The organism is uncultured Campylobacter sp. (assembly GCF_938015785.1).
GTDB lineage: Bacteria > Campylobacterota > Campylobacteria > Campylobacterales > Campylobacteraceae > Campylobacter_B.
On sequence record NZ_CALLWC010000066.1, the window covers coordinates 1 to 44982 of the forward strand.

Sequence of the window (44982 nt, forward strand, 5' to 3'; positions counted from 1 at the left end):
AACCCGCCGCGAGCCGCTCGCAAACCCTCGCCAAACGGCAAGAATTTATATAGTCTGATCGACCACAAAGCGTCGCAAACCGCCCATACGCAAATGACCGCGCAAATTTTAGCTCGCAGTCGCATAAAATTTATAGCTAAGTCGGGCGTGCGATTGCCCGACTTAGCACGTATTGCTTAGCCTAGCACCTATTTAGCCTGAGCCGCGCGCGAATTTAGTTTAGCCCGAAAAGCGTATTTTTGCCGTCCTGATAGGACAAAATATACATCGCGCCGTCTTTGAAAAAGATGCTTCTAGCGTTGCTTATCTCGCTCGGATAGGAGAGAGTTTTGACGATCTGCTCGCTCTTTGGATCGATGAGCGCGATGACGTTGTGGTTTTTGCTAAGCGCGTAGAGCAAGCCGTCGTGATAGCTCATCGACGTGACGTAGAGATCGCCTAGGCTCTTGTCCTGCTTGAGCGCGGCTTTTGGGCTAAACTCGCCCGAGAGCGTGCGATCGCTCAGCAAAATTTTAGAGATGACGAACTTTTTCGCATCCTTGTTGTTCGGCACGGTGGCTAGGTAGCAGTATGTCCCGTCGGTAGCGATGCTTGCGACGTGGTGAAATTTCGCCCTGACCGTATCGATCCTGCTGCGTCCGAGCCCTTTACCCTGCCCTTCAAATTTATCGTTACCGCGCACGAAATCGGCGTATTGAAGCGCTTCGTCCGCGCCGCCGTTTTTCGCAAATCTCAAAAGCGTCTTGTTAGAGCCCATGAGCATGTATTTATCGCCCATGAACGGGATCACGCCGATGATCGGATCGATCGTCGCCGAAAAATACGGATCGATCTCAAAATCGCTCGTAACTTTAAAATTTTCGTCCATGAAAAACACTTCCCACTTCGAGCTTGCGACGAATTCTCCGTTTATGAAATCAAGCGAGTTGATAGGCTTGGCAAAGCTTATATCGTTCTTTGAGGCGATGCTTAGATTTTCATCGACCGCCAAAGGAGCGTTGGTCGGATCGTTGTCAAATTTCACGCCCAACTTCTCGCTAGCAGGCGCAAAGGCATAATCCGGCGCCGCGACCTCTCTTTTGCCGCGAAACGAGATGTTTTTCCAGTGGTTTTTATAGCCGCTATCGTCCCAGATGATATATTTTGGATCAAGCGTGAAGCGCACCGGATCGCCCTGCCCGTAATACGGCGGAAGGCCCGTGCTGACGAAAGCTTGAAAGAGGTTCGAAGCGATTATGAGCGTGCAGACGACAAAGGCTGCGGAGGTGAGCTTGCCGAACCTTCTGATCGTCTCGCCCTCCATCTCCTCTTCAAGCGCGCTAAACTTAGGCGCGAAAAAGAATATTGCCCCGAGCATCACTACGACCGCCCAGAACACTATTTCCGCCCAAAAATAGGTATGGATACCGAAAACCGCCAATCCAAAGCCTTGATCTAAATCCCTGTGCGCGTGTATGCCGTAGTGCGCGAAAGACTGCCATAGCCCAAATCCCGCCATCAAAAGCAGCATGGCTAGGTATCTGGCCTTTAGCCCGTATCTGACGATAAAAAGAGCCGTGACGCCGATAAAGATCATACCCTCGCGCTGTCCCCAGCACAGCGTGCACGGACTGTCCTTGAGCACGTAGCCGAAAAAGAGATTTGCTATCCCCACCGGCAGAAGGATGATCAAAAATCCCGCCAAGCACATCAATGCGTAGAAAAATTTTGCCTTTTTGATTTCGTTCATACCGCGCCCCTTATAGATTTATCGTCGTTAGCAGGGCGCCTGATTTGTGCCCTATGTATAAATACGCCATAAATAGCCACGAGACTACGACTAAACCGAAAGCGAGCTTTTCTTTTTGCGGTTTTGCTATGATAATAATCATAGCTATCAGGACCAACAAAAGCTGCAAAAATTCCATCTTTTCTCCTTGTTTTGATTTGTTTTGGAATGACAATTTTATCCAACCAAAACTTAAATTTAATCATTGTATTTTACACGGCGCGCAGAGGCGGCGGGCAAGGCGACGCAGCGATAAAATAAAGCGGCGCCCGTAATGAAAGCGGATAGCGCGGTTCGCAGTAAAATTACGATAGCGGCATCAGCTAAGGGGTACGACGACAAAAAAGCGGAGCGACGAGCGAACGGGCGACGCAGCAGAAGGCGGCGCGATAGCAAGAAAGACGATGGGCGGGCGCACAGACGGTACGATAGCGAGAATAAGCGGCGCGGCGACGGGCGAAGCGGTGCGATGATGACAAAGGCAGTGCGGCGGCGAACGAAGCGGCGCGGGGCTATAAATTTTATCGTCCGCATAAGTTGCACTCGCATTTAGTCGCGCTCAAATCAGGTTTTAAGCTTAAATTTATTAATGATCCTGCCTAGCTTGCTTGCATTTTACGCCCGCATATCCGCCCTCGCAGTATTTGCGCGCTAAGCTTCGCATCGTTTTCGGCGTCCACGTCCGCCCACTTGAAAGCAAAATTCTAAAAATATTTTCGTTTTTGCAAAAACACGCGCGCTGTACCTGCATAAAGCCCTCTGCCCGCCGAATTTACCTCTGCGCCGCGATCTGGCGGTATCGCTGCGGCATCATCCGCGGCGATAGCGAGATTTAAAAGCGTCTCGCCGCTAGCGTCTTTTTGATCGGGCGAAGCGATTTCGGCGCTAAATTTGCCGCTTTTCTGAAGCTTTTCATAAACTCGCTTGGGCGGATTTTCGCAGTCCGCATCCCGTAGCTGCACCAAATAAGCGCCGAATTCAAAGCCTTCGAATTTCGGCTCATACGCGTCGCTTCGTGAAATTTGAAGAATTTTATACTCGCTTGGGCGCAGCGCCCCCGGTAGGCTTCGTAGCGAAAATATATCGCCCAAATCCCCGTCGCGACGCCGGTTATCTCGCACTCTTGCGGCCTTGTGCCTCGTATGAATAGTCGGCGTATTAAATACGAAGCGATCCTGCGCGCCAAATTTGCTCACGTTCCATTTGAGCGTACCTCTGATCTTGAAGGGATCGCCGCGGCACCGCCGGCCGTCGTAATAAATTTTTAAATCCGCCGATCTCTCCTTTCGCGCAAACGGGCCGCACCGAGCTTGCACTCACTCAACCGCCAGCTGTAAGAGCGCAAGTAAAATTTAATCCGCAAAGGCGCTTTTTTATGCGTCAAATTTGCGCAGCCGTAAATTTAAATCTAAAAGCGAATTAGAATTTTAAAATTTCATCGCAGCACGGTGCCGGCGGAGGCTCGCTCGCGCTACCTGCCGCTTAGATACTCCTGCAGCGTTTTAACTTCAAGCGCAGAATCGTCTTTTATCGAGCAGATTGAGCGCGTAGCGGCGATCGCCGCCTTCATCGTCGTAAAATACGGCAGCCTAAAGCGCAGCACGCTCTGGCGGATCTTTGCGGCATCGGTGGAGCTTGATTTACTATCGCTAGTGTTGATGACGAGCGAAATTTCGCCGTTTTTGAGCTTATCCTCGATATTTGGGCGGCCTTCGCTGATTTTATAGACAAACTCGCACTCCACGCCGTTTTCGCCCAGTAGCTTGTGAGTGCCGCTCGTAGCCGCGATACCGAAGCCCGCGCTAGTAAATGCGCGCGCAAGCTCTACGGCTCGCAGCTTGTCGTGATCGGCTAGCGACAAAAATACCTTGCCGCCGCTTGGAATTGCGTTGCTTGCGCCGATTTGCGATTTAGCAAAGCTTTTGGCGAAGCTCTCGCCGATGCCCATCACCTCGCCGGTACTTTTCATCTCGGGTCCTAGGATCAGATCCGCGCCCGTAAGCTTATTGAAAGGAAAGACGCTCTCTTTGACGCAGATATGATTTTTAATACGCGGTTTTAAAATTCCCTTCTCTTCGACCAATACGCCGAACTCGTCGTAAAATTTCAAAGCCTCGCGCAGACCCCCTTGCCACATTACGCGAGTAGCGACCTTAGCCATCGGAATTCCCGTCGCCTTGCTTACAAACGGCACAGTGCGGCTCGCGCGCGGATTTACCTCGATGATGTAAAGCTCATTTTCAAAAATCGCGAATTGAATATTCATAAGCCCCACGACGCCGAGATTTAGCGCGATCTCTTTGGTTTGGCGACTTACCAGATCGATCATCTCCGCGCTTAGGCTAAGCGGCGGCAAGATACTCGCGCTATCGCCGCTGTGGATGCCCGCCTCTTCGATATGCTCCATTATCGCGCCGATATACACGTCGCGTCCGTCGCAGATCGCATCGACGTCAAGCTCGGTCGCGTCAAGTAAAAATTTATCTATCAGCACGGGCGAGCGGTGGCTCACGCTCACGGCTTCGCTCATATACAGTCTAAGTTCGGCTTCGCTATGCACGCGCCGCATCGCGCGACCGCCGAGCACGTAGCTAGGGCGTACGAGCACCGGATAGCCGATCGCAGCGGCCTTTTCGATCGCCTCGGCTTCGCTTACGGCGGTATCGTTTTTGGGCTGCTTGACACCGATACTTGCGATGAACTCGCTAAATTTTTTACGATCCTCCGCTACGTCTATCGTGCGCGCGCTCGTGCCGATAATCTTGGCTCCCACGGTGCTTAGGCGTTTGGCGAGCTTTAACGGCGTTTGACCACCGAAATGCACGATCACGCCGTCGGGGCTTTCAGCCTCAATGACCGCTCTAACGTGCTCAAAATCGATCGGCTCAAAGTATAAAATATCGCTCGTGTCGTAGTCGGTGCTGACGGTTTCGGGGTTGCAGTTATACATTATCGTGGTGATCCCCATATCGCGTAGCGCGTAGCTAGCGTGCACGCAGCAGTAGTCAAACTCGATGCCCTGTCCGATGCGGTTCGGACCGCCGCCGATGATGAGGACTTTTTTATTATCTTTTGAAATTTTACGGCTTGCGATGGCGGGCGTTATGTTGGTGCTGGAGTACAGATACGGAGTAAGCGCCGCAAACTCGCCCGCACAGGTATCTACTTCGTTGTATTCAAGGCCGATACCTTGCCTGGCGCAGGCAAAATGGATGTCGTTTTGCGTAAGACCCAAACTATCTTTTTTGTTGATCAAATTTGCGATCATCTTATCGCTAAAGCCCCAGCTCTTGGCCTGCCTTAAAAGCGCCGCGTCGTTGATAATCTCCATATCGATGCGCTCTTCAAATTTTACGATCTGCTCGATCTGGCTCAAAAACCAGCGGTCGATCTTGCTAAGCTCGTAAATTTCATCCACGCTCATGCCCGCTCTAAAGCCCTGAGCGATATATAAAATTCTATCTTGCTGCGCGTTACGAAGCCCGAAGATGAGATCCTTCTCGCTTAAATTTAGCTCTACAAATCCGAAGTAGCCCTTCTCTAGCGAGCACAGCGCCTTTTGGATGCTCTCTTTAAAGCTGCGCCCGATCGCCATCACCTCGCCGATGCTTTTCATCGCAGTGCCGAGATAGGGGTTTGCGCCTGGGAATTTTTCAAACGCAAAGCGAGGAATTTTAGTCACGATATAATCGATCACGGGCTCAAAGCTCGCAGGCGTGCCGGTGATGTCGTTTTTGATCTCGTCCAGGCTAAAGCCCACCGCTAGCATCGTAGCGACCTTGGCGATCGGATAGCCCGTAGCTTTGGATGCAAGAGCCGAACTGCGGCTTACGCGCGGGTTCATCTCGATGACGATCATCCGCCCCGTTTGCGGATTTACCGCAAACTGCACGTTTGAGCCGCCCGTATCCACGCCGATCTCGCGCAAAATTTTAAAACTCGCGTCACGCATCGCCTGATACTCTTTATCGGTGAGCGTTAGAGCGGGCGCAACCGTGATGGAATCTCCCGTATGCACCCCCATCGGGTCGAAATTTTCGATCGAGCAGACGATGATGCAGTTGTCCTTATGATCGCGGATAACCTCCATTTCGAACTCTTTCCATCCAAGCAGGCTCTCTTCGATCAAAATTTCATTTATCGGGCTTATATCTAGCCCGTTTTGCGCGACCTCTTTAAACTCGTCGATATTATACGCCACGCCGCTGCCTGCGCCGCCTAGGGTGTAGCTGGCGCGGATAATGAGCGGAAAGCCGATCTCATTTGCAGCAGCCATCGCCTCTTCGATATTGTAGGCGTATTTGGATTTGGGCAGATCCATTCCGATCTTAATCATCGCCTCTTTAAATTTTACCCTATCCTCGCCTTTTTTTATCGCTTCAGGATTTGCGCCTAGAAATTTCACCTCCGCTAGCTCGCCGCTTTCGTAAGCCTCCATCGCGACGTTTAGCGCGACCTGTCCGCCCATCGTAGGCAGGATCGCATCGACGCCCTCGCGCTTTATGATACGCAAAATGCTTTCTTTGGTGATCGGCTCGATATAGGTAGCGTCGGCAAAATCGGGATCGGTCATAATGGTAGCGGGGTTTGAGTTTATTAGCACTACGCGGTATCCGAGGCTCTTTAGCGTCTTAGCAGCCTGCGTGCCGCTGTAATCGAACTCGCACGCCTGGCCGATTACGATCGGACCGCTGCCGATCAGTAAAATCGTCTTAATATCATCTCTTTTGGGCATCAATTTTCCTTTGTAACGACATACAAAAACGCCGGCATACTCGGATTTACGTATGGCTCTAGCACGGCGCTTTTGTATAGCTTCCCGTTTTGAATTTCTTTAACCTTTCCTACTGGTACACCGGCAAAGAAAATTTCATCTTTCCCGCTCGTAAAGACCTCATCGCCTACCTTAGGATCAAGCCATTGTGGGATGTATCTAACTACGAGCTCGTTATTTTCGCCGCCTGCGACGCCAGGAATTTGAGTATCTCCTATGAAAACGGAGAAGTTGCTCTTTTCGTCGCGCTGTAAGATTGCAAGCGGGCGCCCGTCTTTATTTACTAAAATCCCTGCGGTTTTACCCTCGCTGATGAGGCCGTAAATTTTGTTTGGGTTAAAATTTTCAAAATTTACGAAGAATTTGTTGTAGTCATTTAGATTCGCGTAACTCAACGCCTTTACTAGCTGGACTTTGGGCTCATAAATGGAGCTATTTTTATCGATCAAAATTTTATTTAGCTCGCCCGCGAACGTACTAAGCAGCATCGCCGATTTTTTCAGCTCGGCGTTTTCTTCTCGTAGAGCTTTGATCGTCTCTGCCTGGTTAAAATGCTCGTTCACAGCGCTTTTTACCCGATCGCTCACACCGTAATAAACCTCTAAAATTCCTCCTGCAAATCCGATAAATTTGCCGTGGATATACGAGCCGAACGTTAGCGAAACGGCTACCAGCAAAACCGCGACGAGGAGGAGTTTGAGATTAGTCATTTGCCGCTTGTTTTAGCGATTTGATCTCTTCTAAGGCTTTTCCCGTGCCGTTTGCGACGCACAGCAGTGGCTCGTCCGCGACGAAAACCGGAAGCTTTACGGTGTCGCTTAGATATTTATCTAATCCGCGAATTAGCGCACCGCCGCCCGTTAGTACGACGCCGTTTTCGACAATGTCGGCGGCGACTTCGGGTTGTATGCTTTCTAGCACAAATTTCAGCGCGTCTGCAATCTCTCTGATCGAGTCTTTGATCGCCTCTCTAACGTCCTCGCTCGTAAGATCGACTGAGCTTAAAAGCCCGCTGATCTGGTCTTTTCCTTTGACCGTGTAGGTAAGATCTTTTTGCTGCTGTACCGCCGTGCCGATCTTGATCTTAATCTCCTCAGCCGCGCGCTCGGATATGAGCAGGCTATATTTTTCTTTGACGTAATTAACGATGCTTGCGTCGATCTTATCGCCCGCGACTCGGACGGATTTGGCACTGATGATACCGCCTAAAGAGATAACGCCGATCTCGGTGGTGCCGCCACCGATATCTACGACCAGTGAGCCGCGCGCTTCATTTACCGGAAGCCCCGCACCGATCGCCGCAGCCATCGGCTCTTCGATTAGATAAACCTCGCGCGCACCCGCTATCATCGCGCTTTCGCGCACGGCTTTGCGCTCGACCTGAGTTAGCCCGTAAGGAACCGAGATGATAATGCGCGGGCTTACGAAAAAGCGGCGCTTGTGGGTTTTTTCGATAAAATATCTAATCATCTTCTCCGTCATATCAAAATCCGCGATAACGCCGTCCTTCATCGGGCGCACCGCCTCGATATCGCCAGGAGTGCGTCCTAGCATCTCTTTAGCCTCGGCGCCCACGGCGATGATCCTTTGCTTGCCGTAGCGCTCGTTTTGTACCGCGACGACGCTCGGTTCGTTGATGATGATGCCTTTATCTTTTAGCAGCACAAGCGTGTTTGCCGTGCCTAAATCGATGCCCATATCCCTAGAAAATAATCCTAGAATCGAATCAAGTAACATTTATCCCCTTTATGCAGTTAAATTTTGTTTTACAAGTATCGGCTTGGATACGCCATCTACGACCTCTTTTGAGATGATGACGTCATAGCCCTTAAGCTCAGGCAGATCAAACATAATATCGATCATGATCTCCTCGATTATGCTGCGAAGCCCGCGCGCACCGGTTTTGCGCTTGATAGCAAGGCTCGCGACCTCTCTTAGCGCGTCGTCGTCAAATTTTAAATTCGCGCCGTCTATCGCAAAGAGCTTTTGATATTGTTTTAAGATCGCGTTTTTCGGCTCGGTTAAAATTCTAACCATAGCCTTTTCGTCGATCTCATTTAGCGTAGCCACTACGTGCAATCGCCCGATGAGCTCAGGAATTATGCCGTAATGCACCAAATCGTCGGCCTCGACCATATTTAGTAAATTTAAGCTTTCTTTCTTGCTGCGCTTGGTTTGGTTAAATCCTAGCACGTTCTGCCCGATGCGGCGGTTGATGATCTCGTTTAGCCCGTCGAATGCGCCGCCGCAGACGAATAGGATATTAGTAGTATCGATCTGGATGAAGTCCTGATTTGGATGCTTGCGGCCGCCCTTTGGAGGAATATTTACGACGCTTCCTTCGATGATCTTAAGTAGCGCTTGCTGTACCCCTTCGCCGCTTACGTCGCGCGTGATGCTGCGGTTTTCGCTCATTCGCGCGATCTTATCGATCTCGTCTACGAATACGATACCGCGCTGCGCCTTCTCTACGTCGCCATCCGCGGCTTGTAAAAGGCGGGTGAGGATGTTTTCTACGTCCTCGCCGACGTAGCCCGCTTCCGTTAGGCTCGTAGCGTCGCTAATGGCGATCGGCACGTCCAAAAATTTCGCCAAGGTCTGCGCCATAAGCGTCTTACCGCTACCGGTAGGCCCGATAAGCAAGATATTTGATTTTGAAATTTCGGTATCGTCGCCCTTCGCGTCGGTCTGTCTAAAAATTCTTTTATAGTGGTTGTAAACGCCGACGCTAAAAATTTTCTTAGCGCGCTCCTGACCGATGACGTAGCGATTTAGCACTTCCATCAGTGCCTTTGGCTTGATAGCCTCGAAATCGATCTCTTTATTTTGATTTTGTATCGCCTCATTTTGGCCCTCGCTGCCGTGGATAGCGGCATATGCCATATCGATACAATAGCTGCAGATAGCCGCCGTACCGTCGTCGTTAGGATAGATACGACGCCCGTCTGCGCCCGTCTCACCGCAAAAACTGCACTTATTTGCCATTAAATTTTACCTTTATCTAGCGGAATTCCGCGTTTTGTGTTGATTATAAACTCGCACATCTTGCGCACGTTTTGATCGCTCGTTTCGTTTAATAAAATTTGCGCCTGCTCCTTTAAGCCCCCGCCTTGGTTGAATAAAAATTTATACGCTCGATTTATCGTCTCGACCGTCTCTTTATCGAAGCGGCGGCGGATACCCGTTAAATTTAACCCGCGGATATAGGCGCGATTCCCCTCGGCTAGGCAAAACGGCACCACGTCCTGACTAAGCGCGCTAGCCCCTGCAATCATGCAGCTCTCGCCGATCTGAACGAATTGATGCACGGGGGTAAGTCCGCCGATAACGGCATAATCGCCCATTACGACGTGACCTGCAAGCGTGGCGTTGTTTGCCAAGATGATATTGTCTCCCAGCACGCAATCGTGCGCGATGTGGCAATACGCCATCATAAAGAGGTTATCGCCGATACGCGTAAATCCGTCGCCCTTATGCGAGCCCGAGCTGATTGTGCAAAACTCGTGAATCGTAGCGTTTTTGCCGATGATTAGCCCCGTTCGCTCGCCCTCTTCAAAGCTCATATCCTGCGGAATTTCGCCCACGATCGCGTATGAAAAAATTTTAGAGCCCTCGCCGATTTGCGTATCGCCGATGATACGCGCACCCTGCTTGATCGTGCAGCCGTCGCCAATTTTGGCCTGTGCGCTTACGAAAGCATACGGCTCGATCGTTACTTCGGCTCCGATCTGGGCGCCATCCTCGATGATCGCCGTGTGGTGAACTTTAGCCATCATTTATCCATTATCATCGCTTGAAGTTCAGCCTGCGCGGCCAGTGTGGCGCCGTCGTTGATGTAGGCTTCGCCCTTTAGCACCCAGATGCGTCCGCGGTGTTTGATTACGCTGATGCGATACTCAAGCTTGTCGCCGGGGCGGACCGGGCTTCTAAATTTAGCATTATCAATGCTCATAAAATACACGACCTTGTCGCTTAGATCGACGCCCTCTTTCTCCATGCTCTTAAACGCCAACACGCCGCCTGCCTGCGCTAAGCCCTCGATAATCATTACGCCAGGATAGATCGGGTGGCCTGGGAAGTGACCCTGAAAGATCTGCTCGTTATAGGTTACGTTTTTATAGGCTTTGATACTTTCGCCTATGCTGAGCTCTTCGACGCGATCTATCAGCAAAAACGGAAAACGATGAGGTAGGATGGAGAGAATTTCGTTTATGTCTATCATTATCTGCCTTTATTTAAAAATCTTGCAATTTTATCAAATTCTTACTAAAATTTCCCTAACGTCTAAAAATATGCGCGAGAGCCCGTAAATTTGAACTTTGGCGGCTCTTATCTCGTCCGTGACGATGATCGGCGAGAGCGAGCCCGCAGCGCACATGGCGGCGCGAACTTTATTTTGGCGCGCAAGACTCGGCGGGTTTTTTAGCATCTCAGATACGCTTTTGAAATTTGATCTTGAAATTTCGTTAAATTTCGCCAGGCTTAAAATTTTAATCTCGCCCTTGTCGCTGCAAAAAATTTCGCACTCGCGCTCTATGCTAAGCTTTACGTTTTCGCGCGTAAAATGCGAGCCAAATAGCACAAACGAGGGCACGACCTCGCCGTCAAATTTAATCCATGCGCGTAACAAGCGGTAGTTTAAAAACCGATCGCGCAGCACGCTAAATTTAACCCCTTTTCTTTCGAGCAAGCAAAGCTTTTTGTAAAATTTCAATTTCTCCTCTACCGAAGCGGGCAGGATTTGCCTATCGATCGGCGACATTAGCTCATAAATTTCGGCGTCGCAGGCTAAATTTCGCCTCAAATCCGCCGTCAAACTTCCGCCGAAATCCCGCTCGGTCTTTCGCTGATCATTCCGCTGTGCCGCGAGCGCATAGATGCAGCCGCAGTAGTTTTGATGATAGAGCGCGTCTTTTTTCGCGAGCGCAAACTGCTCGTTCGTACCGCCGTTTTTGCGAAAATCGGGCGCGATAAATTCTAGCCCGTGGCGCTCGCAAATGCGCTGCAGCGAGCTGCAAAGCTGAGAGTGCGATTTTTTGGGGCTCATTAGAAGCGTCGTGGTGATTTTGCGCTCGCCTAGGCTTAGCGCGAGCTCGGCCGTTTTTTGCATGCGAAAATCAAAGCAAAACTCGCAGCGCGCACCTTTTTCGGGCTCGTTTTCAAGCCCGTGCGCGCCCTGTAGCCAGCCTTGAAAATCATACTCGCCCGAGATAAATTTAATCCCTAAATTCTCGCAAACCCGCTTTGAGTCGTGCATTCTAAGAACGTATTCGCCGTAAGGATGTATGTTTGGATCGTAGAAATAGCCTATTAACGGCTCTTGCGCGAGCTCTTTTAAGCGGCGTAAAAAATAATCGCAATCGACCGAGCAGCAGATGTGAACCAGCAAATTTTAACCCTTTGCACGAAATTTTTGGATATAATTTTACGCTATCAAAATTAATGAGCGGAAAAATGAAAAATTTTTTTATAAAACACTGGCGTAAGTTTGCCTTCGGCGTAAGTGGATTTGCGCTGTTTTACGTGCTTGCGGGCTTTTTCGGCGTGCCGCTTTTTATCGAAAAGGCGCTGCCTAAAATTTTAGAGGGCAGAGCAAGCTTTAGCGTACAAGATGCTAAATTTAACCCCTTTACCTACGAGCTAAACGTCACAAAGCCGGAGCTTAGCACCTTTAAGCCGCTGTTTAGCGCCGATGAGATAAATTTAAAAATCGGTTTTTCAAAGCTTTTTAAAAAGACTCTCGCGGTAGAAATTTTGCACCTAAAATCGCCTAAATTCCACGTCGAGCGCGAGCAAAACGGCACCTTCAATTTCGAGCCGCTAATCTCGGAGCAAAAGAGCGAAAGCAAGGATGAAAACTCCAGCTTCAACGTCACGCTGAATAATTTTAAGATCGAGCGCGGCTCTCTGGGCTACGTCGATAACTCCCTAAAAAAGCCGTTTTCGCTCATCTCGACCGAGCTAAATTATGAGATCAACGGGCTAAGCTTAAAGGACGAAACGATCGGCGAGCACGACCTAAGCGCCGTTTCGCGCACATACGACTCGCTGAGTTTCGATGGAGCGATCGATCTGGCGCCTCTGCGCTTGCACGGCAAAATAGATCTTAAACGGCTGAAAATCGATCCGTTTTGGCTATCATACCTCGATCCTAGCGGCGTGCGGCTTAAGAACGGCTTTCTTTCCGCCACGCTGAATTACCGATTGAGTCTTGATGAAAATATAAAATTTGCGCTTGAAAACTCAAAACTTGAGCTTGAGAGCTTAGAAATTTTGCAAGATCAAAGCTTAATTTCTCTTGGCTCGCTAAAAATCCCGAGCTTTAGCCTAAATACGGACGTTTCGAATGAAATTTTAGGCGCAGTAGCGATCCCGCAGGTGCTACTTTCGGACGCAAAATACGATATGAACGAAACTAAAATTTCCACGGGCTTTGAGGGAGCGCAGGTTGCGGATTTTGCGCTGGATTTTAATAAAACGGGCACGAACTTGCGGCTAAACTCCGCCGTAAAAAGCGTAGATCTAAACCGCTCAAGCTTTGCAAACCCGCTAATTTCGGTCGTTTCAAACGACACTAAAATCACGGAAAATTTCTTAAAATTTAACGCCGAAGGTAACGATACAGCCCTTCATACGGGCTTTGGCGCCTTTAATATCGCGGATACGCAGATTACGCTAGCGCACAGCGATAAAATTTCACTCGCCGCAACCGAGCTGGGCGCATTTAGCTACGACAAGAAGGGTGCGCAAAACGGCGTAAGCCTAGGGTTTGCTAAAATTTCAAACTCTAAAATCGCAAACAAAAACGGAATTTTTAGCGGATTTGAAAGCTTCGGCGTGCAAGGGGTGAATTTTAACGTCGCGGATCTCGATCTGGGCGTGGATAAAATTTTGCTAAACGCGCCGTTTTTCAACTCGGAGGTGGGCGTTAGCGGAGCAAAAAGCATAAACGATCTGGCGATTTTAAGCGCGATTTCTAAAAATTCTGCGAGCTCCAAAAAAACGGCGAGCTCTAGCGCCGTAAGCCAAGCGGACGCAAATTATACGGCAAGCGGCGCAAATTTAAATTCTAAAAAGACTTCCAAAAGCCCCGCTTTAAAATTTAAGATCGGCGAGGCCTCCGTAACCGGCGCAAAGGCTAAGATCGGCGAGAGCTTTATCGTTAAAAACAACGTGCACGAGATCAAGGATTTCAGCGCCACGCTAAGCGGGCTAAGCTCGAATTTCGCCGAGCCTTTCGGTATCAAAGCAAGCCTTATCACGGGCGAGATCACCGCTAACGCGGACGGCAAGGCTAGTATCGCGCCGCTTAACGTGGGCGCGAACTTTAGCTTAAAGGCGCCGAACTTGAGCGTTTTTAACAAATATATGGCAGAATTTATCGCAGGCTCCATCGCGGGCGAGCTCGCTACGCAAGGGCAGCTGAAGCTTTCAAACACATTCTCGCTCGAAGCAAAGCTATCGGGCAAGGGCTTGGCGTTAAGCTCGGGCAGGGATAAAATTTTCTCCCTTGCGTCGCTGAATGTCGCGCAAATCGCGCTGAGCCCAAACTCTCTCGCATTAAATAAGATCGCTCTTGGCTCACCTGCGGCAAATATCTCGCTAAATAAAGACAGGCGTTTAAATTTAACTTCGCTAATAAAGCCCGCCTCGCAGGCAAAGCAGGCCGTAAAGCCCGCCGAAGCGGCACCTGGCAGATCCGCAAAAAGCAAGGCAAACTTTGCCTGGAGCGTAAAAAATATCTCGCTTAGCGGCGGAAGTTTAAATTTCACTGATGAGAGTCTAGCAACACCCTTTAAACTGCGCATCAGCGATATGAAAGCAAGCATCAGCGAGATCAGCCCGAAGCGAGCGGCGGATATCAAGCTTAGCTCGCTCGTAAGCGGAAGCGGGTTAGCGAGCATCACGGCGCGCGCCTATCCGCTGGACTTTAAACGCAAAAGCGACATAAACGTCGTTTTAAAGGAGATTCCGCTTGTGCCCGCATCGCCCTATACCGCCAAATATATCGGCAATGAAATCGCGGGCGGCAAGTTAAATTTAAAACTTGCCTACAAAATCGACGATGGCAAGCTAAACGCAAGCAATGATCTAAATTTAGACCGCTTCGAGCTCGGCAAAGAGGTGCAGAGCAAGGATGCGCTGAGCCTTCCGATCGGTCTAGTGGTATCGATTCTAAAGGACAGCGACGATCAGATCGATATTAGCCTGCCTCTAAGCGGCACGCTGAGCGATCCGAAATTTAGCTACGGCGCGCTGGTTTGGGGTGCGGTCAAAAAGCTGCTCTCGGATATCGTGTTAAGTCCGTTTAGATTTATGGGAAAGATCGCGGGCGTAGATACGAAAAAGCTCGAAAGTATCGATTTTGAGGCGGCGAGCAGTGAAATTTTAATCAGTGAAAACTCTAAAATCGATGATTTGGCCAAGGTCGCAAAAGCCAAGCCCGAACTTAAGATCATTCTAAACTCCGCATATAACGAAAAGTTCGATACTCACGAGTTTAAAAGGCGATCTCTGCAAAACACTCTCACGCTGATGTCCAATAAACAAGGCCTCTCCACGGATGAAGCCATAGCGGCGCTTAAGATCAAATACGGCATCAAATCCGGCGGCGATGAGGCGATGGAGGAGCTGATAGGGGCGCAGAAATTTACCCGCTCCCGTCTTGATGAGCTAGCCCTTGCCAGGGCGGCCGCCGTGCAAGCGGCACTCGTGCAGCGCGGCGTAAGCGCCTCTCGCATAGAGATCAAAAAACCAAGCGAAGCGGTGCTTAAACAAAACAGCTTCATCCCGCTAAACCTGGGTCTTGAAAAATAGCGTAAGCAAAATTTGGCTATACTAAGCGGACTAAATTTAAAGGAACGGCGATGATAAATATAGGAATTCACGGCGGAAGCGGCAGAATGGGCACGATGATCTACGAATGCCTGAAAAATTTCGATCAGGCGCGAGCAAGCATGATCTACACGGTCGCACCGCTTGATTATACGCCGAGCTGCGCCGTAACGAGCAGCTACGACGAGCTTTTTAGCGGCTGCGACGTCGTGATAGACTTCACGATCCGAGACGGCGCGATAAGCTTAATGAAATTTGCGCTTTCGCATCCAAAGCCGCTTTGCATCGGCACGACGGCTCTGGGCGAGGAGGGCGAGCGGCTACTGCGCGAATGCGGCGCAAAGATGCCCGTGTTGCACGCTACGAATATGAGCCTGGGCGTCGCGGTGCTAAACAAGCTCGTAGCGCTTGCTAGCAGGATCCTACGCGATTTTGACTGCGAAATTTTAGAGATGCACCACCGCCACAAAAAAGACGCCCCAAGCGGCACGGCGATGAGCCTTGCGGAAAGCGCCGCAAGTGCGCGCGAGCTAAGCTTAAAGGACGTGCGCATAAGCGGTCGCGACGGGCTCATCGGCGAGCGCGGCAAGGACGAGATCGCCGTGATGTCGCTGCGCGGCGGCGATATAGTCGGGCGCCACACCGTGGGGTTTTACGGCGAGGGCGAGTTCGTCGAGCTAAATCATACAGCGACTTCGCGCGCGACCTTTGCCAGAGGCGCGATAAAGGCAGCGGTATGGCTAGCGCCCCAAAATAGCGGGCTTTACGGCATCGACGACTGCTTAGGAATCTAGGCTTTGCGGCTAAATTTAAGAGGAAAAAATGCCAACCAAAGATGAAATTTTAAATTTTCTGCGCGAGCCCAAGCCCGAGCTTGAAATCTTTGGAATTTACAAAGTCGGGCTATTCGGCAGCTACGCCAAAGGCGGAGCGAATATCGCCGAGAGGTTTAAAATTTCAGCCGATCTATTTGATGAGGCGCCGGCAAAATGCCGGACGGCAAGCCGTCAATGATAAAACAAAATATAGATAAATTTCTAAAAAATAAAATTTAAGAGGTTAGAAAATGTGCGCAATCGTGGGAGTCATAAATTCCGAAGGTGCGGCTAAGACCGCGTATTACGGGCTTTTTGCCATGCAGCACCGCGGCCAGGAGGCAAGCGGTATCAGCTCGAGCTTCAACCATCACATCAAAACGATCAAAGCCACAGGGCTAGTGACGGAGGTTTTTAGCTCCGCGAGTTTTGAAATTTTAAAGGGCAACATCGCGATCGGTCACAACCGCTACGGCACCGCGGGTGCAGATAGTCTAAAGGACGCACAGCCCGTTGCGGGCAACTACGCTCTTGGGGAGATCTCTATCGTTCATAACGGAAATTTGATCAATAAAGACGAAATTCGCCGCAAGCTCGTAAGCGAGGGCGCGATTTTTCAGTCCGGCATGGACACCGAAAATATCCTGCACCTCATCGCACGCAGCAAGCAGGAGCATCTAAAAGATCGCATCATCGAGGCGCTGCAGCAGTGCGTGGGCGCGTATTCGCTTCTGATTTTAAGCCGTTCGAAGATGTTTGCCGTGCGCGATCGCTACGGCGTGCGTCCGCTCAGCATCGGCAGGCTAAAAGACGGCGGCTACATCGTCGCGAGCGAGACCTGCGCGTTTGATCTCGTAGGAGCCGAGTTCGTCCGCGACGTGAAACCCGGCGAGATGGTGATCTTCGAAGAGGGCAAGGATGAGTTTAGCTCGCTTGAAATTTTAAAAGCCGCGGAAGCTAGAATTTGCGCGTTTGAATACATCTACTTCGCGCGCCCAGACAGCGTCGTAGAGGGCAAAAACGTATACGAGGTCAGAAAAAAGCTGGGCGCTGCGCTCGCGCGAAAATGCGGGAGTTTAAAAGCCGATTTCGTCGTGCCCGTGCCCGATAGCGGCGTACCGGCGGCGCTTGGTTTTGCGCAAGAGAGCAAAATCCCTTTTGAGATGGCGATCGTGCGCAACCACTACATCGGCCGCACCTTCATCGAGCCGACGCAAGAGGTGCGAAATTTAAAGGTCAAACTCAAGCTAAATCCGATCGGCGCGGCACTGCACGGCAAGAGCGTCGCGGTGATCGATGACAGCATCGTACGCGGCACCACGAGCAAAAAGATCGTCGAGCTTCTGCGCCACGCGGGCGCGGCGCGCGTGCATATGTGTATCGCAAGCCCGGAGCTAAAGTATCCCGAGCGCTACGGCATCGACACGCCGAGCGTGCGCGAACTGATCGCTGCAAATATGAGCACGGATGAAATTTGTAAATTTATAGGCGCCGATAGCCTCACATTCCTTAGCGTACCGGAGCTCGTAGAAGCGCTTGGGGGCGAGCGCAAATACTCGCTCGTAAGCTTCGACGGCGATTATTTCATCAAAGATTAGCGAATTTAAAGGAGCAAACTATGACAAAATTTAAGATTAAGCGCGTCTATGAGAGCGCAGAGGAAGAGGATGGATTTCGCGTGCTTTGCGACAGGCTTTGGCCGCGCGGCATAAAAAAAGATGCGCTGGAGCTTGATATGTGGGCAAAAGACATAACGCCTAGCACCGAAATACGCAAGCTTTTCGCGCATAAGCCTGAGAATTTCGCCCATTTTAAGGAGCTTTACCTAGCCGAACTTGAGCAAAATCCCGCCGTAGCGGAGTTTTTAAAAGCGGTTAAAAACGAGCCGGTCGTCACGCTGCTATATGCCGCAAAGGACGAGCACTGCAACCACGCGATGATTCTGCGTGATTTTCTGCAAAGCAAGGTGCGCTAAAATTTTGCGCTCAAAGCGCACTGCTCGCCATATTTTAAAGCAAATGTAAAATCGCCTCGCTCGCCAAAATCCACTCGTAAAAACCGATGTACAAGGCGCAAAATTCAGCGAACAGGCGTGAGCGGAGCGCTCTTAAAGCCTTACTAGGCGTAATTTGAGATAAATTTTCTATCCGGATGTACACTTCGCAGATGCGCAAAACAAACGCTAAATTTTGCGTCAGAGCTCTAAAAAAACGCAAAATTTCAAGGAAAATGACTCGATTTAATATGCAAATTTAGAATTTCATCTATTTTTTAACGCTATTTTTCATAATGCAAGCTAGGAATTTAAAAAGTGAGCTTAATATAAATTCGCAACAAATTAAATTAATTTCTTACATGCAGCATTTTTAAATTTCATTTAAGGATTTGCCGCTAACATTGCTCGTAATTTTTTACAAGGAGAAACAATGGCAATAAGTGCTAGAAATCAGCTTCACGTCGTAATCAGCGACGTAAAAATAGGTGCGGTAAATTCGCTAATCACAGCTAAAACCAGAGGCGGCGACGTGCTAAAAGCGACCGTTACGGTCGATTCTGAAAAAACTTTGGATTTAAAAGCAGGCAAAGAGGCGGTATTTTTATTCAAAGCCCCAAATGTCATCATTTCAAAGGGAGAAAATGATCTTCGCCTAAGTGCTGCAAATCAACTAAAAGGCAAAATCACCGCCGTTAAAGAGGGCGCAATCAATGCTGAAATCGATGTCAGAACCGCAGGCGGTGAGAATCTAAGCGCGATCGTCACAAACGGCTCCGTTAAAAATTTGGCGCTAGCAGTCGGCGACGAAGTAACCGCGATCGTCAAAGCTACTCAAATCATCGTCGGTGTAAAATAATCCTGCATTGTGCGAACCGATGTGCACGCTTTAAACATCACAAAATCAAGGAGCGAAATTTTATAAATTCTGCTCCTTCTTCAAAAACCTTTTTTGATAAATCAAATTTCGTAGCAGCTCAAATCGCGCTATAAGCGCTCTTTTCTCTCATGCGCGCAGATACACCCCGCGCGGCGACATCCAGCCCCAATCACACCAAGAGCGGTCTTACCCTATTTTACCGCAGTGCGCATTTTGCGCAGGATTTGCATCCATTCATCGCGCAAGCCCCACTAGCACGAGATATCTATGAAACGCGGGCTCCTCTTCACTCTGCCCGCTCGCTTATAGCAATGCGCTTTCATATTTTACGCGCTTGCTGCGGCGCTACTTTGCTCGGTAATGACCGATCACCACACTTTTACAGCGGCAGGCTCGGCATATCTTTTCGCGGCGGCGGTACGATGTTTTACAAAATACTACGCGATGCGGTAAATTTTAAAATTTAAACTCTCCAAGCGCGACAGAGACCGCTTCGCAAAACCCACATCCGATCCAAAAAGATCACGACACGCACTTCACCCCCTACTTTGCCGCTTGCTGCGAAATTTAACCACTCTTGCGCAAATAGGACACGATGAGTTTTACGCCGATGACTGCGAGCCGAACGCCATTCGTGCCTCCATAGATGACAACATTAGCTAGCCGATGCGCGCGTTTAAATACGCTTATACCTTGTAAGCAATCAACACTGGCTACAACGAGTGCATACACGTATTAGTTAGTCGCAACAGTCCATAGCGTGTTTTGATTCACTTTAAGCTTTTGTCGATCGGCTCGTTAAAAGGCGTAGATTCCGCGAATAAAATCACTCTTGTAAAATTTCAGCTCATCGCCGCGGGTAACGGGCATTTGCTTTGCTAAATTTGATACTCGCCGGGACTTAGTTCGCCTCGTAAAAGTTTGCCGAAGCGTGCGGCCGCGGTCTCTACGGCATCGTCGCCAAACTCGCCCGGCTCAAATCCGCCGCTGATAAACGGCACGGCAAAATCCATCCCGCAGTAGTTTGCCGCGATCTTAAGCGGAGTTAAAATTTCATCCATGCTATAGCCTATCGCGCCCTGTTTAGAGTACTCGCTAAGCGGTGTACTGGCGCTTAGCGCGAGCTGTAGGACCTTGCCCTTAAGCGCGCTGGAGCCCACCAGCTCGTGCGAAAAGACGATGTCGATATAGGCTTTTAGCATAGGCGGCACGTTTAGCCAGTACAGCGGGTACAAAAATACGATGCGATCTGCGCCGCGTAGCGCGTCTTGCTCTGCGCGGGCGTCGATGCGCGTAGTATCGGTGCCGTAAAGTCCCTCCAAATGGCGTACCTCTACGCCAGCAGCGCTCTTTACGACCTGCGATAGAGCTTTGTTCACGCGCGAGGCGGCGAAATTAGGATGCGATAAGATCACGAGCGTTTTCATGTTATTTCCTTTGTTAAAATTTGCAGAATCATATCGTTAAAAAGCTAAAAGTAGATTAAGAGGGGTTGTAAAAATGAAGAGTTATTTTTTCTTGTGAGGAACCTGGATTTGCGTGGCACGATAGATACGAAGCGCTCTCGTACCATACTGCCTCAAGGCATGTGCAACAAAATGTTTTTACGCGTGCCGCAAAGCAAGCCCCTAGCCCGCTCTTGTCTAAAACGATCTCGCTTGCGATCCACCCAATCGCGTGCAGCTGCGGCGCGGGACGAAATTTCATCCAAGCAAGGATAAATTTATGAAAAAAGATTAAAATTTAGCCGCGATTTGGGCTACGAGCCCGAAAATTTCAAAAAAGGAAACGATATGCAGAGAAAAACACAGATCGAAGACGAGTTCAGCGCAGAGGATCGCGAGCGCAAAATCACGCTGCAAGCGGGAGACGCGGCGCCCGCTTTTGCGCTGCAAAACTCCGACGGAGCGAGCGTCGCGCTAAAGGACTTTGCGGGAAAAAAGGTCGCGCTGTATTTTTACCCCAAGGATAACACCCCCGGCTGCACGACCGAAGCGTGCGAATTTAGCGCCGCATACGATGATTTTATCGCCGAGGGCTGCGTGATCGTCGGCATCAGCCCCGACAGCGCCAAATCTCACGCGGGCTTCATCGCCAAGCAAAGCCTAAAGCACATCCTGCTGAGCGATCCGCAGCACGAGGTAGCCAAGCTATACGGAGCGTGGCAAGTACGCAAAAACTACGGGCGCGAGTATCTGGGCATCGTGCGCTCGACTTTTCTGATCGGCGCGGACGGCAAAATTTTAAAGGTCTATAAAAGCGTCAAGGCAAAGGATCACGCCGCAAAAGTGCTCGCGGATCTGCTAGCTGCGGGGAAATAAAGCGCTAGGCGGTGTTTTGAAGCGGGGCTCCGGCGCATTTGGGCGCTAAGCTTTAATATGAAATTTATGCGCTGAAATTTGCTATGGAATTTCGGCGTCAAATTTAGGCGCCGAAATTCCAGCATTAAAATTTAGTCTTGAAATTTTGCCCTAGAATTCCGTCGCCCATTTGAAAATGAAATTTCAAAGCGGAGCTATAACTGCGATTCTAGCGGCAAATTTTATCGCCCCAAAATAAAATTTTAAAGGAAAAATATGAAAAACTTAATCATTCTAGCTCATCCGGACATTAAAAATTCGCTCATAAACAAACGGTTTTTGAAAGAGGCTGCCGCGCAAAGCTTCGCCGTGCGCGACCTAGCGCGCGAGTATCCTAGCGGCGAGATAGACGGCGAGCGCGAGCGCGCGATAATCAAAGCCCACGACGCGCTGGTGCTGCAATTTCCGCTGCATAATTTCTCCTCGCCCGCGATTTTAAAAAGCTGGATGGATGCGACGATGACGTATGGATTTGCCTACGGGCGCGCGAACGAGGGCATTCGCGGGCGCGCCGTGGCGCTGGCGGTGAGCGCAGGCATCAAGCGCGCCGACTACGCGCCTAGCGGGCGGTATCATTTCACGATGGAGCAGATTTTAGCGCCGTTTGAGCTGGCATTTCGCTACTATTTTCATGCCGACTGGCGCGGATTTTTCGCGTTTTACGGCGCCGAGGAGACGCCCGGCGTGGATTACCAAAGCAGCGCCGAACAGATAGAAAAAGGCGCGGCGGAGTACGCGGAATTTTTAAGAAATTTAGGCGCAAAGAGCGGCGCGGGTAAAGAATTTTAAGTTAAAAGTAAACTCGATTTTGGGGCTAAATTTTAAAATTTAAGCCTCGTTTCGAGCTTGAACTGCGCCCTTGAAATAAAGAAAGTCGCGATAAAATTTTACACGAAGCGTTAAATTTAGCCCGCGCGGTTTATAGATAATTCAGCATGCAGGCCGACTGCTTCCGTAAATTTTAATTTAAAGAAATTCCGTGCCGTTTTAAGCGCTCTTACGACGCTGTGTCGCCCCGAAAAATAGATCTCACTTGCGCTAAAAACGTCCGCTCTGCCTGCCGCGAGAATAAAATTCTACCGGTCGATACGGCGTGTCTGCTAGCCATCTAAATCGTCGAAATATAAAATTTGCCGCAGCTTGTCGTGCAGGCTGCAAAAATGCGCAGTCGCACCGTCTGCGAGTAGCATTAAAGACGCGACAATAAGCGGGCCGTAAAGCACGGGGCGCGGCAAAATTTTACAACGCGCCTTTTTGAGCTCGTCAAGCCGCTTGCTCAGCAGAGTAAAGCAAAATTTCATAGCCGCGCGGAATTCCGCTTAGTAAAGCAAAACTCCGCCTTACTAAACAAAATTCCGCCCGCTAAATAAAATTCCGCCGAGCAAAGTAAAATTTCGCGGTGGAATGAACGAGCCAAATTTAAAATCAAATCTGCGCGCGGAGCAGAAAGCGCCCTAGCTAAGCTCGCGCCCCTCCTCTGTCGCTAACGTTATGATCTGCTTAACCACTTCGCTCGCCGCTTTTAAAGAGCCTACAGGCAGATACTCGTAGATCGAGTGGAAATTATGCCCGCCGGTAAAGAGGTTCGGGCACGGCAGCCCCTTTGCGGAGATGACGGCGCCGTCGTAGCCGCCTCGCATAGGCTTGATATTAGGCTCGATATTTAGGCTTTTAAAAGCTTGCTTCGCAAATCGAATTGCCGGCGCCTCGTCGTTTTTCAAAAAGTTATAGACGTTTTTATAACGGTCGTTTAGCGAAATTTCGATCCGATCGCCCCAGATCGCGCGAAGCCCGTCCGCAGTTTTTTGCAAAAATTCCATGCGCTGCGCGTATCTTTTCTCGTCAAATTCCCTCACGTCGATCTTTAGGACGGTCTTTGCGCTGTTACCGCTAAGCTCCTTGACCCAAAAATAGCCCTCCTTGCCCTCTGTGTATTCGGGCGTCTCGCCCGCGGGCAGCAGTGAGATAAACTTATGCGCCAAAAGCAAGGAATTTATGAGCTTGCCCTTGGCGTTCATCGGATGAGCGGACTCGCCTTTGAAGGTAACGACGCAATCGCCCGCATTCCAATTCTCGTAGATAAACTCGCCGATGCCGCAGCAATCAAGGCAGTAGCCGAAATCCGCGCCTACCTCGCTTACGTCCAGCGCCTTTGCCCCTAGCAAGCCCTGCTCCTCATCCGGCACGAAGCAAGCGGTTATTTCGCCGTGTTTGATCTGCGGATTTTGGACGAAAAATTCTAGCGCATTTACGATTGCGGCGATCGCCGCTTTATCGTCGGCGCCTAGCAAGCTGGTGCCGTCCGTTACGATGATCTCATCTCCTTTATAATCTTGCAGCTCCTCATTTTCGCTCTCTTTAAGATAGATCCCAAGCTCTTTATTCAGGCATATATCGCCACCTTCGTATCTTACGATCTGCGCTTTGGTGTCGCCGCTCTGTTCAGCGCTGGTATCGAGGTGAGCGAAAAACGCTATGCTCGCAGCGGGCGCGTCTAAATTTGAGGGAATTTTAGCGATTAAAATCGACTTTTCGCTAAGGCTGATATTTTTTATGCCCAGAGCTTCGAGCTCGACTTTTATGAGACCTGCAAGCTCGAGCTCCTTGGGATTTGAGGGCATTATGCCCGCTGCACCCGCGACCCTATTCGTGGTAGTGTTGATCTTGGTGTAGTTTAAAAATCTCTGCACGATATCCACAAATAAGCCTTTTTACAAAATGAAAAATGCGATGACGCAGACGGATAGAAACATCCCAAGAGCCGTTCTTTTGGCGATCTGAATAGGATTTACCATCGCAAGTCCCGCGCAAACGATACAAGCGCCCGCAATCGGCGATGCGCTCCTGCCTAGCGCGCCGCTTATCGCAACCGCCATACCGAGCTTATCTTGCTCAAAACCCAGCGCGTCGGCGTGCACGGTCACGGCGGTATTAAACGCCATCGACGCCGCATCTCCAGAGCCCGTTACGACGCCCATAAAAAACGGCACGAAAGTTCCGCCGAATTTTACGTAGCCCTGCTCATTTTTAAGCCACTCGATTACGAAATCGATCGCTCCGCACGCGCTAAGCCCCGCGACGAAGACGCCCGCTGCGATGATGATACCTATGATCTCGGCATACGCGCTACCCATTCCTTTGAAAAATTCCTTCGTAATTTTTTGAGGATCGGTTAGAGTAACGGCGATGGTGAGGATAGCACCCAGTAGCATCGCTTCGGCGACGCCCATCTTCGTCCACTTTAGGAAAGAGACCTGATTTAGGCTCGTGCCGCCGATTACCAAGATCACTAGCGGCACTAGCGGCATAAGCGCGTATAAGACGTTTATCTTTTGAGGCTGCGCGTCTAAATTTGAACCGTCGGCGGAATTTGACGCAACGGAATTTGCGACGCCCTCCTTTTGTGCGAGATAATTCACCCCTTTGGTGTAGTCTTTGCAAACTATCGCCGTTATACTCATTACGATCAAAACCACGATCAAAGCGGTAATCGCGCTAGAAAACTGCACCCCGATGACGTCTTGAACCGTGTAGGAGGGGTTGTGCGCCTTTACCATATCGGCTACAAATACGTTGTGCGCCGAGCCCGGGCTTAAAACGCTACCAAAAGTTCCCGCAAATACCGCAGCTCCCGCCATCTCAGGTTTAACGCCCGCAGCCATCATCACGGGGATCAGCGTAGCGCCGACCGCAGCCGAGCAGCCCGCAGCGGAGGGGATAGCGATATTGATAAAATATGTAAGCGCCACGACGATAGGGATCAATAAAAATCCGATATTGCCAAGAGGTCTGGTTAGCAAATTTACAAGGGCGCGGTCGCATTCGGTAAATTTCATCACGAAGGCAAAACCCATGCTGGCGCAGATCGCCTTAATAAGACCTGCTTTAGTCATATACGAGGTAAAGGCATTTAGCCCGTCCAGCGGCTTTAGACAAAGCACGCACAGCACTAAACCCACGCCGATAAGCACGGTTTTGGTATCCTTTTTCATGATCAGTAAAGCGACGACTGCGACGATACCCGCAAGCGCCAAAAGTAACCTAAGTGTCTCCACGATAACTCCTTTTAAATTTTAAATTTACCTCCCACGGCGATGCGCGAGATCTCTTTTTTATACTCGAATTTCAGCACGTCCGCATGCCCCATCACTTCGCACTCGTTTCCGTTTATCAAAAACGCGCTACCCTCGGGCATAGCATAGACGCTGTCGTTTTGATTGACGATCAAAAACTCCTCCAGCCGCTCCTCCCTGCTCTCGCCGTTGTGGTTTGAAATTTTACCGCTTATGAAGTGTGGATTGATCTGATGCGGAAAGATCCCCAAAGCTACCGGCGAGGGCGGAAAGACGATCGGCATGTCGTTGGTGGTCATCATCGTCTTGCCCGCGACGTTTGCGCCAGCAGACCAGCCGAAATACGGCGTACCGCCGTCCACCGCCTCTTTGATCGCACCTAAGAGATCAAATTTATAAAGCTCATTTAGCAGCACGAAGGTATTGCCGCCGCCGATGCAGATCGATTTGGCGTTTTTAACGGCGGCTTTCATATCGGAAAAGTGGTGAATCGATCTGATATTGTTGCTCTCCAAGCAGTCCGCGACCTTCTGCTCGTATTGCTCGCTTGTGCGCCTAACGCCCGCAAACGGAATAAATAAAATTTCATCCTCCCAAAGACCCCCTAAAAATTCCTTGATCCACCCCTTGCAGTGGTTCAGATAACCGCTGTCTTTGTAACTGGAGGCGCTTAGAAGTAGTGCTCTTTTCATACCGCTTTCCTTAAGCTTTGCCGTTTAGCTTATACGCGCAGCGCAGATAAACGTCCACTCCCGCAAGCAGCGAGTCCTCGTCGAAGTCAAATTTGCCGTTGTGATGCCCCGCCGCAAGCGTCGTGCCGATCATCAGATATCCGCTCTTGCCGCCCGCATCTTGCACCGAGCGCATAAAATGCGCGAAGTCCTCGCATGCGCCGAAATTTAGCTCCCTTACGATCTTGTCGTTATCGATAAACGGCGATGCCTTCGCCGCATCCTCGTAAAGCTGCGTTGTAGCCTCATCGCTATCGCCGCCTGCGGTGCCGCCCGTGACCTGCACGTCGTAGCTGACGCCGTAAATTTTAGAAACGCCCTCCACTATGTCCATACATTTGGCCTTCATAAACTCATTCAGCTCCGTGCTCTCGCCGCGAGTCTCGCACGCGAGATAGCCGTTAGGCGCGATGACGTTGCGTCCTTCGCCTGCGCGCAGTACGCCTACGTTGATACGCGTGACGCCGTCCGCGTGCCTCGTGATGCCGTGCATATCAAGCGCCATCTCGGCTGCCGCGAGCAGAGCATTGGCTCCGTTTTGCGGCGCGCCCGCTGCGTGAGCGGACTTACCCTTTAAATTTACGTCAAATTTAGTGGTCGCGAGTAGCTTTTTGGTGCCGCAGATGATGCCTCTCATGGTAGTCGCCTGAAAGCCGATATGACCGCCCAGCAAGTAATCCACGCCCTTGGTAACGCCCGCAGCTTCCATACCCACGGCGCCCCTGGTGCCCTCCTCGGCGGTTTGAAAGATAAATCTAAATTTACCGCTAAAATCATCTAAGCTCTGCGCGATGAGCTTCGCTAAAGCAAGCCCCATCGTGATATGCCCATCGTGCCCGCACGCGTGCGTAATGCCGCTAATATCGGAGCGAAAGCCCTCCTTAAAAGGGCGGTGGTCCGCGTCCGTACTCTCGGTCACATCCACGCCGTCTATGTCAAATCTAAAAGCGACCGTCTTGCCCGCGCGCCCTGTGTCGATCTGCGCCACTAGACCCGTTAGCCCGTCCTCCATCGCATCAAGAAATTTTATCTGATCTGCGTTTAGAAGCCCCTCGGCGCGCTGCTTCGCCTTCTCGCAGGCATCCTTGCTACCTACGCCCTGCCTTGCCTCAGCCTTTACAACCTCGCGACCGAGCTTTATCTCATAGCCCAAGCGCTGCATACGATCTGCGATAACCGCGGTCGTAAAAAAGGTAAACCAGCCCGTCTCGGGATGCGAGTGGAAAAACCTGCGATCCCCGATCATCTCGCCTTTGAGCGCCTCTACTTTTTGTGCGATAGCATCCATTTTCTCTCCTTTATTCTCTGGCTAAATTTAACATCGCCGCAGCTAGAACCTTCGTAGCGGCGAAAGCGTCGTTCCAGTTTATGCTTTCGTTTACGTTGTGGCTGATACCGTCCTTGCACGGCACGAAAAGCATCCCCACGCGATCCGCAAGCTCCGTCATATTCATCGCGTCGTGTCCCGCGCCGCTAGGAAGCCTCAGGCTTGGAATTTTAAGCTCGCAGGCACAGCTCTCAAGCAGATTTATCATCTCCTCGCTTAGCTTTACAGGGCGATCTTTGATGAGATTTTTTAGTTCAAATCTGCATCCTCGGCGAGCACAAATTTCATCTATCGCGGCGCAAATTTCATCGTCCGCCGCCCTGAGTGCTTCCTCGTCTATATCGCGTATATCAAGGCCTAGCGTGCAGGCGCCCGGGATCACGTTTAGCACGCCGGGCAGTGCGTTTGCATAGCCCGTCGTCGCGACCGTGGTTTTGCCCGCCTTAGCGATCCTCTCCGCGCTTAAAACGATCTCGCTAGCGCAAGCTAGGGCGTCGCAGCGCATATCCATCGGCGTAGCGCCGCTGTGATCGGCTCTGCCCTCGATCCACAGCTCGTATCGCACGGGCGCGGCGATACCCGTGACGATGCCTACTGGGATGCCCCGCCTCTGCAATACCGGCCCCTGCTCGATATGAAGCTCGATATAGCTATGAAAGCTGGATTTTGGCAGGATGCAGCTTTTTAAATTTGCGGGATTTAGCCCGAAAGCCTCCATGGCGTCAAATAGCGAAATTCCGTCCCCATCCTTTAGCTCGTCTAGCCGCTTTTGTGAGAGCTTGCCGCTAATTATCTTGCTGCCTACGGTCGCCATTTTAAAGCGGCTCGATTCCTCGCAAACAAAGACGATGAGCTCCAACGGGCGCGCAAGCTTTTCGCCGCTATCTCGCACCGCTCGGATCGCCTCCAAAGCAGCCATGACGCCCAGCGTGCCGTCGTAAAAGCCGCCCTGCGGTACGCTATCGATATGCGAGCCAGCACTTACGGACGGCAGATCGGGATTTTGAACGCCTCCAAATTTAGCGAAAATATTGCCCGTATCGTCGATTTTGATCTTGAAATTTTCTTTTTGAAGTAGCGATATGAGGAAGTTGCGCGCCTCTTTATCCTCGCGCGAAAACGCAAGCCGCGTAAGCCCACCGCCCGCCAAAGCCCCAAAACGGCTTATCTGTTCGAACTCGCTTTTAAGGCGCCGTGTGTTTATGTCCATAAATCCCCTTTTTTAAAAAATTTATGAATACGGCATTTTAATATTAAATTTATATAACAAAGCTGAAATTTATCTATCGCGGCGGCGCATACCAGCACTAAACCGCATGGACAAGAGCAAATATTTGTGGTAGCAAGACTCGTATTCTAAATTTCAGCCGCCACAGAATATAAAATTTAAACCAACCCTGCCGTCAATCTCGCTGTAAAACATATAAGCGGCAGCAATGGCGTATCTAGCACGTCGTCACCTAGATTTAGCGGCAAATTTAATAGCAAAATTTAAAGCGTGGCACGATAAAATCTTAAAACAAAATTTCAAGTAGATTTTTAAATATAAAATTTCAAACGGAATCTTAAATGCAGAATTTCAAATAAATTTTAAAATTCCAAGAGTATCATCCCTTGGAATTTTAAATTTAATGCTTGGCTAGGTAATTTGTGTCGTAATTATTATCCACGAAATCGGGGTTATTCATCATCCTAAGATGAAAATCGCGCGTCGATTTTATGCCGCCGATGATGAGCTCATCTAGCGCGACCTTCATCTTCGCGATCGCGCGCGCGCGGTCCTTGTCGTAAACGATGAGCTTGCCGATCATGCTGTCGTAGTAAGGCGGCACCGAGTAGCCCTCATAAACGTGGCTATCCATTCGCACATTTCTGCCGCCCGGAGCGACGTATTTTGTGATTTTGCCCGGGTTTGGCATAAAGCTTTTGGAGTCCTCGGCGGTGATGCGACACTCAAGCGCATGCCCGCTAAATTTTATCTCGCTTTGAGGCAGCAGCTTCTCGCCCTGCGCGATACGGATCATCCACTCGATCAGATCGAGCCCGCTTCGCATCTCGCTTACGGTGTGTTCGACCTGCAAGCGAGTATTCATCTCGATGAAGTAGAATTTCTTATCCTTACCGTCGTATAAAAACTCAAACGTTCCAGCACTTGCGTATCCGATCGCCTTAGCGGCGCGAACCGCCGTTTCGTGCAGGCTCTTTCGCGTCGGCTCGTCCAAGATCACGGCTGGGCTTTCTTCGATCAGCTTTTGATGGCGGCGCTGCATCGAGCAGTCGCGCTCGCCGATATGCACGACGTGTCCGTGCTCGTCGCCCAAGACCTGAACCTCTATGTGGCGCGGATTTGTGATATATTTTTCCATATACATCGTGCCGTCGCCGAATGCACTCATCGCTTCGCTTTCTGCCGACCAAAAGAGCTTTTCAATATCCTCTTCGCGCTCGACCACGCGCATTCCGCGCCCGCCGCCGCCGGCTGCGGCTTTGATGATGACCGGATAGCCGATTTCAGCGGCTAGCTTGCGTGCTTCTTCGACGCTTGCGATCGCGCCGTCGCTGCCAGGCACTACAGGAATGCCCGCGCGCATCATCACTTGCTTAGCCTTGCTCTTATCGCTCATTAAAGTCATTGCCTCGACGCTTGGACCGATAAATTTAATGCCGTGCTTAGCGCAAATTTCTACGAAATTTTGACTTTCGCTCAAAAAGCCGTATCCCGGAAATATCGCGTCAGCTTCGGTTAGCTCGCAGGCCGTGATGATCGCGGGGATATTTAGGTAACTATCGCTACTGCGCGGTCCGCCTATACAGACCGACGCGTCGGCGTATTTGACGTAAAGCGCGTCCTGATCGGCGGTGGAGTGCACGACGATGGCTTGCTTGCCCATCTCTTGGATCGTGCGAAGCGCTCTAAGCGCTATCTCGCCACGATTTGCGATTAGAATTTTTTTAAGCTCCCTCATAGCTTCTCGACCTCAAACAGCGCCATAGCGTATTCGACGGGTTGTCCGTCTTCGACGAGAGCTTTTTTGATGCGGCAGTCGAATTCCGCTTCGATCTCGTTCATAATCTTCATCGCTTCGATGATGCCGATCGTATCGCCCTTATGCACGACCTGGCCTACGCTTACGAACTCTGCCGCACCGGGGCTCGGCGCCTTATAAAAAGTGCCAACCATCGGGCTGTCGATCGTATCCATCGAGCCTTTTGTGGCGGGCTTGTCGCCCACGAGCACGTTTACTGAAGGCGCAGCAAGCTGCGGAGCGGGTGTCGGTGCGGCGAGCTGAGGCGTGCTCCCACCGCATGGGCCATATTTTTTTATCTCGATTTCAAAATCTTTATCTTTAATTTTTAGCTCGTTAATGCCTTGCTTTTCGCCGAAAAAGTCCATTAACTCTTTGATTTCTGCTTTTGTCATAAATTTCTCCTGAAAAAATTTGCGAAATTTTAGCTAAATTTTTATAATTGTTTCTTTAAATGGATTTTTGCGGGACTTTTAAGAAGTGCAAAGCAAAATTTACGACAGAATTTGCGGACTGATTTTAAGGATTTATAGGCTGCGATTTGCCTCGTTCATTTTAAGCTCGAACTTCGCAAGCGAAACACGAAATTTTGCCGCAAGAACGTAAAATTATTTTGAATTCTTTAAAATTTATACTTCATTTTACGACTAGAATTCTACGCTTTAAACGTTAGATTCCGCGCTTTGCTTTAAAATTCCACCTTCGGGCTCGTATCAAAATCCTGTGCCTTGCTTTTCTTTAAAATTTTATACCGAAATTTTATTTTAAAGCCTCGCGCCGAAATTCTATCCGCGCGAAACCCTATGCGTTAATGTGTCGCAAAAAAGCTCTGAATTTTCGCTTTATCGCTCGTTTTGCTAAGAGCCAGCATCAGCAGCACGCGCGCCTTTTGCGGATTTAGATTATCGGCGGTTATAAAGCCGAGCTTAGCGTCGTCCACCTCTGAGCCTACGCTAGTTGAGCCGCTGCCCGTGCGGCTTGAGCGCACGACTATCACACCCGCTTCGCTAGCTTTTGCAAGCGCAGCCTCCGTATCGGGGTATAAATTTCCGTTTCCCATGCCGGCGACTACGATACCCTTAGCGCCCTTTTGTACGGCAGTCTCTACGAAATCGCTCACGTCCTGCGGATGCGCGTAAATAATATCGACGCGCGGCAAGGATTTCAAATCCTTGATATTAAACTCGCTTGCGACGGTGTGTTTGCGAAGCGGTGCCATATAGAAATTTACAACTCCGTAATTCACGGTGCCGATCTTACCGGAATTCGGCGAGGCAAAAGCCGCAACGTTAGTAGTATTTGTTTTCGTAACCTCGCGCGCAGCATGAATCTCGTCGTTCATCACTACAAGAGCGCCCTTTTCGCGAGCGTTTTTATCTGCCGCAACGCTTACGGCGTTAAAGATATTTAAAGGGCCGTCCGCACTCATAGAATCAGCGTTTCGCATCGCGCCCACCAGCACGATCGGTTTTTTAGATTTTACTACCAAGCTTAAAAAATACGCCGTCTCCTCCATCGTATCGGTTCCGTGCACGATGACGACTCCGTCGACGTCGTTTTTGGTAAGCAGCTCGCTTACGCGGTTTGCGAGCTTGAGCCAAATTTCGTCATTCATCTCCTGCGAGCCGATATTTGAAATTTGCTCGCTTTTAATCGTAGCTAAATCCCCCAGTTGCGGCACTGCCGATAAGATATCTTCTACACCCTTAGAGCCTGCGGTATAGTTGCCCTCCGTGGCACTTGCGCTGCTTCCCGCGATCGTGCCGCCGGTAGCTAAAATATAAATATTTGGCTTCGCAGCAGCCAAAGATGACGCGATAAAAAACGTAATAAACGCAAATTTCTTGAGTAGTCCCATAGTTGCTCCTTAAAAAGTGATAAAATTTTTATAATTTAAGCAAAATTCTAGCATAAAATTTTTATTATATTTTATTTTGCTGCTATAATGCGCGAAAAATTTTGATTATTTTAAGGAAATTTTATGGGACTGAAAAGCGATAAATGGATCAGACAGATGTCGCAGCAGCACGATATGATAGCGCCCTTTTGCGAGGAAAATATCGGTCGCGGCGTCGTTAGCTACGGACTTTCTAGCTACGGATACGACATACGCGTAGCGCGCGAATTTAAAATTTTTACAAACGTCGGTGGAACGGTCGTCGATCCTAAAAATTTCGACGCAAAAAACGTCGTGGATTTTGAGGGCGACGTCTGCATCGTGCCGCCGAATTCCTTCGCGTTAGCGCGCACTATCGAATACTTCAAAATGCCGCGCGACGCGCTTGCGATCTGCCTGGGTAAAAGCACCTATGCGCGCTGTGGCATCATCGTAAACGTAACGCCCTTTGAGCCCGGTTTTGAGGGGCACATCACGATTGAAATTTCCAACACCACGCCGCTGCCTGCAAAAATTTACGCGAACGAAGGCATCGCGCAGGTTTTGTTTCTGCAAGGAGATGAGCCGTGCGAGGTGAGCTACTGCGACAAAAAGGGCAAATACCAAAGCCAAAAGGGCATCACGCTGCCTAGAATTCTAAAGGATTAAACAATGAAAAATTTAATCATCGTAGAATCCCCGGCAAAAGCCAAAACGATCAAAAATTTCTTAGGCGACGATTACGACGTCATCGCGTCTAAAGGACATATCCGCGATCTGCCGCAGAAAAAATTCGGCATTAAAATCAAAGATAAAAGCTTCGAGCCCGAATACGAAATTAGCGCCGACCACGATCAGATCGTAAAGCAGATAAAGACGCTCGCCAAAAAGGCGGATCAAATTTATCTCGCGACGGACGAGGACCGCGAGGGCGAGGCGATCGCCTATCATATCGCCGCTTCAATCGGCAAGCAAGCGGAGGATCTGCCGCGCATCGTATTTCACGAGATCACCAAAAGCGCGATCTCAAACGCGCTAAGCTCGCCGCGCAAGCTAAATATCGCAAGCGTAAACGCCCAACAAGCGCGCCGCCTGCTCGATCGCATCGTGGGTTACAAGCTAAGCCCGCTTTTAAATTTAAAGATCCAGCGCGGCTTAAGCGCGGGTCGCGTCCAAAGCGCTGCGCTTAAGATCGTCGTCGATCGCGAGCGTGAAATTTTAAATTTTAAGCCGGTAGAATTTCACAGCATCGACGCGGTTTTTAAAAAGGACTTGGAAGCCGAGCTCGTGGAATTTCGCGGCGAAAAAATGGAAAAGCTCTCGGTTAAAAACGCGGCGCAGGCTAGCGAGATCGTCTCTGAGCTGCAAAAAGACAGATTTAGCGTAGAGAGTATCGAGAGCAAATCGCGCAAGACGAACCCCTACCCGCCGTTTATGACCTCGACGCTGCAGCAGGCGGCGAGCACGGCTCTGGGCTTTAATCCGCGCAAGACGATGAGCCTCGCGCAGAGCCTTTACGAAGGCGTCAATACCAAAAACGGCGGCGCGATCACCTATATGCGAACCGACTCGCTAAATATCGCTAAAGAAGCAATCGTAGCGGCTCGCGAGCTGATCGGTGAGCGCTTCGGCGAAAAATATCTGCCCAAAAGCCCGAATTTATACGCCACCAAAAGTAAAGGCGCGCAGGAAGCGCACGAAGCGATACGGCCTACCGATCTAAAGCTTACCCCCGAGCTCGCGCAAAAAATCCTGCCTCGCGACGAATACCGCCTTTACGCGCTCATCTATAACCGCTTCGTAGCCTCACAGATGAGCCCTAGCGTCTCGCAGATCCAAACGATCATCGTACGCGGCGAAGCGGGCGCATTTAAGATCAGCGGGCGTAAAGTGGAATTTGACGGATTTTACAAGGCTTACGGCGATCTGGATAAGGATAAAATTTTACCGAGCCTTAGCGCGGGCGACGCGATGAGCCTGCAAAGCCTAAGTTCGCAGCAGCACTTCACCGAGCCGCCGGCGCGCTATTCGGAAGCGAGCCTCATCAAAAAGCTCGAAAGCCTCGGCATTGGCAGGCCCTCGACTTATGCGCCTACCATCTCGCTGCTTACGGCGCGCAACTACGTAAATATCGAGCAAAAGCACCTGGTGCCGAGCGAGATCGCCTTTAAGATCACCGAGATGCTGGAGCAAAATTTTAAAAACATCGTCGATAGCGAGTTTACCTCCAAAATGGAGGAGAAGCTCGACGACATCGCCGAAAACAAAGCGGACTGGCAGCAAATTTTGGCGGATTTTTACTACCCTTTTATGGACGAGATCGCCAAAGGAAAAACGTCGATCGTAAGCCAAAAGCTAGCCGAAAAGATCGGCGAAGCATGCCCGAACTGCGGCGGCGAGCTACTTAAGAGGCAGGGCAGATTCGGCGAGTTTATCGCTTGCTCGAACTATCCGAAATGCAAATACTCGCGCAACGCGGACGCCAGCGCCGAGGGGGCAAGCGAGGAGAAGGCGGCGCCCGAAGTACTAGATGAGAAATGCCCGCAGTGCGGTAAAAATTTAATCAAGCGCAAAGGCAGATACGGCGAGTTTATCGCTTGCGAGGGCTATCCGAAGTGCAAATACTCGCGCAAAATCGAGGGTGCGGCAAAGGAGAAAAAACCGCTGCTCTCCACGGGCGTTAAGTGTCCGAGCTGCGGCACGGGCGAGATCGTCGAGCGCTTCTCTAGACGCGGCAAATTTTACGGCTGCACGAACTACCCTAAATGCGGCTTTGTGAGCAACTACGCGCCGATCGCGCGCGCATGCCCGCAGTGCGGCAACTCATACATGCTCCGCAAAGAGCTGAAAAAAGGCAACTTCGCCGAGTGCCCGCAGTGCAAGCTTAAAGAAGAGATCGATTGATAATAGGCGTCATCTCGGACTCTCATCGCGAAACGAAAGTCGCTGCCAGCGCCATAGAGTGGCTGCTCGCGCGCGGAGCGGATCTGCTCGTGCACGCAGAGGGCATCGTTGCGAGCGAGACGCTGCGGCTTTTGCGACAAAGCGGCAAGCCCTACTTCGCGGTTTTAGGGAACAACGACGAAGCGCTTACCGAGTTTAAAAATGAGTTCGACCTACGGGGTGAGCCCTTCTGCACGGAGTTTGCCAGGCTGCGACTAAAAATAATGCACCATCCGTTTTATCTTTTTGACGAAGAACCCGCGACGCAAAACGAAGCAGGCGGATTAAATTTAGACGCGGATTTAGGTGCGGGTGCGGATCGCGGGGAAATTTTAATCTCAAATTCTAAAACAGCGAGTTGCTCGGCAAATTTAGACGCAAATTTTAATGCTGCGGACGTTGATGAAATTTTAAATGGCGCGCGCGGTGCAGATGCAAATTTTAAAAACATACGTAGCGCGAGCGCGAATTTCAAAGGCGGGCAATCCGCAAGTCTAAATGTGAGCTTGGGCGTGAATACAGGCGAGGATGTAAACTCAAACGCAAATTTAGACTTAAGTCTGGGCGCATACTCGGCCTCAAGCCCGAACGCAAATTTAAACTCAAATTTAACCGCAAGTTCAGACCCTAATACAAGCGGCGAAAGTAAAAATCGGGGTCCGTGCGAGCGCGGCGCGGATAAAATTTCAACCATCAAAATTTACGGCCACACTCACTTTTTCGCCGCGGCGATAGATAAAAACGGCGCGCTCGTGCTAAATCCGGGCGAGATTTACGGGCACAAAAAGCGGCTTTTCGATTTGCCTGTGTTGTGGTGCAAGAGTGAAAATTGCGCATATTTCGTCTCCGCTCGCAGCGCAAAGAACTATAAAGCGACCGAAAGGAAGTCTTAAAATGATACGAAAAGCCCCTGGAGCAGCCAGAGAAAATGCTAGAAAGATGCGAAAAAATTCTAAAGCAGCGCGGGAAAAATATAAAAGGGTGCGAGGTCAAAGCGTATGAATGAAATTTACGTCCTAATCGCGTTATCGTTTTTGATCTTTGCTTCGCCATTTTTGGCTAGCTTAGCTAGAATTCCGCTCTCGCCCATGGAGATCATGCTTGGCATCATAGCTGCAAATTTAGGGCTTTTGCCGCCAAGCGCGACCTTCGATCTAGCCGCTCAGATCGGCCTTTGCTACCTTATGTTTTTGGCGGGCTGCGAGGTGGATTTCCGCGCGCTGCTTGCGATGCCGCGTAAAATTCTGCGGCTGATCCTAATCTTTTTGGCGCTGCTTTATATCCTAAGCGCGCTTGCGGTTTGGGTGTTTGAACTGCCGCAGATGCTTATCATCGCAGCGCCTCTGATGAGCGTCGGGCTGCTTTCGGCGCTGTATAAGGAGTACGGTAAGGATCAAGCGTGGCTCAATCTCGCAATGCCCGCGGGCGTAATCGGCGAGCTCATCAGCATCGCCGCTCTCACGGTGGGCGGCATCTACCTTAAAAACGGCTTCGGCGTGGAGATGGCGCTTCACATCGGCGCGCTTTTGGGCTTTTCGGTTGCCGCTCTTGCGGTTTTTAAAGGGCTTGAAATTCTATTTTGGTGGTTTCCCGCGCTAAAAACGGTCATCATGCCCAAATACGACAAAAACGAAAAGGACGTGCGATTTGCGATGGCGCTATTTTGCCTCATCTGCGCGGGGGTGATGCTTTTGGGGCTTGAGGTCGTAATCGGCGCCTTCATCGCAGGCACCTTTCTGCCGACCTTTTTCTCGCATAAGGACGATCTCATCGAAAAGCTATCGTCGTTCGGCTTCGGCTTTTTGGTGCCGATATTTTTCATACACACCGGAGCCGTAATCAAGCTAGAAGCGCTTCTTATGCCTGGAGTGATGAGCTTTGCCGCAAGCCTGGCGGCACTGATGTTTGGCATCAGGCTGCTTGCGAGCGCTACGTTTTTAAGCACTCTGGGGCGCAAAGGCGCGGCGCTTTTCGCGCTATCGCTATGCATGCCGCTAACCCTCGTCATCGCTACGGCGACACTTTTTTACTCCACCGCCGCGATCTCGCAAGAGATATACTTCGCGATGATTATTGCCTCGCTCATAGAGGCGCTTGCATCGATGATTTTGATAAATTTGATTTACAAGAAATTTTAGGGCGGGGTTTTAAAATTTTGAAATTATAGGATTTTGGAATTTTAGAATTTCAAAATTTCGCGAAATTTTAGAATTCTATAAAATTTGATTTGATACGGAATTGAAATAGAGTTAAATTTAAAGTCCTATTTTGTGGCGTGATTGGTTGAATCTTGTAGTTCCATAGTGTAGTTTTGGATTTGTTCCCGAGTAGAATAACCATACGCTTTTAATATTACATTCAACAAGCTTCATTATATCGCTTGCCGACAAAAGAGGTGTTTGCTTTGGATTTAGATTGAGCAGTTTCCAAATTCTATGGAATTCTTCGGGTCTCAATGCTTCGTCGATATCATAATCAAGAGTGACTTCAATAACTTCACCATTATAATATAAAATCCAAATTCCTTTAGAATCAGTGCCATGGTCATAGTCTGGATCAGGAAAGCTATATACGGGCATTAGCCAACAATCCGCATCTCGATCAATAGTCCAATCAAGCTCGTTAATAAAAGCCTCATAGTATGGATTATATTTGTAGTAAATTTCACTCAATCCATACTTTTCATCATCCTCTTTGGTGATGATTGCATTTTCAAATGCCATCTATGCTCCTTGAGATTTAAAATTTAGCGTGCAAACAGAAATTTCAAGCGCAAATTTTATGCAAAATTTCGCGACGCAGCCGAAACGACAAGCATGGAAATTCCAAACTCGCCGCGCTTAAAGATAGACCTACGAGCTTGCCGCGACCGCTAACTCTGCTCGCCGCGAACATATTTGCTCTCTAGCCGCGGCAAAGCAAAAGCGGCTCGTCAGCAAAGCTAGCGATAAAAATTAATCGCAGCAACCCATCCGCAAGAAGCATAACTGCACTATTTACGGGCGGGCTAACAAAGTCATGGCGGCGAGCCGATTAAAATTTAAGCTTTAGCTTGCGGCGCTTAAAAGCCGACTTAAGCCTAGACGCAGTACGGGCGATGTACCGCGACACGGCGTCTAAGCTTCAAGCTACATTAAGACCGGAATTTTGGTCTTTTGCAGGAAGTATTTCGACGCGCCGCCTAGGAATATCTCCTTTATGCCGCTGTCTGAGTGCAAGCCCGCTACGATAAGGTCGAAATCGCCCGCGTCGGCATACTCTAGTAGCACCTGTCCCGGGATCTTGCCCTCGGCATTTAACGCCTCAAAAACATCGATTTTAACGTCATGCAAGGCTAGATAGTCGCTTATGCGGCGCTTCGTTTCGGCAAGATCATCTTGAAGGTAGTGATTTGCGGTAATGACGGTGACGGATTTGGCGCGCTGTAAAAGCTCCAGCCAATTATCAAGCGCCCTTGCAGACGCCGCAGTGCCGGTAAGCGAGACTAAAATTTTATCCGCCCTAAACTCCTGCAGCTTGCGCGGTATGACGATGCAAGGCTTGCCGCTTTTGGTGACCGCCGCTTCGAACGTGCCAGTGATAGAGCCCGTAGGCGGCACGGAGACCAGCACCAAATCGCAATATTTGGAGTATTTCTCGACCAGCTCGGAGCGGATACCCACCATATGCCTCAAAGCGGCGCTATTTGGGACGTGATCGTCGTCGTTTTGATCTAAGCCCAGCTTGGCGCATTCAGCGTCGAAGATAGCTTTGATCACCTCGCGCTCGGCCTGCATCTCATCGCCCGCGGATTTTAAAAACTCCTCCATCAGCACGCCGCCTTTTAGCGTCATACGCACATTGTAGATCATCTTAGGATCGAGCTGGCACGCCATTATGTTTATGTGCGTACCGAAAAATTTATTCACTAGCAGCGCTCCGTGTATGCGCTCTGCCAGCTCCTCGCCGCCGCCGATAGGGAAAAATATCTTTTTAAGCTGCATCTTTACGCTCCTATTAAAATTTTAAGCCAGTTCCAATGAAATTTTAGTGCCTTTCTGATCGGTCACGCGCACTCGCACCACATCGCCCGCCTTGTAAGGCGTCGTGATAAATTTGGCGCGCAGTAGCCCATCCACGCCGTCTCGCAGCGAGATAAAGGTGCCGAAATCCAGTACGCTTTGCACCACACCGTCAAACTCCTCGCCGATCTGAAATTTTACCTCTTTGCGTTCACCGCGCGGCTTGCGAAAATCGCGAGAATTTGAAACTATCGATAAAATTTTCTCTTTCGCGCCCGATACGCCGCTAGCTTTGGCGCCTTGGATCTTAACCTCGCCCTTTTCGCGTTCCAGATCGATATTTACGCCGAAGCTTTCGGTGATCTCTTTGATGACCTTGCCGCCCTGACCGATGATGTCTGGGATTTTGCTCGCCTCGACGCTAAAAATTTCAAGCTTCGGAAGCACGTCCTCGTTTATAACGATCGCCGTATCCGCCTGCTCCATAAGGCCCAAAATATGCGCACGAGCCTGCTTTGCCTGCGCGAGAGCCTCTTTTAAAACCTCCAGGCTGATGCCGCCGAGCTTGATATCCATCTGAAGCGCGGTGATGCCATCATAGGTGCCCGCGACCTTGAAATCCATATCGCCGTCGTGATCCTCAAGCCCCATTATGTCGGTTAGCACGGCATGCTTGTCGCCCTCAAAAATTAAGCCCATCGCGACGCCCGCAACGAGCTTTAGCGTAGGTACGCCCGCTGCTCGGAGAGAAAGTGCGCCGCCGCAGACCGAAGCCATCGAGCTTGAGCCGTTGCTCTCTAAAATTTCGCTCACTACGCGGATGGACTGCGGTGAGTTTAGATCGATGCTCGGATATAGCGCTCTTTTGGCTAAATTTCCATGTCCCAGCTCACGTCTGCCAGGGCTTTTGAGCGGGCTTGCTTCGCCGACGCAAAAGCCCGGGAAGTTGTAGTTAAACATAAATCTATCGCTGATCGGCTCAAGCTGCGTTAGGCTGTCGCTTAGCTGCGCGTCGCTATCGCCGCCTAGCGTAGTGACGACTAAAGCTTGCGTCTGCCCGCGCGTAAATAGGCAGCTTCCATGCGCGCACGGTAGGATATTTGTCTCGATACTGATCGAGCGCACCTCATCAAGCGCGCGTCCGTCGGCTCTGCGGCGATCCTCGATGATCTGCGTGCGGATGATGCCGCGCTTATACTTGCCGATGACGCTGGAGATCACCTCTTTGCTCCACTCGTTTTGCGCCGCGGCCTCGGTCGATAAAATTTGATCCACGATTTTGTTTAGTTCGGTAGCGCGCTCGCTCTTTGCCATCTGATTGATCGCCGCTTTGACGGCATCTTTGTAGTTTGCGTCGATAAAATCCGCGATATCCTCATCCTCGATCTCAGGCTTGTACTCCAGGCTCGCATCCGGTTTTTTAAGCGGCAGAAAAGCCTCTTCGTAGGCGCCCGAGCCCGCGCTTATCGCCTTTGCGGCAAAATCGATCGCATCTACCATCAGATTTTCGCTAAATTCATTCATCTGCTGCGCGCCGCCATTAATCTGCGGCAGGGAGCGCATCTCGATCATCAAAAGCTCATCGCCGACACCCGCTACGTAAAGATCGAGCGCGCTAGCTTTAAGCGCGGAGTTGCTCGGATTTAAGATGAAATTTCCGTTTTGATAGCCTATGCGCACGCCGCAAACGGGCGCCTTAATCGGGATGTCGCTAAGATACAGCGCCGCAGACGCCGCATTAAGAGCGACGACTTGCAGATCAACTTCGGGATCTGCCGATAGCACGTAAACTACGATCTGCGTCGGATACGCATAACCCTTTGGAAAGAGCGGGCGCAGCGAGCGGTCTATGATGCGGCTCGTGAGCGTCTCAAAATCGCCAGGCTTAGTCTCGCGCTTGATGTAGCCTCCAGGGATTCTACCTGCCGCGTACATCTTTTCGATATATTGCACGGTAAGGGGCAAAAAGTCCTCCTGCACCTGCGTCTCTTCGCGCGCTACGGTAGCCAGCACGACGGTATTTTTTACGCGCAAAAGCGCCGCGCCCGCGGCTTGTTTCGCAACTTTGTCGATATCGAAAATTTCGGTATTGCCATTTACTTCAATTTTACACTGCATTAATTTTCTCCTTGTTTTTGTTAGTCTCGTGAAACGGCAGATAAAGCGGGCATTTGTTTAAAATTTGCATTATCTCCTCCGCGCTTGAGAGCGTTTTTTCTTTGTAATAAAAATCCACGTTCACAAAATCTCTGATCTTATGAACAGCATAAATTCCATCTACTAGCATGGCGATCTCGTCTGCATTATCGCTGCCGATAACAGGCGTAGCGTAAAAGATCGCTTTGGCGTTTAAGCTTACGAGCGTCTTTATGCAAGTAAGCGCGGTCAGCCCGCTCTCACACCCCTCATCTACCAAGATGACGTTTTTTTTCTCTAAATTTCCCAAAAGCTCACCCTTGCGAAATTTATACATGTTTTTTAAAATTTTCTCCTCATAAAGTCTATTCGCCTGCCCATAAACGTAATCCAGGCTGATGCCGAAGCTTCGCACGAGCTCATCTACCATCACGATCTCTTGGGTTTCGCTTACGCACGCGATCGCGCATTCAGGATTATTTGGCGCCAAAACAGGCTCTGTGAATAAAAACTCATAAGCAAGCCCTAGTTTTAGAGCAAGATGATTTGCGATAGGAAGCGACTCCAGGGATTGAGCGATTATCAGAAAATTTTCGTTTTTGATCACGGTAGCGGGTAAAATTTCTGCGAGTTTCATCGCGGCGTCGATTTGGTTTTCAAACATCAGCTCAGCTCTAGGCGTCATTATTTTTCGCTTCCGTATTCGCTATTTACCGAAAAATCATACCCTACTCCGCCGAACGGATAGAAATTTACGAGAAAGTAAATTCCGCGCTCCTTGCTTGCTTTGCTATAACCAGTCGTACTGGTATTTTTAGGCTCGATATCCTCTTGATACACAAAAGAGTAATTCCAACACTTGCGCGTATGAGAAAGCCCCACGCGCCACATTTTAGAATAAGATCGCTCCAAGTCGTAATCCCAACGCCCAAAAATTTTATTATTCCTAGGCAAATTTACCGAAGCATTTACGATGCCGTAGTTATCTTTCGTATAGCGTTTAGGCTCCATGCTAAGTTTTTCGTATTCGTAAGCGTGACTAAGTCCAAAGCTAAAGTCGTCGTTGGAGTAGTTGGCGTAAGTATAGACCTTATCGAAGCTTTTATATTTATGCGAGTAGGTAAAGCGGTTTCCGATATTTAGCCCATTTGCAAAATACGCATCGATGCGGTGTTCTAAATCATCGAACTCATGATCGTCGAAGTCATATCGCTGCTTGACACTATGGCGTAAGAATTTACGTCCGTCTTCATTATAAAAAAACTGCGTCATACTTAAAGCTGCATTTTCGTGGGTGTATTCGTCACTAAGCTCGCTTAAGAAGTTATCCTCCCAATAAAGCGAGTCTTGCAAGTTACCCAGCCGTGAGCGATCTACTGCGCCGCGAGCAAGGTCGTATTTATACTGATGATACTTTAAAATTCTATCCTCGATGTCGCCTTGCTGCCAGCTTGGAATTCTAAAATCCGCCCTCCAGCTCATAGTATGATACAAGCTATCGTAAGCCCTGGCTACGTCGGTGTAGAGTGAAAGCTCGGTGTATTGATTAGCGTAGAAAGTGCTTTTATCCTCGCCAAGATCGCCGTTTGCGTAGTAGAATTTATCGTGCCAATCGATATTAGTCATATACACTCGCTCGGTAAAGGCGAAATTTAAATAATCCGCCAGTAGTGGCGTGCTTATACTAATCGGAACGTCAAACTCGTATTGGCGAGCAGTCGCGCCCTCCCATCTGGTATAATTACGCGCCTTCGCATCAAGCGAATAGATCAAATTTGGTAGTCCCAAATCATTGCTAAATTTATGATATTGCAGCGTCGGAAGCTCTTGGACGGTATCTTCGTTGCGGAAAGTATTATCGGCGTTTAGCTTACTCGTATCGATGTAGTATCGTCCGTAAGCGCCAAAATAATGCTCGTCTGAGGTTAAATAATAATTCAGCCGTGAAGTTACGAGCGAATTATCCGCATCGTTGCCAAGACCTCCCTTTTCCTTCAGATCGTAGTATTCAAGGTCGTTTAGCTGAGTAAAATCGATCCATAAATTTTCGCGTAGATCGCCGTCTAGCAGATAGGTCGCGAGCTTGCTGCGATCGTATTGAACTTCAAAGCCGTGATGGCGCTCGTTTTTGTATTCGAGGCGCTTTTGCGCTCTCGAGAAGTTATCGAAAACTCCACCTCTAATCTCGCCGTAAGAATACGGCGACTCCGTAAATCGAAATGTCCCGTATACGCCAAAGCCCCTTCTGCTGCGCACCTGCGGATCGAGCTGAAAATCCCAGCTATCGTAAGGCGCGAAATAGATCGGCTGCTTATAATAGATCCCTTCCTTGCTGATGTAGCCCGCCTCCGGAGGCAGCAAGCCCGTGCGGCGCGTACGGTCGGTCGGAAAGCCGAAATACGGCAGATAGAGCACTGGCACGTCGCCCACGTAAAATCTCGGATTGAAAAGATGGAGGAATTTGCTCTCTTTATTGAGCATGCCGCTACTAAATTTGATGCGCCAATCGGGATCGGTGACGTTGCAGCTAGATACGCTGGAGCCCTCCACGCGGTAATACTCGCTGTCGCTGCAGCTGGCGTCGTTTTGCATCCAAAGCTCGGAGTCCTTATCCATCATAAAATTTACGTCGGCTTCCTGCTTGTCGTTTTTCAGATCGATTTTGACGTGCTGCGCGCGCGTAGTTTCGCTGCTGCCGCGCATCGCATTGACGTTACCAAAAAGCTCAATGATGCCGTTTTGCTCGTCATAGGTGGCGCGATCGGCGGTGATGAAGTAGTCCTGCGAATACACCGTTACGTTGCCGCTCGCCTCTGTCAAAAAGCCGTTTTTCTCGACATTATCTGCTATAAGCTCGACGTCTTGGACCTTCGCGCTCGCACTACTTGCTAAAAGAGCACTAAAACTGAGCGCTAGAATTTTAAATTTTTTACTCTTTTTCAATCTCTACCACCAATGTTTTCGCCGCCATATCGTGCAGGCTCTGACGCGAGTTCGTAAAAAGCGCCACCAAAAATCCCATATAAAAGATCATCTCGCTTATCAACCTAACCGCCGCACGGATCGCTGCCGTAGCGATATCCATAGCGCTGCCGTCGGTGCGGACGCAATAAATTTTAACCGCGAGCTTGCCTAGCGTCGCGCCATATAGATAGACAAAAATTGCCTGATATAAAAATTTTATTATCGCGTAATGCAAAATGAATTTTGACGCGATCTTTTGTACCTCAAGATTGCTTCCGCTCTGCGCCGCTGCAACAAGCTCTGGCTCGTCGATAGCAAATAGCACGACCACAAAAAGCGTTACGTTCACCGCTTCGTCGATACTAAACGCAATTACGCGCTTGCTAAGCGGAGCGACGATCAAATTTTATCTCTTAAGGCTTGGTGTCATCCAATACCACGATCGCCAATTCAACAATCCGATCTGCGGTGGAAAACCCG

41 protein-coding genes are annotated in these 44982 nt (G+C 49.9%); 14 read left to right on the plus strand and 27 right to left on the minus strand.

Features of this window, described 5'->3' with window-relative positions:
• Positions 1-180, plus strand: a 180-nt coding sequence (locus Q0393_RS09655) for a hypothetical protein (RefSeq protein ID WP_298979802.1), incomplete at its 5' end; no start/stop codon positions are given.
• A 34-nt stretch (positions 181-214) separates the two neighbouring features.
• Here the strand turns inward: Q0393_RS09655 and Q0393_RS09660 are convergent.
• From Q0393_RS09660 to Q0393_RS09705, 10 genes are all read right to left on the minus strand, one after another.
• Positions 215-1729: a disulfide bond formation protein B gene (locus tag Q0393_RS09660; RefSeq protein WP_298979803.1), complete on the minus strand. Its 1515-nt coding sequence runs from the start codon at positions 1727-1729 to the stop codon at positions 215-217.
• 10 nt (positions 1730-1739) lie between these two features.
• The gene (locus tag Q0393_RS09665) at positions 1740-1907 is read right to left on the minus strand and encodes a dihydroneopterin aldolase (protein WP_291938471.1); all 168 of its coding nucleotides are present in this window, start codon (positions 1905-1907) and stop codon (positions 1740-1742) included.
• A 565-nt stretch (positions 1908-2472) separates the two neighbouring features.
• Complete coding sequence (locus tag Q0393_RS09670; protein WP_298979805.1) at positions 2473-2889, minus strand: hypothetical protein; 417 nt, start codon at positions 2887-2889, stop codon at positions 2473-2475.
• Between the two features lie 350 nt (positions 2890-3239).
• Positions 3240-6503 (minus strand): carbamoyl-phosphate synthase large subunit, encoded by a 3264-nt coding sequence (gene carB, locus Q0393_RS09675; RefSeq protein WP_298979807.1) that lies wholly within the window; start codon positions 6501-6503, stop codon positions 3240-3242.
• Positions 6503-7252, minus strand: coding sequence for a rod shape-determining protein MreC (mreC, locus tag Q0393_RS09680; RefSeq protein ID WP_298979808.1), 750 nt, complete (start codon positions 7250-7252; stop codon positions 6503-6505). The genes carB and mreC overlap by 1 nt, the downstream gene beginning before the upstream one ends.
• Complete coding sequence (locus tag Q0393_RS09685; RefSeq protein ID WP_005869818.1) at positions 7245-8279, minus strand: rod shape-determining protein; 1035 nt, start codon at positions 8277-8279, stop codon at positions 7245-7247. The genes mreC and Q0393_RS09685 overlap by 8 nt, the downstream gene beginning before the upstream one ends.
• Positions 8280-8288: 9 nt before the next feature.
• Positions 8289-9527 (minus strand): ATP-dependent protease ATP-binding subunit ClpX, encoded by a 1239-nt coding sequence (clpX, locus tag Q0393_RS09690; protein WP_177386944.1) that lies wholly within the window; start codon positions 9525-9527, stop codon positions 8289-8291.
• Entirely contained in the window at positions 9527-10315 is a 789-nt protein-coding gene (gene lpxA / locus Q0393_RS09695) for an acyl-ACP--UDP-N-acetylglucosamine O-acyltransferase (RefSeq protein WP_298979811.1), read from the minus strand. The genes clpX and lpxA overlap by 1 nt, the downstream gene beginning before the upstream one ends.
• The gene (gene fabZ, locus Q0393_RS09700) at positions 10315-10764 is read right to left on the minus strand and encodes a 3-hydroxyacyl-ACP dehydratase FabZ (RefSeq protein ID WP_297920846.1); all 450 of its coding nucleotides are present in this window, start codon (positions 10762-10764) and stop codon (positions 10315-10317) included. Before fabZ ends, lpxA begins: the two co-directional genes overlap by 1 nt.
• 33 nt (positions 10765-10797) lie before the next feature.
• Positions 10798-11931: an epoxyqueuosine reductase QueH gene (locus Q0393_RS09705; protein ID WP_298979813.1), complete on the minus strand. Its 1134-nt coding sequence runs from the start codon at positions 11929-11931 to the stop codon at positions 10798-10800.
• Between the two features lie 65 nt (positions 11932-11996).
• Between Q0393_RS09705 and Q0393_RS09710 the strand changes: the two genes are divergently transcribed.
• From Q0393_RS09710 to Q0393_RS09735, 6 genes are all read left to right on the plus strand, one after another.
• Positions 11997-15359 carry a DUF748 domain-containing protein gene (locus Q0393_RS09710; RefSeq protein WP_298979815.1) on the plus strand — a complete coding sequence of 1121 codons (3363 nt, stop codon included), beginning with the start codon at positions 11997-11999 and terminating at the stop codon, positions 15357-15359.
• 50 nt (positions 15360-15409) lie between these two features.
• The gene (dapB, locus tag Q0393_RS09715; RefSeq protein WP_298979818.1) at positions 15410-16171 is read left to right on the plus strand and encodes a 4-hydroxy-tetrahydrodipicolinate reductase; all 762 of its coding nucleotides are present in this window, start codon (positions 15410-15412) and stop codon (positions 16169-16171) included.
• A gap of 28 nt (positions 16172-16199) precedes the next feature.
• Complete coding sequence (locus Q0393_RS09720) at positions 16200-16391, plus strand: nucleotidyltransferase domain-containing protein (RefSeq protein WP_297880245.1); 192 nt, start codon at positions 16200-16202, stop codon at positions 16389-16391.
• Positions 16392-16443: 52 nt separating this feature from the next.
• Complete coding sequence (gene purF / locus Q0393_RS09725) at positions 16444-17790, plus strand: amidophosphoribosyltransferase (RefSeq protein WP_298979820.1); 1347 nt, start codon at positions 16444-16446, stop codon at positions 17788-17790.
• Between the two features lie 20 nt (positions 17791-17810).
• Positions 17811-18167, plus strand: a complete 357-nt coding sequence (locus tag Q0393_RS09730; protein WP_298979822.1) for a DUF488 domain-containing protein — start codon at positions 17811-17813, stop codon at positions 18165-18167.
• Between the two features lie 451 nt (positions 18168-18618).
• On the plus strand, positions 18619-19044 hold the full coding sequence (locus tag Q0393_RS09735; RefSeq protein ID WP_297960941.1) for a TOBE domain-containing protein: 426 nt from the start codon (positions 18619-18621) through the stop codon (positions 19042-19044).
• 899 nt (positions 19045-19943) lie between these two features.
• On the opposite strand, the gene Q0393_RS09740 is transcribed toward Q0393_RS09735, so the two are convergent.
• Positions 19944-20492: an NAD(P)H-dependent oxidoreductase gene (locus Q0393_RS09740; RefSeq protein WP_298979824.1), complete on the minus strand. Its 549-nt coding sequence runs from the start codon at positions 20490-20492 to the stop codon at positions 19944-19946.
• 161 nt (positions 20493-20653) lie between these two features.
• Here Q0393_RS09740 and Q0393_RS09745 point away from each other — a divergent pair, with 161 nt between their 5' ends.
• From Q0393_RS09745 to Q0393_RS09755, 3 genes are all read left to right on the plus strand, one after another.
• Positions 20654-20794 (plus strand): hypothetical protein, encoded by a 141-nt coding sequence (locus tag Q0393_RS09745; protein ID WP_298979826.1) that lies wholly within the window; start codon positions 20654-20656, stop codon positions 20792-20794.
• A 64-nt stretch (positions 20795-20858) separates the two neighbouring features.
• Positions 20859-21386 (plus strand): thioredoxin-dependent thiol peroxidase, encoded by a 528-nt coding sequence (gene bcp / locus Q0393_RS09750; RefSeq protein ID WP_298979828.1) that lies wholly within the window; start codon positions 20859-20861, stop codon positions 21384-21386.
• A gap of 255 nt (positions 21387-21641) precedes the next feature.
• The gene (locus Q0393_RS09755) at positions 21642-22214 is read left to right on the plus strand and encodes an NAD(P)H-dependent oxidoreductase (protein ID WP_298979830.1); all 573 of its coding nucleotides are present in this window, start codon (positions 21642-21644) and stop codon (positions 22212-22214) included.
• Positions 22215-22525: 311 nt separating this feature from the next.
• Here the strand turns inward: Q0393_RS09755 and Q0393_RS09760 are convergent, their stop codons facing one another.
• From Q0393_RS09760 to Q0393_RS09800, 9 genes are all read right to left on the minus strand, one after another.
• A complete protein-coding gene (locus tag Q0393_RS09760; protein ID WP_298979831.1) occupies positions 22526-22726 on the minus strand; it encodes a hypothetical protein in 201 nt (66 codons plus the stop codon).
• A gap of 153 nt (positions 22727-22879) precedes the next feature.
• Complete coding sequence (gene pepT, locus Q0393_RS09765; RefSeq protein WP_298979832.1) at positions 22880-24124, minus strand: peptidase T; 1245 nt, start codon at positions 24122-24124, stop codon at positions 22880-22882.
• A gap of 12 nt (positions 24125-24136) precedes the next feature.
• On the minus strand, positions 24137-25480 hold the full coding sequence (gene dcuC, locus Q0393_RS09770; protein ID WP_298979833.1) for a C4-dicarboxylate transporter DcuC: 1344 nt from the start codon (positions 25478-25480) through the stop codon (positions 24137-24139).
• Positions 25481-25491: 11 nt separating this feature from the next.
• A complete protein-coding gene (gene pepE / locus Q0393_RS09775) occupies positions 25492-26190 on the minus strand; it encodes a dipeptidase PepE (protein ID WP_298979835.1) in 699 nt (232 codons plus the stop codon).
• Positions 26191-26200: 10 nt separating this feature from the next.
• Positions 26201-27517 carry an amidohydrolase gene (locus Q0393_RS09780; RefSeq protein ID WP_298979838.1) on the minus strand — a complete coding sequence of 439 codons (1317 nt, stop codon included), beginning with the start codon at positions 27515-27517 and terminating at the stop codon, positions 26201-26203.
• Between the two features lie 10 nt (positions 27518-27527).
• Positions 27528-28766 carry a M20 family metallo-hydrolase gene (locus Q0393_RS09785; RefSeq protein ID WP_298979839.1) on the minus strand — a complete coding sequence of 413 codons (1239 nt, stop codon included), beginning with the start codon at positions 28764-28766 and terminating at the stop codon, positions 27528-27530.
• 418 nt (positions 28767-29184) lie between these two features.
• On the minus strand, positions 29185-30522 hold the full coding sequence (locus Q0393_RS09790; protein WP_298050426.1) for an acetyl-CoA carboxylase biotin carboxylase subunit: 1338 nt from the start codon (positions 30520-30522) through the stop codon (positions 29185-29187).
• Positions 30519-30977, minus strand: coding sequence for an acetyl-CoA carboxylase biotin carboxyl carrier protein (gene accB / locus Q0393_RS09795; RefSeq protein WP_298979840.1), 459 nt, complete (start codon positions 30975-30977; stop codon positions 30519-30521). Before accB ends, Q0393_RS09790 begins: the two co-directional genes overlap by 4 nt.
• Positions 30978-31390: 413 nt before the next feature.
• Entirely contained in the window at positions 31391-32389 is a 999-nt protein-coding gene (locus Q0393_RS09800; RefSeq protein WP_298979856.1) for a type II asparaginase, read from the minus strand.
• A 174-nt stretch (positions 32390-32563) separates the two neighbouring features.
• Here Q0393_RS09800 and dcd point away from each other — a divergent pair, with 174 nt between their 5' ends.
• From dcd to Q0393_RS09820, 4 genes are all read left to right on the plus strand, one after another.
• Complete coding sequence (gene dcd / locus Q0393_RS09805; RefSeq protein ID WP_298979841.1) at positions 32564-33127, plus strand: dCTP deaminase; 564 nt, start codon at positions 32564-32566, stop codon at positions 33125-33127.
• A gap of 3 nt (positions 33128-33130) precedes the next feature.
• Entirely contained in the window at positions 33131-35362 is a 2232-nt protein-coding gene (topA, locus tag Q0393_RS09810; protein ID WP_298979843.1) for a type I DNA topoisomerase, read from the plus strand.
• Positions 35359-36294 (plus strand): metallophosphoesterase family protein, encoded by a 936-nt coding sequence (locus Q0393_RS09815; protein ID WP_298979844.1) that lies wholly within the window; start codon positions 35359-35361, stop codon positions 36292-36294. Before topA ends, Q0393_RS09815 begins: the two co-directional genes overlap by 4 nt.
• Positions 36295-36399: 105 nt before the next feature.
• Entirely contained in the window at positions 36400-37539 is a 1140-nt protein-coding gene (locus Q0393_RS09820; protein WP_298979845.1) for a cation:proton antiporter, read from the plus strand.
• Between the two features lie 117 nt (positions 37540-37656).
• On the opposite strand, the gene Q0393_RS09825 is transcribed toward Q0393_RS09820, so the two are convergent.
• From Q0393_RS09825 to Q0393_RS09855, 7 genes are all read right to left on the minus strand, one after another.
• Positions 37657-38124, minus strand: coding sequence for a hypothetical protein (locus tag Q0393_RS09825; RefSeq protein WP_298979846.1), 468 nt, complete (start codon positions 38122-38124; stop codon positions 37657-37659).
• Positions 38125-38167: 43 nt separating this feature from the next.
• Positions 38168-38296: a hypothetical protein gene (locus tag Q0393_RS09830; RefSeq protein ID WP_298979847.1), complete on the minus strand. Its 129-nt coding sequence runs from the start codon at positions 38294-38296 to the stop codon at positions 38168-38170.
• Positions 38297-38529: 233 nt separating this feature from the next.
• A complete protein-coding gene (locus Q0393_RS09835; protein WP_298979849.1) occupies positions 38530-39384 on the minus strand; it encodes a universal stress protein in 855 nt (284 codons plus the stop codon).
• A gap of 21 nt (positions 39385-39405) precedes the next feature.
• Complete coding sequence (locus Q0393_RS09840; protein WP_298979851.1) at positions 39406-41520, minus strand: polyribonucleotide nucleotidyltransferase; 2115 nt, start codon at positions 41518-41520, stop codon at positions 39406-39408.
• The gene (locus Q0393_RS09845; protein ID WP_298956653.1) at positions 41510-42223 is read right to left on the minus strand and encodes a phosphoribosyltransferase family protein; all 714 of its coding nucleotides are present in this window, start codon (positions 42221-42223) and stop codon (positions 41510-41512) included. Before Q0393_RS09845 ends, Q0393_RS09840 begins: the two co-directional genes overlap by 11 nt.
• The gene (locus tag Q0393_RS09850; RefSeq protein WP_298979853.1) at positions 42223-44481 is read right to left on the minus strand and encodes an LPS-assembly protein LptD; all 2259 of its coding nucleotides are present in this window, start codon (positions 44479-44481) and stop codon (positions 42223-42225) included. The genes Q0393_RS09845 and Q0393_RS09850 overlap by 1 nt, the downstream gene beginning before the upstream one ends.
• Entirely contained in the window at positions 44468-44905 is a 438-nt protein-coding gene (locus Q0393_RS09855; protein WP_298979855.1) for an RDD family protein, read from the minus strand. The genes Q0393_RS09850 and Q0393_RS09855 overlap by 14 nt, the downstream gene beginning before the upstream one ends.
• Positions 44906-44982 lie beyond the last annotated feature (77 nt).

Excerpts from the sequence above, each read along its gene's own strand:
- Q0393_RS09790 (WP_298050426.1), bottom strand. The coding sequence starts at position 30,522 with ATGAGGGAGCTTAAAAAAATTCTAATCGCAAATCGTGGCGAGATAGCG.
- mreC (WP_298979808.1), bottom strand. The coding sequence starts at position 7,252 with ATGACTAATCTCAAACTCCTCCTCGTCGCGGTTTTGCTGGTAGCCGTT.
- Q0393_RS09665 (WP_291938471.1), bottom strand. The coding sequence starts at position 1,907 with ATGGAATTTTTGCAGCTTTTGTTGGTCCTGATAGCTATGATTATTATC.
- fabZ (WP_297920846.1), bottom strand. The coding sequence starts at position 10,764 with ATGATAGACATAAACGAAATTCTCTCCATCCTACCTCATCGTTTTCCG.
- Q0393_RS09780 (WP_298979838.1), bottom strand. The coding sequence starts at position 27,517 with ATGGATGCTATCGCACAAAAAGTAGAGGCGCTCAAAGGCGAGATGATC.
- bcp (WP_298979828.1), top strand. The coding sequence starts at position 20,859 with ATGCAGAGAAAAACACAGATCGAAGACGAGTTCAGCGCAGAGGATCGC.
- Q0393_RS09845 (WP_298956653.1), bottom strand. The coding sequence starts at position 42,223 with ATGACGCCTAGAGCTGAGCTGATGTTTGAAAACCAAATCGACGCCGCG.
- Q0393_RS09760 (WP_298979831.1), bottom strand. The coding sequence starts at position 22,726 with ATGAAATTTTGCTTTACTCTGCTGAGCAAGCGGCTTGACGAGCTCAAA.
- Q0393_RS09755 (WP_298979830.1), top strand. The coding sequence starts at position 21,642 with ATGAAAAACTTAATCATTCTAGCTCATCCGGACATTAAAAATTCGCTC.
- clpX (WP_177386944.1), bottom strand. The coding sequence starts at position 9,527 with ATGGCAAATAAGTGCAGTTTTTGCGGTGAGACGGGCGCAGACGGGCGT.
- Q0393_RS09785 (WP_298979839.1), bottom strand. The coding sequence starts at position 28,766 with ATGGACATAAACACACGGCGCCTTAAAAGCGAGTTCGAACAGATAAGC.
- topA (WP_298979843.1), top strand. The coding sequence starts at position 33,131 with ATGAAAAATTTAATCATCGTAGAATCCCCGGCAAAAGCCAAAACGATC.
- accB (WP_298979840.1), bottom strand. The coding sequence starts at position 30,977 with ATGACAAAAGCAGAAATCAAAGAGTTAATGGACTTTTTCGGCGAAAAG.
- carB (WP_298979807.1), bottom strand. The coding sequence starts at position 6,503 with ATGCCCAAAAGAGATGATATTAAGACGATTTTACTGATCGGCAGCGGT.
- Q0393_RS09835 (WP_298979849.1), bottom strand. The coding sequence starts at position 39,384 with ATGCAGCTTAAAAAGATATTTTTCCCTATCGGCGGCGGCGAGGAGCTG.
- pepE (WP_298979835.1), bottom strand. The coding sequence starts at position 26,190 with ATGAAAAGAGCACTACTTCTAAGCGCCTCCAGTTACAAAGACAGCGGT.
- Q0393_RS09830 (WP_298979847.1), bottom strand. The coding sequence starts at position 38,296 with ATGTTCGCGGCGAGCAGAGTTAGCGGTCGCGGCAAGCTCGTAGGTCTA.
- Q0393_RS09730 (WP_298979822.1), top strand. The coding sequence starts at position 17,811 with ATGACAAAATTTAAGATTAAGCGCGTCTATGAGAGCGCAGAGGAAGAG.
- Q0393_RS09840 (WP_298979851.1), bottom strand. The coding sequence starts at position 41,520 with ATGCAGTGTAAAATTGAAGTAAATGGCAATACCGAAATTTTCGATATC.
- dapB (WP_298979818.1), top strand. The coding sequence starts at position 15,410 with ATGATAAATATAGGAATTCACGGCGGAAGCGGCAGAATGGGCACGATG.
- Q0393_RS09710 (WP_298979815.1), top strand. The coding sequence starts at position 11,997 with ATGAAAAATTTTTTTATAAAACACTGGCGTAAGTTTGCCTTCGGCGTA.
- Q0393_RS09735 (WP_297960941.1), top strand. The coding sequence starts at position 18,619 with ATGGCAATAAGTGCTAGAAATCAGCTTCACGTCGTAATCAGCGACGTA.
- lpxA (WP_298979811.1), bottom strand. The coding sequence starts at position 10,315 with ATGGCTAAAGTTCACCACACGGCGATCATCGAGGATGGCGCCCAGATC.
- Q0393_RS09820 (WP_298979845.1), top strand. The coding sequence starts at position 36,400 with ATGAATGAAATTTACGTCCTAATCGCGTTATCGTTTTTGATCTTTGCT.
- Q0393_RS09825 (WP_298979846.1), bottom strand. The coding sequence starts at position 38,124 with ATGGCATTTGAAAATGCAATCATCACCAAAGAGGATGATGAAAAGTAT.
- Q0393_RS09720 (WP_297880245.1), top strand. The coding sequence starts at position 16,200 with ATGCCAACCAAAGATGAAATTTTAAATTTTCTGCGCGAGCCCAAGCCC.
- Q0393_RS09740 (WP_298979824.1), bottom strand. The coding sequence starts at position 20,492 with ATGAAAACGCTCGTGATCTTATCGCATCCTAATTTCGCCGCCTCGCGC.
- Q0393_RS09660 (WP_298979803.1), bottom strand. The coding sequence starts at position 1,729 with ATGAACGAAATCAAAAAGGCAAAATTTTTCTACGCATTGATGTGCTTG.
- Q0393_RS09685 (WP_005869818.1), bottom strand. The coding sequence starts at position 8,279 with ATGTTACTTGATTCGATTCTAGGATTATTTTCTAGGGATATGGGCATC.
- dcd (WP_298979841.1), top strand. The coding sequence starts at position 32,564 with ATGGGACTGAAAAGCGATAAATGGATCAGACAGATGTCGCAGCAGCAC.
- purF (WP_298979820.1), top strand. The coding sequence starts at position 16,444 with ATGTGCGCAATCGTGGGAGTCATAAATTCCGAAGGTGCGGCTAAGACC.